Below are 55,875 nucleotides of genomic sequence, written 5' to 3'. Positions count from 1 at the left end.
TTGACGCAGTGATCACCGTGGTCGATAGCCCGGCCGTGGCCGCCGGCACCTTCGCCGCGTTCCCGGATCAAGTGGATGCCCAGCGCAAACTCGACCCGAACCTGGACCACGAATCGCCGCTGCACGAACTGTTCGCCGACCAACTGGCCAGCGCCGACCTGGTGATCCTCAACAAGGCCGACCTGATCAGCCCTGAAGACCTGGCACGCGTGCGCCTCGAAGTCGCCGAAGAACTGCCGCCTGCAGTGAAAGTCATCGAAGCCAGCAGTGGTCGCCTGCCACTGGACGTGTTGATCGGCCTCGGCGCGGGCTCCGAAGAGCACATCGACAGCCGTCACAGTCACCACGATCATCACCACGAAGGTGAAGATGATCACGACCACGACGCGTTCGACTCGATCTCCATTGAGCTGCCGCAAGCCGACGAAAGCCTGCTGATGGACGCCCTGACGCAACTGGTGGTCAAGCACGGCATCCTGCGTATCAAAGGTTTCGCGGCAATCCCGAACAAACCAATGCGCTTGCTGATTCAGGGCGTGGGCACACGTTTCGACAAGCACTTCGACCGCCAGTGGGGAGTCGAGGAAGGACGCACCACGCGCCTGGTGCTGATCGGCCAGGAATTGGACGCCGCCGAACTCGAAGCGCAATTGCGCGCTGCGCTCAGCGTTTAAGCCATGCACCTGCTCAGGACCCAGCCCGGCGGTTTTGTGTCGGATGACAACATCGCCGACCTCGGACAAACCCCCGCCGAGCTGGTGATCCTGTGCAGCGGCGATTCCAGCCTGGCGCTGCTGGCCGAAGCCGCGCAGCAACTGCCCGACGACTACCCGAGCGTACGTTTGGCCAACCCGATGCAGGTGCAGAATCACGCCTCGGTCGATTTGTATGTCGATGAAGTGCTGCGCCACGCCAAGGTGATCCTGATCTCGCTGCACGGCGGCATTGCCTACTGGCGTTATGGCGTCGAGCGGCTGGTGCAATTGTCCGAGCGAGGCGTGCAGCTGATTCTGGTGCCCGGCGATGATCGTCCGGACCCGGAACTGAGCGACCTCAGTACCGTCGAGGCCTGCGACCGTGATCGGCTCTGGCAGTTTTTGCGTCAGGGCGGCATGGGCAATGCCCTGGACTTTTTCCGCTGCCTCGCCACTCGCTGGCTGGACCGCGATTACGCGTGGGCCGAGCCGCAAGTCCTGCCGCGCACAGCGATTTACCACCCGCACAAAAGTCCGGCTGAACTGAAGGATTGGCAGGCCGACTGGCAAGCCGATCAACCGGTGGCGGCAGTGCTGTTTTACCGCTCGCATTTGCAAGCGGCCAATACCGCTTTCATCGATGTTTTCTGCCAGCGTTTGCAAGCGGCCGGGTTAAACCCTTTGCCGATGGCCGTGGCCAGTTTGAAAGAGCCCGGCTGCCTGACGGTGGTCGAGGATTGGCTGGATGAAGTCGAGGCGGGGGTGATTCTGAACACCACCGGTTTTGCCCAATCCAGCCCCGAAGCGCCGCATCTGCGACCGTTTCGCCGCAACATCCCGGTGATCCAGGCGATATGCGCCCAGGACAACGAACCCGGTTGGCGCGCCAGCGAGCAGGGCCTAGGCCCGCGCGACCTGGCGATGCACATCGCGCTGCCGGAACTGGACGGTCGGATCATCAGCCGCCCGATCAGCTTCAAGGACCTGGCGTGGCGCAGCGAGCGCAGTCAGTCGGACGTGGTGTGTTATCGACCGCAACCGGAACGCATGGATTTCGTCGCTGAACTGGCGCGGCGCTGGATCGATCTGGCGCGGGTGCCGAACCGCGAAAAACGCATCGCCCTGATTCTCGCCAACTACCCGACCCGCGATGGGCGAATCGGTAATGGTGTCGGCCTCGACACGCCAGCCGCCGCGTTGAACATCCTGCGTGCGCTGCATCAAGAAGGTTATCCGTTGCCGGCCGAATTACCGGACAGTGGCACCGCGTTGATCCAGCAATTGCTTGGCGGCGTCAGCAACGACCTTGACACGCTCGACCAGCGTCCGTGTCATCAAAGCCTCGCGCTGGACGAATACCAGCGGATGTTCGACGCCTTGCCCGAGGCCAATCGCCAGGCCGTGCTGGAGCGCTGGGGCACCCCCGAAAACGACCCGATGTACCGTGGCGAACGGATGATGATTGCCGGCCTGCGTTTTGGCCTGACCTTCGTCGGCATTCAACCGGCGCGCGGCTATCAGGTGGACCCGAGCGCGGTCTATCACGACCCGGACCTGGTGCCGCCCCACGGTTATCTGGCGTTCTACTTCTGGCTGCGCAACACCTATGGCGCCCACGGTGTGATCCACGTCGGCAAACACGGCAACCTCGAATGGTTGCCGGGCAAAGGCGTCGGGCTCTCGGAAAGCTGCTGGCCGGATGCGTTGCTCGGGCCGCTGCCGAACATCTACCCGTTTATCGTCAACGATCCGGGCGAGGGCGCGCAGGCCAAGCGCCGCACCCAAGCGGTGATCATCGACCACCTGATGCCGCCGCTGACGCGCGCTGAAACCTACGGCCCACTGCGCAACCTTGAGCTGCTGGCCGATGAGTATTACGAAGCGCAACTGCTCGATCCGCGCCGCGCCCGTGAATTGCAGCGCGACATCCTGCAACTGGTGCGCGACACGCACATTGATCGTGAGCTGCAACTGGACGAAAAACTCGACAGCGATGCCGACGCGGCGATCTGGTTGCCGCGACTGGACACGTATTTGTGCGATTTGAAGGAGTCGCAGATTCGCGATGGCTTGCACATCTTTGGTGAATCACCGACAGGGCGGTTGCGCATCGACACCTTGCTGGCTTTGCTGCGGATTCCGCGTGGCGATGGGCGTGGCGCGCAATCGAGTTTGCTGCGGGCATTGGCCAAGGCGTTCGAGTTGGGGTTCGATCCGCTGGATTGTGCGCTGGCCGAGCCTTGGAGCGGGCCGCGTCCCATTGAACTGCAAACCCTCACCGATGAAGCCTGGCGCACGGCGGGGGATACCCGTGAACGCCTGGAATTGTTCGCCGCTCAACTCATTACCCAAACGTTGTCGACCGAACCCGGACCTTGTAGGAGTGAGCCGGGTTGGGCGGAAGTGCACGCCATCCTCGACAACTTGTGCGAAGTCGTCGCCCCACGCCTTGACGCCTGCGGCCCAGCCGAAATGCGCGGTCTGCTCGACGCCTTGAACGGCCGCTTCGTCCCCGCCGGCCCGAGCGGCGCACCCAGTCGCGGTCGCCTGGACGTGCTGCCAACCGGGCGCAATTTCTATTCGGTGGACGTGCGCAACCTGCCCACCACCACTGCGTGGCGCATCGGTTTCCAGTCCGCCAACCTGATCCTCGAACGACACCTGCAAGACCATGGCGATCACCTGCGCCAGCTCGGCCTGTCAGTGTGGGGCACCGCGACCATGCGCACCGGCGGCGACGACATCGCCCAGGCCATGGCGCTGATGGGCGTGCGCCCGGTCTGGGCCACAGGCAGTCAGCGGGTCGACGATTTCGAAATCCTGCCGCTGAGCTTGCTCGACCGTCCGCGTGTGGACGTGACCCTGCGTGTTTCCGGGTTCTTTCGCGATGCGTTTGCCAACCTGATCCGTCTGTTCGATGCGGCGGTGCAAGCGGTCGCAGCGCTGGATGAACCCGACGACCTCAACCCCTTGGCCGCCAAAGTGCGTGCCGAGCGTGAAGCACTGATGCAATCGGGCCTGGATGAAGACGCCGCGAACCGTCAGGCCGGTTGGCGAATTTTTGGTGCCAAGCCCGGTGCCTACGGCGCCGGTGTGCAGGGCGCCATCGACGGGCGCCTGTGGCAAAGCCGTGAAGACCTGGCCGAGGTTTACCTGAATTGGGGCGGCTATGCTTATGGCGGTTCCGACGAAGGCACCGCCGCCCGCGAACAATTCGCCCAGCGCTTGAGTCAGGTGCAAGCGGTGCTGCAAAACCAGGACAACCGTGAGCACGACTTGCTCGATTCCAACGACTATTACCAGTTCCAGGGCGGCATGCTTGCTGCCGTGGAAAGCCTTAGCGGTGAAACAGCGGCCAGTTACCACGGCGATCACAGTCAGCCGGATCTGCCGAAGATCCGCACCTTGAAAGAAGAACTGAACCGGGTGATCCGCTCCCGGGCGGCCAATCCAAAGTGGATCGACGGGGTCAAGCGTCACGGCTACAAAGGCGCGTTTGAACTGGCGGCGACGGTCGATAACCTGTTTGCCTTCGACGCGACGACGCAGCTGATTGACGATCACCAGTACGCGTTGCTGGCTGATGCCTATTTGCTCGACTCGGCGACGCGCGAGTTTGTTCGCGAGCACAATCCGCATGCCTTGCGCGACATGACCGAACGGATGCTGGAAGCGCAGCAGCGGGGGATGTGGAAGGAGCCGGGCGAGTACCGCGAGGCCCTGGAAAACCTGCTGCTGGATATAGAAGAAGATTCATGAGGGCATGATCGTTCCCACGCAAAGCGTGGAAACGATCACATCACCGACCACACACGAGATTCGACATGACCGACACCCCGCATTTCCCCTTATCCGCCGTGGTCGGCGCCGACGACTTGAAGCTCGCCCTGTACCTGACCGCCATCGACCCGAAGATCGGCGGCGTGCTGATCGAAGGTCCGCGCGGCATGGCCAAATCCACCCTGGCCCGGGGCCTCGCGGACCTGCTGGCCAGCGGTCAGTTCGTCACCTTGCCGCTGGGCGCCACGGAAGAACGTCTGGTCGGCACCCTCGACCTCGATGCCGCGCTGAGCGACGGGCGTGCGCAATTCTCTCCCGGCGTACTGGCGAAGGCCGATGGTGGCGTGCTCTACGTCGACGAGGTCAACCTGCTGCCCGACCACCTCGTGGACCTGTTGCTCGACGTCGCCGCCAGCGGCACCAACCTGATCGAGCGTGATGGTATTTCCCATCGGCATTCGGCGAAGTTTGTGCTGATCGGCACCATGAACCCGGAAGAAGGCGAACTGCGTCCGCAATTGCTCGACCGCTTTGGCCTGAACGTCGCGCTCAGCGGCCACACCGCACCGATCGAGCGGGGGCAGATCATCCGTCGGCGCCTGGATTTCGACAGCGATCCGCAGCGCTTTTGCGCGCAGTGGGAACACCCGCAGCAATCGCTGCGCGAACGGTGCGAGAAGGCCCGTCGCCTCTTGCCGAGCATCCCGCTCGACGATCAAGCGTTGGCGCTGATCACTGAGCGCTGCTTTGCTGCCGGCGTCGATGGCTTGCGCGCTGACCTGGTGTGGCTGCGTGCGGCTCGCGCCCACGCTGCGTGGCGCGGAGCGAACGCGATCAGTGAGGACGATATCGACGCCGTCGCTGAATTCGCCTTGCGCCATCGCCGCCGCGAGCAATCACCGCCGGCCCCGCAGCACAGTCAGGCGCCATCCCCGCAACAGTCCGCCCCGAGCGAAGGCCAGGGGCAATGGGGTGAAATGCCCGCCCAGGCGCTGCCGGTTGGCGCCCGCCGTGAAGTGCCGAGCTGGCCAAAAAAGCCCTAGGCATTCGCCCTCGATCTGACGCGGGGGCGAATGCCAGACCCCGTACAGGACGGCTGGACAACGGCAAACAGGGCAAACGCCATGCTGCACGCAGCGGCTCGATCAACTGGCCCGGCACCTTGCTCAATGGTCGGCCTCGTCAGCGCAGCGACGTGTTGTTCCACCTTCGCACTCGAAGCGCCCATGAGCTGTGGCTGGTGATTGTCGACGCCTCCGCCTCGACTCGCCGACATCAGGCGTTGAGTGATGCGAAGGGGTTGCTGGCGCAGCTGTTTGACGATGCCTACCGTCAGCGTGCGCGCCTGGCGTTGTTGACGGCCAGCGGCAATGTGCCGAAATGGCAGGTGCAAGGCTTGAAAGCGTCCAGCGGATTGCGGACCTGGCTTGATGGGTTGGGCGCCAGCGGTGGCACGCCAGTGTTGGCGGCGCTGGGTGAGGCGGGGCGTTGGTTGGCGACGCGCAAAAAGCGCTTTCCGGCGGAACAGCAGCGTGTGTTGTTGCTGACCGATGGGCGATTGAAGGAGTGGTCATTGTTGCCAGCGCTGGAATGCCCCAGCTTGCTGATTGATATCGAGCGCGGGCCGATCCGGTTGGGCCGGGCGAAGCAGATGGCGGTAGAGCTGCAAGCGGATTATCAGCACATTGATGAGCTGATTCCTGGTTGAGTGATTGACTGGCTGTCCTGGCCCCATCGCGAGCAGGCAACTCGGTCTAAATCTATTTACCCATCGCCTGACGGTACTGCCGCGTACGCCGGCCTATGTACAGCCGGTCAAGAATCAACGCCCACACCGCCCAGACCTGAGGACGAGGCTTGCGCCCGCGGCTCAATCGATGCAGCTGAAACTTCACCACTGCCATGTTCGCCAGTGCGGCCAACGGTTTGCGCTTCCATAGAATCGGCGGCAATTGCGGATGGCTGTTGCGGCCTTCGCGCCAGTGTTTGACCAACTGCGGTTCAACCGCCAGTGCCGTGCCGATACCTGCCATGGCGATGCCGCTGTCGAGTACCTGCTGGACGATAGCCAGGCGCCGAATGCCGCCTGTCACCATCACCGGCATGTGCGCGACGCTGGCCAGTTCAGCGGCCATTTCCAGGAAGTAGGCTTCACGCGCCAACGTCCGGCCGTCGCGGGCTTCGCCTTGCATCGCCGGCGCTTCGTAGCTGCCGCCGGAAAGTTCGAGCAGATCGATGCATTGTTCGTTGAGCCACACAATCACTTGGCGGGCGTCGTCGGCGTCAAAGCCGCCCCTCTGGAAGTCCGCAGAGTTGAGTTTCACCGACACGCAAAACTGCGGTGAGACCGCGCGGCGAACGGCGCGGACCACGTCCAGCAACAAGCGCGCGCGGTTCTCCAGTGAGCCGCCCCAACGGTCGGTGCGGTGATTGGTCAACGGCGAGAGGAACTGGCTGATCAGGTAACCGTGAGCCGCATGAACCTGCACGCCCGTGAACCCGGCCTTTTCCGCGAGGGCCGCGCTGGTGGCGAAGCGTGCGATCACTTCGGCGATATCGTCTTCGGACATCGGTTTGGGCTCGGCGAACATCTTGGAAAACGCGCCCAGGTCCAGTGCGACGGCAGAGGGTGCCCAGGCTTGTTGACCGAGGTTGGCCATGGTTTGGCGACCGGGATGATTGAGCTGCATCCAGAACTGCGCGCCACCGGAACGCCCGATCGTCGCCCACTGACGAAAGCGCTGCAGATCGCGTTCATCTTCCAGCACCACGCCGCCGGGACCCGTCATGGCGCGGCGGTCGATCATCACATTGCCGGTCAGCAACAGGCCCGCTTCGCCCTCGGCCCAGGCCTGATACAGCTGAAACAATGCGCCTGACGGTGCTTGCCCGGTGTCGGCGAGATTTTCTTCCATGGCGGCTTTGGCAATACGATTGCCGACGGTCTGGCCGTTGGGCAGATTCAACGCTTGGAAGGGCGACATGCTTGACTCCTCATCAGTGAAGAGCAGAGGCTAAGCTTAAAGTTAACTTTAATGTCAAGCAGGCAAATGAGGCCGGGATGAAGATTGGTGAATTGGCGCAGTTGAGCGGATTGAATGCATCGCGCATTCGCTTTTACGAGTCTCAGGGATTGATTCGTCAGGTAGAGCGCTCGGCCAACGGCTACCGGCATTATCCCGCACAAGTCCTGCAAACGCTGATGATCATCCAGTGCGCGCAGCAGGCCGGGTTCAGCCTTGAAGAGCTGAAGCAATTGTTGCCGGATACGGTGACGGGCGAGTTCAAGCACGAAGAATTATTGGCGGGGCTGCTGCGCAAGGTCGAGCAGATCGAACAGATGCAACTTCACCTGGCACAGAGCAAGGCGAAGTTGCTGGGGGTGATTGAAGGCATCCAGGCGCGGCCTGAGGGGATAGCCTGTGAGGCGAATGCCGAGCGGGTGATGGCGTCGCTCAAACATCAGTTCTGATCGATACACGAATCACCGAACGCTTGATAGCGCAAGACGTGGGTAGCGCCCATCGTGTCGACGTAGGTCATCTCCCGTGGGCCAATGCCGCAATAGTCGCCGCGGGTGATGTTGACGACCTTGGCGATATTCAACGGTGTCGAATAGTTGTAGTCCTCGACATTCGAGGTGCTGGCGGTGGCGGCAGACGCAGCGGCGGCAGTGCCGCTGAGGGCAATCAGAAACAGCGCGGACAGGAGGCTTTTCATGGCGGGGCTCTCGTGGTGGCTACTGAACGATTTCAGTGGCAGTACGACGAGCCCGGTCAGGGTTTATTCCAGGCTGACTACAAATTTTGAAATGATTTTCGATTGTAGGAATTATCGGTTTCGCCTGTACGATCCAAGTCCTTTTGTCTTTCAGGACTTGCATGAACACCCTCTTGGAGCCTCCCGGTTATCCTTCCTCATCGCGCCATTGCGCGCTCTTGAAACACCCGGTCTTTCGACATTCAAAACACTTCGTCATTGCAATCCCACGGCCTCTGCGCCGCGCCTTGCCGTGCCTGGCATTCTGAATTCACTGAAGAGATCGAGACGTTTTTATGGAATGGTTAGCTGACCCCACCGCTTGGCTGGGCTTATTGACGTTGATTGTGCTGGAGCTGGTGCTCGGCATCGACAACCTGGTGTTTATCGCGATCCTTGCGGACAAATTGCCGCCCGAGCAGCGCGACCGTGCGCGAATCATTGGATTGTCGTTGGCGCTGATCATGCGCCTGGGCTTGCTGGCGAGTATCTCGTGGCTGGTCACCTTGACGCAGCCGCTGATCGAGGTGTTCGACAAGAGCTTCTCCGGTCGTGACCTGATCATGCTGTTCGGTGGAGTGTTCCTGCTGTTCAAGGCCACCATGGAATTGCACGAACGGCTCGAAGGCCATGTCGGCCAGCGCTCGGCCAACGCCGCATATGCGATGTTCTGGCCGATCGTGGCGCAGATTGTGGTGCTCGACGCGGTGTTCTCCCTCGACGCAGTGATTACCGCTGTGGGTATGGTCGATGAACTGGCGGTGATGATGATCGCGGTGATCATCTCCATCGGCCTGATGATCGTCGCCAGCAAGCCGTTGACCCGGTTCGTCAACGCGCACCCGACAGTGATCATGCTCTGTCTGGGCTTCTTGATGATGATCGGCTTCGCGTTGACGGCCGAAGGGTTGGGTTTCCACATTCCCAAAGGCTATCTGTATGCGGCCATCGGTTTCTCGATCCTGATCGAAGTGTTCAACCAGATCGCCCGCGCTCGCCGCAAGAAATCCCTCCAGGGGCTGCGGCCCATGCGCGAGCGAACGGCCCATGCGGTGTTGCGTTTGCTCGGCGGTCGCAGCATGGCGGTGGAGGAAGTCGGTGAGGAGGTTGCCGACCTGCTGGACAACGGCGACGCACCGGGCGAAGCACTGTTCGACCGCCGCGAGCGGGTGATGATCAGCGGCGTACTGCAACTGGCCGAACGGCCGATCCGAACGTTGATGACCGTGCGTGCCGACGTTGATTACATCGACCTGGCCGATGATGCGCCTACCATTCGTACGCGGCTGATGCATTCGTCCTATTCGCGCTTGCCGTTGATCCGTGACGGCGCGGTGGACGAGCCGCTGGGCTTCGTGCACAAGAAGGAGTTGCTCAAAGAATACCTGGCCGGCAACGAACCGGATCTGGAGCAGTTGGCGCGCAAGACCGTTAACTTGCTGGACAGCTACTCCATCCTCAATGCGCTGGAGCAGATGCGCCAGGCCTCGACGCATATTGCGTTCGTGGTCAATGAATTCGGTGACTTTGTGGGTGTGTTGACCATGACCGACATTCTGGAATCGATTGCCGGCGAACTGCCCGACGCCAGCGAAATCGAAGGCCCGGACGTGGTGGAAGAGCAAGGCGGTTTTTTGGTCAGCGGTGCGTTGAACCTGACACGGGTTCGACAGCAGACCGGATTCGTGGCTGAGCCTACTGAGGACTATCAGACCCTGGCCGGGTTGGTCGTGAGCTTGCTGGATCGATTGCCGGTGATCGGCGACAGCCTGGAGTGGCAGGGCTGGCGAATGAGAGTGGTGGCCGTTGAGGAGCGGCGGGTGACGCGGGTGCTGCTGGTGTGTATCGACCGCTAGTTTTTTCCGGGATTCAGGGCCTGTTCGCGAGCAGGCTCACGCCCACACGGGTCGTGTGAGCACTGGAGATCCAATGTGGGAGCGAGCTCGCTCGCGATAGCGTCCTGCCAAACGCCATCGCTCCCAAGCCCTAACACCCACTACGACCATTCAACCGCTCTAACGCCCGAGGCACCGTACACAACCCGCGCAACGTCTGGCGCAACCACGCCAGATCGTGACGCGTTTTATGCGGCTCGTATCGCGGCCTGAGCCTGCCAACATGGCTGGCGAAATCCTCCTCCAGCGTCTCTCGGGTGCCAATGCCCTTGAGCTTCTTCCGCAATCGCCCGTCCTTGAAGAACAACACCGTCGGTGTGCCGGTAACGTTCGGGTGCCGCGGTGATTCACGGGTGTTCAATACATATATGTTCGCGTGATGACGATAGCGTAGGGCGACTTCGCGAAAGACCGGTTCTGCCCATTCACAGGCCGGACAGTGTTCATCGCCGAAATACAGGATCACCGGGCGCCAGGTTTTCAGCGCCTTGCGGTAGACCGGGGCGAGCGATGCCAAGTGATGTGTCGAGCCCATTGAAAATCTCCTTTTCACAACGACCATCGAGGTTTGTCGACGTTAAAGGAGGGAGCGGGGGCGGGTCTACTGTCAGAAATTACAGGTGACACGCTGCGTCAATTTCGGTCATTCATCTCCAATTGTGGTGCAAGTACCCGCACGCTGTAGCCAACGGTAGCGCTTCCCCTCGCGTGCGTTTGGTAACAGATCCCTCAGTGTTTTTCCCATCCCGTTGATTCAAATCGATTTTCAATCTCCCCAACATTCTCTCCGCAACCTGTGGCACACTTTCTGCTGTCTATTCCGTTGTTACATACCAAAGTCCGGTATAGCGGAATAAACATCATCCTGGAGTGCTTGCCATGCATCGCCGACCTTCCTTGTTAAAAGCGTGTGTTTTTGTTCTCGCGGCTACCGCCGCTGCCATGGGCGTGGCCCAGGCGGCGGACAGTAAGCTCGATAGCGTGCTGGCCCGTGGAAAATTGATTGTGGGCACGGGCAGTACCAATGCGCCGTGGCACTTCCAGGGAGCGGATGGCAAGTTGCAGGGGTTCGATATCGATATCGGGCGGATGATTGCCAAGGGGTTGTTCAACGATCCGACCAAAGTCGAGTTTGTGGTGCAGTCGTCCGATGCGCGGATTCCCAACCTGCTGACCGACAAGGTCGACATCAGTTGCCAGTTCATCACCGTCACCGCCAGTCGTGCGCAGCAGGTGGCGTTCACCCTGCCGTACTACCGCGAAGGCGTCGGCCTGCTGCTGCCGGCGAACAGCAAGTACAAGGAAATCGAAGACCTCAAGGCTGCCAACGACAGCGTGACCGTGGCGGTCTTGCAGAACGTATACGCCGAAGAGCTGGTGCACCAGGCGTTGCCCAAGGCCAAGGTCGATCAATACGACAGCGTGGACCTGATGTACCAGGCCGTGAACTCGGGCCGTGCCGATGCCGCCGCCACCGATCAGTCGTCGGTGAAATACCTGATGGTGCAGAACCCTGGCCGCTACCGCAGCCCGACTTACGCCTGGAGCCCGCAAACCTACGCCTGTGCAGTTAAACGCGGTGATCAGGACTGGCTGAACTTCGTCAACACCACTCTGCATGAAGCCATGACCGGCGTTGAGTTCCCGACCTATGCGGCGTCCTTCAAACAATGGTTCGGTGTCGATCTGCCGACTCCAGCCATCGGTTTCCCTGTCGAATTCAAATGATCCCGTGAGAGCGGGGCGCTTGTAACGCGCCCCGTTCAAGGTACTGCTGACCATGAACTATCAGTTGAACTTTGCCGCCGTGTGGCGCGATTTCGACACCTTGCTGGCGGGGCTCGGTCTGGGTCTTGAGCTGGCGCTGGTGTCGATCGCCATCGGTTGCGTGATCGGCCTGATGATGGCGTTTGCTTTGCTCTCGAAGCACCGCGCATTGCGGGTGCTGGCGTCGGTGTATGTGACGGTGATCCGCAATACGCCGATTCTGGTGTTGATTCTGTTGATCTACTTTGCCTTGCCGAGCCTGGGCATTCGTCTGGACAAGATCCCGTCGTTCATCATCACTCTGTCGCTGTACGCCGGGGCGTATCTGACCGAAGTGTTCCGTGGCGGTTTGTTGAGCATTCCCAAGGGCCAGCGTGAAGCCGGGCTCGCCATCGGCCTCGGCGAGTGGCAGGTCAAGGCTTACGTCACCGTCCCGGTGATGCTGCGCAATGTGCTGCCGGCCTTGTCGAACAACTTTATTTCGCTGTTCAAGGACACTTCGCTGGCCGCTGCGATCGCGGTGCCGGAGCTGACCTATTACGCGCGCAAGATCAATGTCGAGAGCTACCGGGTGATTGAAACCTGGCTGGTGACCACGGCGCTCTATGTGGCGGCCTGTTACCTCATTGCCATGATGCTGCGTTACCTCGAACAGCGTCTGGCGATTCGCCGATAGGAGCCCCCCATGTACGAATCCCCTGGTTGGTTGCATGAGTTATGGGTTGCCCGCGAAGTGTTGTGGCAAGGCTTCCTGACCAGTGTGCAGGTGTCGGCGCTGGCCATTTTGCTGGGCACGATGGTCGGCATTGTCGCCGGTCTGGTGCTGACCTACGGCAAGTTCTGGATGCGTGCGCCGTTTCGCGTCTACGTCGACCTGATTCGCGGTACGCCGGTGTTTGTGTTGGTGCTGGCCTGCTTTTATATGGCGCCGGCACTGGGTTGGCAGATCAGCGCGTTTCAGGCCGGTGCGTTGGGGTTGACGCTGTTTTGCGGCTCCCACGTCGCCGAGATCGTGCGCGGCGCGTTGCAAGCACTGCCTAGCGGTCAGATGGAAGCGAGCAAGGCGATCGGCCTGACGTTTTTCCAATCCCTCGGTTACGTGCTGTTGCCTCAAGCGTTGCGGCAGATCCTGCCGACCTGGGTCAACTCCTCGACGGAAATCGTCAAGGCCTCGACGCTGTTGTCGGTGATCGGCGTGGCGGAGTTACTGCTCAGCACACAGCAAATCATCGCCCGGACCTTCATGACCCTGGAGTTTTACCTGTTCGCCGGATTTCTGTTTTTCGTCATCAACTACGCCATCGAATTACTCGGCCGGCACATTGAAAAGCGGGTGGCCTTGCCATGACTCAACTCTCCAACACGCAAAACGGTCAGGCCCTGCTGGACATACGCGGCCTGCACAAACAATACGGCAAGCTCGAAGTGCTCAAGGGCGTCGACCTGAGCATGCAGCGCGGCAACGTCGTCACACTGATCGGCTCCAGCGGTTCGGGCAAGACCACCTTGCTGCGCTGCGTAAACATGCTCGAAGAATTCCAGGGCGGGCAGATCATGCTCGACGGCGAGTCCATCGGCTATGACGAGGTCGACGGCAAACGCATCCGTCACCCGGAAAAAGTCATCGCCCGGCATCGTGCAATGACGGGCATGGCGTTCCAGCAATTCAACCTGTTCCCGCACCTCACCGCCTTGCAGAACGTCACCCTGGGTTTGCTCAAGGTGAAAAAACTGCACAAGGACGAGGCCGTTGCTCTGGCGGAAAAATGGCTGGAGCGCGTCGGCTTGCTGGAACGCCGTGATCACTATCCCGGTCAGTTGTCCGGCGGTCAGCAACAGCGCGTGGCGATTGCCCGGGCGATTGCGATGAACCCGAGCCTGATGCTGTTCGACGAAGTCACCTCGGCCCTCGACCCGGAACTGGTCGGCGAAGTGCTGAACGTGATCAAGGGCCTGGCCGACGAAGGCATGACCATGTTGCTGGTCACCCACGAAATGCGTTTTGCATTCGAAGTCTCGGACAAAATCGTTTTCATGAATCAGGGGCGCATCGAAGAGCAGGGGCCACCCAAGGAGCTGTTCGAGCGCCCTCAATCACCGCGTCTGGCTGAGTTTCTCAAAAACACGCGCTTTTAACTTTTCAGAATTCAATCAGGAGAAACACTCATGAGCATTACTCGTTACGGCACCGGCAGTAGCGCCGCTGGCGGTACGCCTCGTCCTTTCGCCCGCGCCGTTGAAGCCGATGGCTGGCTGCACGTTTCCGGGCAGGTGCCGGCGCTGGATGGCGAGATCATTACGGGTGGCATCGTCGAACAGACCCACCAGACCATGAAAAATCTGATTGCGATTCTGCAAGAGGCCGGTTATGGCCTGGAAGATGTGGTGCGTGCTGGCGTGTGGTTGGAGGATCCACGGGACTTCACGAGTTTCAACAAGGTCTTCTCCGAGTACTTCAAACCCGAACACGCTCCGGCCCGTGCCTGCGTGCAGGCGAACATGATGGTCGACTGCAAGGTCGAGATCGACTGCATCGCGTACAAGAAAAAGGCCTGAACCGAGTCGCGCCCATCGCGGGCAAGCCACGCTCCCCCAGGGGAATGCATTTCAAATGTGGGAGCGTGGCTTGCCCGCGATGGCGGCCTAACAATCGCCACCGCACTCTAGGTAAACTCCCGGCACTTTGTATGGGAACCAATGAAATGACCGAAGACACCATCAAGCGCCGGGCTCGCGGTCTGGACCGGGCGTTCGATATCCTCGACTTCCTCAAGGAAATCGGCAAACCCCTGCGCCCGAATGAAATTGCCAGCGGTATCGGCAGCCCGAAATCCACGGTCTACGAATTGGTGGCCTCCCTGCTGGAACGGCGCATTCTGGAAACCGTGGGCAAGGACGGTCATGTCTACCTGGGCCGTCAGTTGTACTTCCTCGGGCAGGCGCATTTGCGTCATTTCGACCTGACCCGCGAGGCCGATCTCGCCTTGCAGGAAATCGTCAGCCAGACCCACGAAACCGCCCAGATGTGCCTGCTCAATGGCCGCAAATACACCGTGGCGCTGATGAAGGAGGGCGAGCGGCATTTCCGCATTTCCTCGGACATCGGCGAGAACGCGCCGATTCCCTGGACCGCTTCCGGGCGCCTGCTGTTGGCGCATTTGAGTGACGAGGAAATTGTCGACCTGATCGACCATGACGACTTCATCCTGCCCAACGGCGAGCGCCTGCCGCTGGAACAGTTTCTGGCGGAAATCCGGCAGGCCGGCATCGATGGCTTTTTCTCCTTCGATAGCGTCGCCGACACCTTTACCCATTGCTTCGCCGCCCCGGTCAAAGACCCCAACGGCGTGGCCATTGCGACCCTGTGCATCGTGGCCCCACGGGCTGATGCCAAGACCCATTACAACGACTATCGCCGAGTGCTGATCGACAACGCCAACCACCTGGCCCGGCGTATCAACGAATAAATGCGGCTGCCTGCGGCCGCGAATGTGAGGAGTTCGACCATGTCTACTGCCAACAATACTGCCGCCGTGGAAAAGGGTTTTGCCCAGACCGGCGCCAACCTGGTCCGCGATGTCAGCCTGCCGGCGCTGGTGCTGCACCGCGAAGCGCTGGAACACAACATTCGCTGGATGCAGGACTTTGTCAGCAACAGTGGCGCCGAACTCGCGCCCCATGGCAAGACCAGCATGACCCCTGCCTTGTTTCGCCGCCAACTGGACGCCGGCGCCTGGGGCATCACCCTGGCCAGCGCCACGCAAACCCGCGCGGCCTATGCCCATGGCGTGCGTCGGGTGCTGATGGCCAACCAATTGGTCGGTACGCCGAACATGGCGTTGATCGCCGATCTGCTGGCGGACCCGACGTTCGATTTCCATTGCATGGTCGATCATCCGGACAACGTCGCGGACCTCGGTGCCTACTTTGCCTCGCGCGGCGTGCGCCTGAACGTGATGATCGAATACGGTGTGGTCGGCGGCCGTTGCGGTTGCCGCACTGAGGACGAAGTCATCGCGCTGGCCAAAGCCATCAACGCGCAACCGGCGCTGGCTCTGACCGGTATCGAAGGCTACGAAGGCGTGATCCATGGCGATCATGCGGTGACCGGTATCCGCGCATTCGCCCAGTCATTGGTGCGTTTGGCCGTGCAGTTGCAGGACAGCGGCGCGTTTGCGATCGCCAAGCCGATCATCACTGCGTCGGGTTCCGCCTGGTATGACTTGATTGCCGAGGAGTTCGAAGCACAGAACGCTGCCGGGCGTTTCCTCAGTGTGTTGCGTCCGGGCAGCTACGTGGCCCACGACCATGGCATCTACAAGGAAGCGCAATGCTGTGTGCTCGACCGTCGTAGTGACCTGAATGAAGGCCTGCGCCCGGCGCTGGAAGTCTGGGCACACGTGCAGTCGATGCCGGAACCGGGTTTTGCGGTGATTGCCCTGGGCAAGCGCGATGTAGCGTACGACGCCGGTCTGCCGGTGCCGTTGCTGCGTTACAAGGCCGGTGTGGTGCCGGCGAAGGGCGATGACGTCAGTGCCTGCAAGGTGACGGCAGTGATGGACCAGCACGCGTTCATGACCGTGGCGCCGGGGGTTGAGTTGCGGGTCGGCGACATTATTTCGTTCGGCACGTCGCACCCGTGCCTGACGTTCGACAAGTGGCGCACGGGGTGTCTGGTGGATGATCAGATGAATGTCATCGAAACCATGGAAACCTGTTTCTAAGGCTTGAGACCGAGGCGCTGCTATCGCGGGCAAGCCCGGCGCCTACATGGGTAACACGATCCCTGTGGGAGCCGGGCTAGTCCGCGATGAGGCCCGCCCAGACAACAAAGAAACACCAGAGACCCCACACCATGCACACCATCAACACCCTCGGCCCCAACATCCCGCGCATCGCCCTGATCGGCGAATGCATGATCGAGCTGCAACAACGCGCCGACGGCAGCCTGCAACAAAGCTTCGGCGGCGACACCCTGAACACCGCCGTCTACCTGTCCCGTGAACTGGGCGAGCGCGGCATCGTCGATTACGTCACCGCCCTGGGCGACGACAGCTTCAGCGACGCGATGTGCCAGAACTGGGCCAGCGAAAACATCGGCCTGGGCATGGTCCAGCGTTTACCCGGACGTTTGCCCGGCTTGTATTGCATCCAGACCGACGCCGCCGGCGAGCGTCGTTTTCTCTACTGGCGCAACGAAGCGGCCGTGCGCGATTGCTTCACCACGCCCGCCGCCGCGCCGATTCTGGCGGCGCTGCCGGATTACGACGTGTTGTACTTCAGCGGCATCACGCTGGCGGTGCTCGGTGTGCAAGGTCGGGCAAAATTGTTGGAAACCCTGATCGAAGCCCGTCAGCGAGATGCGCGCATCGTCTTCGACAACAACTATCGGCCGCGCTTGTGGGCGTCGGTTGAGGAAGCCCGCGCGGCGTATCGCAGTGTGTTGCCGTATGTGGACCTGGCGTTGCTGACGGTTGAGGACGAGCAGGCGCTGTTCCATTTCTCAAGTTGCCAGGCGGTGTTCGATGCTTACGAGCAGATCGGCACGCCGGAAGTGGTGCTCAAGCGCGGTTCAGACGCGTGCCTGATTCGCTGTGACGGTGAGTCGTTTGAAGTGCCGGCGCAGAAGGTCGACCGCGTCGTAGATACGACGGCGGCAGGGGATTCGTTCAGTGCGGCGTACCTGGCCAGTCGGCTCAAGGGCGCGAGCGCGGTGGAAGCGGCTGAGGCGGGGCATCGGTTGGCGAGTCGGGTGATTCAGGTGCCGGGGGCGCTGATCCCTAGATAAGGGATGAATGGCCGTCTGCTTCGCAGTCGGTTCGCGAGCAGGCTCGCTCCCACAGGGGAACGCATTCCAATGCAGGAGCCGAGCTTGCTCGCGATGAGGCCCTCAAGGCCACCCCTCAATCCCGGTAAAACACCTGCACCAGGTGATACCCGAACTTGCTCTTGATCGGTCCGTGCACCACCCGCAGCGGCTTCTTGAAAATCACCGCATCAATCACCCCGACCATCTGCCCCGGCCGCACTTCACCGAGGTCGCCGCCGCGCTTGCCGGACGGGCAAGTGGAGTACTTTTTGGCCAGCACGTCGAAGGCTTCGCCCTTGGCGATGCGTTGTTTGAGCTGCTCGGCTTCTTCCGAGGTTTTCACCAGAATATGGCGGGCTTGAGCTTTCATGGGGCGTACCTTGCAACGTGCTGACAGCGGGGCGGGCGATTATGCCTCAACTCACTCGGGTTGGCCGATCATCGTGCGAATCTTGTTGGCCAGCAAGTCGATGGAAAAGGGCTTGGCCACCATGTCCATACCTTCCTCCAGAAAGCCCTGACGTTCCGCGGCGGTTTCCGCGTAACCGGTCATGAACAGCACTTTGAGGTCCGGGCGATGCTGGCGGGCGATCTCCGCCAGTTGCCGACCGTTCATGCCCGGCAGTCCGACATCGGTCACCAGCAGATCAACACGCAAATCCGATTCCAGCAAGGGCAGGGCGGTCTTGGCGTCTTCGGCTTCGTGAGCGTGGTAACCCAGCTCATTGAGCAAGTCGAGCACCAGCATGCGCACCGCCGGGTCGTCTTCCACCAGCACCACGGTTTCACCGGCAATCGCCGCGGGCGCCTCGCCCGTGACCGGCACCAGCACGTTTTCCGGTTCCATGGCATGCAAGCGCGGCAGGTACAAGCGCACGCTGGTGCCCTTGCCGGGCAGGCTGAACAGGCTGACATGTCCGCCTGATTGCTGGGCGAAGCCGTAGATCATCGACAACCCCAGCCCTGTGCCCTGGCCGATGGGTTTGGTGGTGAAGAACGGGTCAAATGCCTTGGCCAGTACCGAGGGTGTCATGCCGGTGCCGTTGTCACTGACGGCGATCATCACGTAATCCCCGGCCTTGACCGGTTCCAGTGTGGTGATGTCAGTGCCGTCGAGGTAGACATTGCTCGTTTCGATCAGCAGTTGGCCGCCATCGGGCATCGCATCGCGGGCGTTGATCACCAGGTTGAGCAGGGCGTTTTCCAGTTGGCTGACGTCGGTGCTGATCGGCCAGACTTCATCGGCCAGTTTCAGATTGAGCTCGATGTGGTCGCCCGTGGTCCGGCTGAGCAAGTCTTCCAGCGAGCGCACCAATTCATTGGCATTCAGCGGTTTGCGATCCAGTGACTGGCGACGGGAAAACGCCAGCAGGCGATGGGTCAACGCGGCGGCGCGGTTGGCCGAGGACACCGCGGCTTCGGTAAAACGGCTGATCTCGTGAGTGCGCCCATCGGCGATGTAGCGCTGCATCAAGTCAAGACTGCCAATAATCCCGGTAAGCATGTTGTTGAAGTCATGGGCGATGCCGCCGGTGAGTTGGCCGACTGCTTCCATTTTTTGAGCATGGCGCAAGGCGTCCTCGGCACGCTCGCGCTCGACCATCTCGTTTTGCAGGCGCTGGTTGGCTTCGGCCAACTGTTGGGTGCGAGCGGCGACGCGCTCCTCCAGGGTTTCATTGAGATTGCGCAAGGCTTCTTCGGTCTGTTTGCGCTCGGTTTCGTCGATCACAAAAATGTAGAAGCCATTCACCGCGCCATCCGCGCCGTGGCGCGGCAGGTAGTTCATCAGCGCATGCCGCAGGCTGCCGTCGCGGTGTGGCGTGCTGATGCTGAAGCAGCAAGGTTTGCCCGTAAGTGCTTCAGCAATGTGTTCGGCACGTAAGGCATAGGCCTCGTCACCCAGTACTTCGCGAATGGTTTTGCCGTAGAGCTCTTGCGGCGTCAGGCCGTACCAGTCCAGGTACGCGGAATTGTTCAGGCGGAAACGCTCTTCGCTGTCGACGTAGCTGATCAGGATCGGCATCGCGTTGATGATCAATTGCAGCTCGGTCTGGCTCTGGCGCAGGGCCTGTTCGGTGCGTTTGCGCTCGGTCAGGTCCAGCGCGGCACCGAGAAAGCGCATCGGCCGGCCGTGATGATCCTTGTAGCAGCGCCCCCGGGCAAACACCCAGCTCAACTGCCCATCGGGTTGCAGCAGGCGATATTCCTCGGCGTACTCGGTGCCATGGGTGATGCAGTGCTTGATGCTGCGCGCAATCATCGCCCGGTCTTCCGGATGCACGCCCTGGAGGTACGCGCTGATCGGCAATTCCCCGGCCAGCGCCGGATCGATGCCGTGCAGTTGGGCAAAATGAGCGTCGGCGAGGAAACGGTCTTCGCCGATGTCCCAATCCCAGGTGCCCACCGAGTCGGTCGCGGCCAAGGCCAGTTGCAGGCGCTGCTCGGTTTCGCGCTGGGCCTTGAGGCTGGCGGCCGAGCGTTGTTCCAGTTCAAGGGCGATGCGGCGACGTTCGTTGGTTTCGATGGCGGTGACCAGAATGCCCGCCACCTCGGCGCTTTCATCGCGGATCGGGCTGTAGGTCAAATCCAGCCAGAAGTCGGAGTCGCCACCGTCACGTTGCAGGGTAAAGCGCTGTTCGCTGTAGGTGCGCACCTGGCCTTGTAGGACGGCGCTGTAAATCGGGTCGGTAAAGTCCTGAAGTTCTGGCCAGATCTGGTGCGTCGGCTGTCCGAAAGCGTGTGGATGTTTGCTGCCAGCGAGCAGGGCGAAGCCGTCGTTGTAGATCTGTGTCAGCTGCGGTCCCCATAGCAACAGCATCGGCATCGGTGAGTGAATCACGATGTCGACGGCGGTGCGCAGGCTCTGCGGCCAGGTGCCAGCAGGGCCCAAGGGGGTCTGTGTCCAGTCCAGTCGGGCAATCAAGGCCTGGGCATCGCTGCCGGTGGGTGATGCGTTCATCAAGTGGTCCTGCGCTTAAGTCGGTGTGGCGGCGTCTACTATCCTCGTAGGGCGGTAGAGGCTGGATGACCCATGTCGGGTCATTATTTTTTCATTGAATGCTTCGCGGGTGTTTTTTGCCATGGAAATCGATGCACTGTTGAAACTTCTGGCCAGCGGTAATGGCTCCGATCTTTATCTCTCCACGGCGGCACCGCCCAGCGCGCGGTTCGACGGCGTCCTTGAACCGTTGTGCGATCAGCCGTTCAAACCCGGTGAAGTCGCGGCAATGGCCGCGTCCATCATGGACGCCGAACAGCGTCTGGAGTTCGACCGTGAGCTGGAAATGAACCTGGCCATTTCGTTGTCGGGAATCGGGCGCTTTCGGGTCAATCTGTTCAAGCAACGCAACGACGTGTCCATTGTGATACGTAACATCAAACTCGACATCCCGCGCTTCGAAGATCTCAAATTACCCCCCGTGCTGCTGGACACCGTGATGCTCAAGCAAGGCCTGATACTGTTCGTCGGCGCCACAGACTCGGGCAAGTCGACATCGCTGGCGGCGCTGATCGACTACCGCAATCGCCACAGCAGCGGTCATATCGTCACCATTGAAGACCCGATCGAATATATCCATCGGCACAAGCAGTCGATCATCAATCAGCGCGAAGTGGGCGTCGATACCCGAAGTTTTCATGCGGCATTAAAAAACACCCTGCGCCAGGCACCGGACGTGGTGCTGATCGGCGAAATTCGTGACCGCGAAACCATGGAGCACGCGCTGGCGTTCGTCGACACCGGTCATCTGGTGATTTCCACGTTGCACGCACACAACGCCCATCAGGCGCTGGACCGCATCATTAATTTCTTTCCCGAAGAGCGGCGGACGCAGTTGCTGCATGACCTGGGCAACAATCTCAAGGCGTTTGTTTCACAACGACTGGTGCGTACCCGCGACGGTCAGCGCAGGGCGGCAGTGGAAGTGATGTTGGGTACACCGACGATTGCTGACTTGATTAGACGCAATGAACTCGATGAACTTAAAAACATTATGGACAAGTCTGCAGAGTTCGGTATGCAAACGTTCGATGGCGCACTGTATGCGCTGGTGGTGGAAGGCGCTATCAGCGAGGAAGAGGCGCTAAAACATGCGGACTCGCTTTGTAATCTTAAGTTGCGCCTTAAGCTTTATGGCGCAGGGGTTTCGAACGTTAATATGCGCAGTGATGGCTGGGGGTTGGTGGATTGATTAAATTGGTAAAGTGAGTGGTTGTGAAATATTGTCTTATGACTTTTTACTGTTTAGTTATTATTCGATGAGTCAGGATTAACCGTCGTTGAATGAATCAGTTAACTAATTTCATAAGGTTGTTATGTTTTATAAGTTTAAGTATAAAGACTATCCGTTGTCCGGGGCGGTTTCTGAAGTTCAACACCTTTGGTTAAAGGTCGATGCGGCTGAGCGACAGGTGGTCGTGCGCTTATTGCAAAGTGTCTTCGAGGATCAAGAGGACGACGGGCCCTACCATTGGCAAGGCTACGAGTTTGAGCTGGCGAAAGGCTCTTCGTTGTATGAAGTCCATATGCCGGGTCGAGTGGCATGGAATAACCTGGCCAACTACACGGTCGTGATGGATGAACTCCGTCGCCACGGCCCCGAGAACATGGCCGCAACCCGTATCAACGAAACCGGCGGGCTTGAGATTTTCAGAAAAGACCGGTTAGTGTGGGACGTCGTCGACGTGAATATCGTCCAGGAGTCCCACTATTATCAGAAGCTTCTGGTGATAGGTGATATTGCCAAACAAGCCGGTGGTTACATTTATAGCGAAGATTTCGTCGATGTGGACCAATGGCTGAAGTTTCATGGCCTGATGGTTCCAAGAAATGCCAGCGAAACAAAAAACCTGATCGCGCTTTTCGAGTTCGATCCTGAGGTTGATGAGCTGGGTAACTATTGGGGGCAGCTTGTTACGGATGATCCGTCGTTAGCCGTCTTGTCGGTTGAGCAGCGCGACGCCATTCGGCAGGTCACCCAGCGTGTCGCCAAAAACACCAAACTGCTGGATAAGTTGTTCCGCGAAACGGGGCGCGTCATTGCGACGCACGATAATGCCGCGCAACGGATCGGTCAGTTGATCAAGCATCCGGTGGCCCAAGCTTGTGCCAGGAAACTCCTGGAGGAGTCGGGCTGGTTCGGCGCGCAATCCGGGCAAGAGGTCTCTTCACAAGGTCTTGAGCAACTGCTGGTAACCAGCCTGTTGCTGGATCTTTATCCGTCTCTCGGTAGCACCCAAGACCGCAAGCGTATCGCCGGTTTCGCTTTATATGCGCCGAGCAACGTTGAGCGGTCGCCGGCCGTGGTGCGCGAGGAGCTGCAAGCCTTACTCTATACCAAAGGCTGGGTTGATCCTGCCGCGGCGCCGCTGGCGTGTCATCTGCTGCTGGCGGAGATGGCGCCGGAATTTCTGGTCACGGGCGTGCCAGCAGCGATGACGATGGGCTCGGTTGCCTGGGTCACCTTTTGCCATGGCGTTGCTCTGGCGGAAGCGGTGAGGAAGGGGGCGTCGCGTGTGCTGACGTATGCGCAGATCATGGCGTATGTCGAACTGGAACCTGTCAGCGAACCGCTGTCCCGACTGCGGGAATTGGCGATGATCGATCCGATCGTTGACTGGGCGCTATTGAATGGCGTTATCAGCGAAAGCGAGCTCACTCAAGCGGCAAAGGAAACCACCGAGCGGGCAATCACGGCGTTCCAGGAATTCGCGGAGAACTTCACCCATCTGGCCAGCGTCTATTCCATCCCAATGCCCAACCGCGAAACCATTGCGCGCGAAGCGTTGAAAGGAGCAGTGCCGGAGTGTGATTTCCTGGACGATAAAGTGCTTTATCAACACCCCGGCCTCTATGCATCCCCCAACCCCATGTCGATGGTCGGCTTGCACATGTCGGCGGACCTTGCGGGTGGCCAGTGGGATTTCCGCGCGGTCTTTCCCGACGATGTTTTTTCCAGAACCCCTGATTTGTTGGCCGGTGTGACCAATCAACAAAGACCAACTCACTACGACCCCTCCGTCACCAGCCTTTATAGCCGCTTTCCAAGGTTGCAGAACCTGCCGCCCAACAATGTCGAATACCATCGCCTGTTACGGAATTATCTCGGCGATCTGAATAAAGCGCTGGCGACCAATGTGAAGTTGGCCCTTTCACACATGCTTGCCCATGATCTGGAGATTTTTCTAAAAGGTAAGATCACCTTTTTTACCGTTCGTCTTCCAGCGACCAGCACTGAGTCTTACTTCTCGATATCGCCGGTGCCCGTTTCGACGACTTACGAAACACAGCAAAGTAACGATGCTGTGAAGGGACGTTTTGGCATTGTCATGTTCGCTGCCCACGGCAATGCGGTTGCCTGTTATGAGTTGTTTGCCTTGCGCGGTGAATTACGGAAAAACACCACGCTGGCGACGCTGATAACCTCAACGGGTAAATTGCGGACTGCCGCCCGAATGGATTTTAACGGGGAGCTGAATGCGCCCCTGCGACCTGCGACTCCCGAATTGTTGCCTCTCTCGGTTGTTGAATACACTGCCGGCGATTTTGCTGAGAATGGCGCCAGCAGCGCCATGGGGATTATTGAAAAACTGGGTGAGCTTCCCGCACCAGCGTCTGTGTCGGCGCGGCAGCAGAGTCACTACCGTAATTTCGGTAATCCGCAGCTACGGCGAATTGCCGAGTTCGTTGTGAACAATCATCCGTTGCGCACATTTGACGAAATCGAGTTAATGGCCACGGTACCGACAGCACTTGAAACAGAACGCAAAAATGGCGAAGAGACTGCAGATTACATCGTGAATTTGGTGGTTCCGTTCAAGAAGTGCATCGAGGATTTGTCTTCTGGAGAACACAATAAGGTCGTTGACGGGATCTACGGTTGCGTCATGGATGCTATGGCGTTGGGCAGTGCATTTGTGGGGGCGGGCGCCAAAGCGCTGGGCATTTCGTCGAAGGCGGTCTCCTTGTCGTCCAAAGGCGCCCGCCTGACCAAACTGGCGTTTGCGACGTCCGTTTCCCTCTTCAACCCCGTGGATGATGTGCCAACGGTGTTCTATGGTGCCGGGAAACTCATCCACAAAGGCGCGTTACGGTTCAGCAAGCAGGCTGAAGAGCTTCTCGGACTGGCAAAGTCCCAGTTGGGCAGACTCCATGGCAGCCACAATTCCTATGACTTGGTCCGCGCAGCCAGCAACGTCAACACCGGACAGGGTACCTGGCGACCCCGTGGTGCCATCGGTGAGGAGCTCACGGTGGTGGCGACCCGCAATAATTTTCAATGGTATGCCCTCGACCGTCTGGGCAAAGCCTGGGGGCCAAAACTCGACAACTTTGCCTATGTGGCCCCTGTCCGTTTGCCGCGATCTACCAAGACATTGCCTGTCAGTTATACCCGACAGTTCATCGAACAAAGTCTGCCGCGGGCCCGGACGAAAATCGAAAACGCGATCAACGCCTTGACCCATCGTGACTTTGTGTCGCAGCGCAACCTGGTTGCCAGACTGCTGATGGGAAGCGACTCGAACGATGCAATCAATCAGTTATTGAACTATTTGAGAGCGGTCAGGGCCGACTTTGGGGGCGTTTCCATCAGTAACTTCATCCTTGATCCACTCAAGGACACCCACCACATTGCCGCTTTCGACACGAGCGCTTACCAACAGTGGAAAGGTGCAGCCGGGCAATCCGACGCGAAGTTCATTGAAATCTATACGCCCAATCTTAACCGGCACTTCATTGGCCTGGGATTCAATCATGACGTCGTCGCAGACGACTTGATCCATGAGCTGTTTCACGGGCCTGCGCAGATCGGTGATGTCGCCTATGCCCGCGACGCTGGCAGCGTCGGCGGTGGACAGTCGCTGGACGTGGCGTCGCTGCTGAACCTGGCTTCCGGCCGGCTTGCGGTGACAGATGAAGGCAGTGCTCGTCACGCCAGTTCCAAAGCCTTTGAAAACGCCGACTCACTGGCGGTGGTCACTTCGCTGCTGAGCCAGTTGCACACCGACGAAGCCGGGTTTGACCGCAACATGTCCCTCCTGCGGAACACACTTGAAGCACATCCCGATAGCGCGATCGTCGATCCGGTGCGGATCACGTTGAACCATTCCGTGACTGCGCAGCGGCTTGGCTCTGGCTCTGGCAGGCCTGGCACGAGCGTCCAATAGAACCGTTTAAAAAGCGAGTTCCGGCCGATCCCGAAATTGCTCCAGCGCCTCGGGATTGGCCAGCGCATCGGTGTTCTTTACCTTCTGCCCATGCACCACGTTCCTCACCGCCAGCTCAACGACCTTGCCGCTGATGGTCCGTGGAATATCGGTCACCGCGACAATCTTCGCTGGCACATGTCGCGGCGTGGTGTTAGCGCGAATCACTTGGCGGATCTGTTGCTGCAAGGCTTCATCCAGTTCGACACCGTCGCGCAATCGCACAAACAACACGACCCGCACGTCATCCTGCCATTGCTGACCAATGGCCACGCTGTCCAGCACTTGCGGGATTTTCTCTACCTGGCGGTAGATCTCCGCCGTGCCGATGCGCACGCCGCCGGGGTTGAGTACCGCATCCGAGCGGCCATGGATCATCATCGCGCCGTGGGGCTGTTGCTCGGCGTAATCGCCCTGGGACCAGACACCGGGGAACTGGCTGAAATACGAAGCGTGCAGCTTTTCCTGTTGCGGATCATTCCAGAAACCGATGGGCATGGCCGGGAAATGCCGGGTACACACCAGTTCACCCTTCTCTCCGATCACCGGTTGGCCGTCGTCATTCCAGACTTCAACCGCCATGCCCAGGCTCTTGCCCTGTATTTCGCCACGGCGCACCGGTTGAAACGGGTTGCCGTTCACAAAACACGAAACGACGTCCGTACCACCGGACATCGACGCCAGGCATACGTCGGGCTTGAAGTCGCGGTAAACATAGTCGTAACTCTGGGGCGACAGTGCGGAGCCGGTGCAGAGCAGGGTTTTCAGACTGCTCAAGTCATGGCTTTCGCGCGGCTTCACGCCATTGCTTTCCAGGGTCGCCAGGTACTTGGGGCTGGTGCCGAAGACGCTGATCTGTTCATCGTCTATCAGGTCGATCAACCGTTCGGGGCCGGGATAAAAGGGCGAACCGTCGTACAGCACCACGGCGCTGCCGACGGCGAGGGCCGAGACCAGCCAGTTCCACATCATCCAGCCGCAGGTGGTGTAGTAGAACAAACGGTCGCCAGCGCCGAGATCGCAATGCAGCCCATGTTCTTTGACGTGCTGCAGCAACACACCGCCGGTGCTGTGGATGATGCATTTCGGCACGCCGGTGGTGCCGCTGGAGTAGAGGATGTACAACGGATGCGCGAAAGGCACGGGGACAAAATCCGGCTCGCCGCCCACGTCGTAGAAATCCTCCCACAACGTCACATTGGCATGGGTGTGGAAATCGACGATGTGCGCCTGTGGCCGTGCATACGGCACCACGATCAACTGCTGCAAGGACGGCAGGCGCGAGAGGATTTCGTTGATTTTGCCGGTCTGGTCGATGTCCTTGCCGGCATAGCGGTAACCGGCGCAGGTGATCAGTACCTTTGGTTCGATTTGGCCGAAACGGTCGATCACCCCTTGGGTGCCGAAGTCCGGCGAGGAGCAGGACCAGATCGCCCCCAGGCTGGTGGTGCCGAGCATGGCCACCAGGGTTTGCCAGGTGTTGGGCATGCACGCGGCGACGCGGTCGCCGAGGCCAACGCCGGCAGCGATCAGACTGTGCTGGAACCCGGCCACATGCTCGGCCAGTTCCGCCCAGGTCAGGTGTTCGCGCTGGCCGTTCTCGCCAATGGCAATCACCGCAATGGCATCGTCGCGACGGCGCAGCAGGTGTTCGGCAAAGTTCAGGGTGGCGCCGGGAAACCACTGGGCGCTGGGCATTTGCGCGCCTTCGACCAGCACTGCGTCGGGTTGGTCGTGGAAGCGGATGTCGAAGAAGTCGACGATGGCCTGCCAGAAGTCTTCGCGCTGATCGATGGACCATTGGTGCAGGGCCGGGTAGTCATCAATGTGGACGTGGTGGCGCTGGCTGATGGAACGCCGAAAGGCCTCCATGCGCGTCTTGGCGATGCGCTCGGCACTGGGTTGCCAGAGAATGTCGGACATGGTTTGCCTCTTGTTCTATCTGGAGATCCAATCGCGGGCAAGCCACGCTCCCACCGGTAAACGCGATCTAATGTGGGAGCGTGGCTTGGCCGCGATGAACGATAACGCGGTTTGAGGGGGTTACTGCGCCAACCACCCACCATCAATATTCCACGCCGCGCCACGCACCTGACTGCCGGCCTCGCTGCACAAAAACAGCACCAGTTCACCCAATTGCGGCGGGGTGACGAACTCCAGTGACGGCTGTTTCTCGGCCAGCAAATCATGCTGCGCCTGCTGCGGATCGATCCCGGTCGCGGCACGGTCATCAATCTGCTTCTGCACCAGCGGCGTCAAGACCCAGCCCGGGCAAATCGCATTGCACGTCACGTGCGTCGTCGCGGTTTCCAGGCCCACCACTTTGGTCAAGCCGATCACCCCATGTTTGGCGGCGACGTACGCGGCTTTACCCACCGAACCCACCTGACCATGCACCGAGGCAATGTTAATGATCCGCCCCCAATTCTTCGCACGCATGCGCGGCAGGCACAGGCGGGTGCTGTGAAACACCGAGGACAGGTTGATCGCGATAATCGAGTCCCAACGCTCCACCGGAAACTCTTCTACCGACGCCACGTGCTGGATGCCGGCATTGTTGACCAGAATATCGATGCCACCGAATTCGCGCTCGGCATAGGCAACCATCTCGGCGATCTGCGCCGGGTCGCTGACGTCGGCGGGGTGATGACCGACCTTGCCACCGAACTGCTGGACCTCGGCAATCACCTTGGAAGCATCGCCGAAACCATTGAGCACCACGTTGGCGCCGGCCTTGGCCAGGCTGAGTGCAATGCCCAGGCCGATGCCGCTGGTGGAACCGGTGACCAGTGCGGTCTTGCCTGTAAGAGTCGTCATGAATACCTCACACAATGCCAGTGGCGTAGAAAGTGCCGATGACCACGAAGACCGCCAGGGTCTTGATCAGCGTAATACAGAAAATGTCTTTATAGGCTTCGCGGTGCGTCAGCCCGGTGACCGCCAGCAAGGTAATCACCGCGCCGTTGTGCGGCAGGGTGTCCATGCCACCGCTCGCCATCGCAGCCACGCGGTGCAGCACTTCCAGTGGAATGTTGGCCGCGTGGGCCGCCGCGATGAAGTCATTGGCCATGGCCGCCAGCGCGATGCTCATGCCGCCCGAGGCAGAACCGGTGATGCCCGCGAGCAAGGTCACGGTAATGGCTTCGTTGACCAGCGGGTTGGGAATGCTCTTGAGCCAGTCAGCCAGCACGAGGAAGCCTGGCAGCGAAGCAATCACCGCACCGAAGCCGTATTCCGAGGCGGTGTTCATTGCCGCGAGCAACGCGCCACTGACCGCACTTTTGCTGCCTTCAGCGAGTTTGCTGCGAATCGCCTGGAAGCCAAACACCAGCACCATGATGATGCCCACCAGCAGTGCCGCCTGAACGGCCCAGATGGCCGTCAGTTTGGCGATTTCGGTGGTCACCGGCGCGGCCATGCCTGGCAGCGCGAGGCTGTGGGTCTTGCCGTACCACTGCGGGATCCATTGGGTGAACAGCAGGTTCATAATGCCCACGGCCAGCAGCGGCGACAGGGCGATCCACGGGTTAGGCAGCTTGATATCGGCCGAGGTTTCCGGCTCGTTGCGCAACTCGGTGCCATAGCCTTCGCCGGCCCGTTGGGCCTTGTTGCGCTGACGCTGGAGAAACAGCATGCCGGCGCAGAACACGAAAATCGTGCCGATCAAGCCCAGCCACGGCGCCGCCCAGGCGGTGGTGTTGAAGAAAGTGCTGGGGATGATGTTTTGGATCTGCGGGGTGCCGGGCAGGGCGTCCATGGTGAACGAGAACGCGCCCAAGGCGATGGTCGCCGGGATCAAACGCTTGGGGATGTCGCTCTGGCGGAACATTTCAGCGGCAAACGGATAGACCGCGAACACCACCACAAACAATGACACGCCGCCGTAAGTGAGCAGGGCGCAGACCAGCACGATCACCAGCATCGCCTGGCGTGTGCCGAGCAGGCGAATGGCGGCGGCGACGATGGAGCGCGAAAAGCCGGACAACTCAATCAGCTTGCCGAACACCGCACCGAGCAGGAACACCGGGAAATACAGTTTGATGAAGCCGACCATTTTTTCCATGAACACCCCGGTGAAGGCGGGCGCGACGGCGGAAGGGTCGGTGAGCAGGACGGCGCCGAGGGCGGCAATCGGGGCGAAAAGGATAACGCTGTAGCCACGGTAAGCAGCGAGCATCAACAGCGCGAGGGCTGCCAAGGCAATGATCACACTCATGGTGTGTCTCCTGGATTGTTATTTTTGTAGGGTAGGTCTTTTGTTGGAGAGGGCTTTAGCGAGATTCGTGCCAGAGAGTTAAGCGATTGAAATATAAAGATATTTATTAGTATTCGAGGCGATGGTTAATTATTTGTCTCTTTTTTGAGATGTTTTTAAGGGTGACGGGGCCTCATCGCGAGCAAGTTCTCTCCCACAGGTTGAGTGAGTTGGCCCTGAGAACTCGGTCCCCTGCGGGAGCGAGCTTGCTCGTGATGGTCTGTCTAATAATGGAGATGTATGTCTCTTTATTGAGACTCTGCAATCCCCAACGCCACCATCTTCTTGTACAGCGTCGACCGCCCCAACCCCAGCCGCGCCGCTGCTTCAATCACCTTACCCCCGCATTGCACAAGGGCGGACTCAATCAACTGCCGGTCAAACCGCTCTCGAGCCTGGCTAAACGTCTCATGCTCAGCTGCCTCAATCATCTGCGGTGTCGAGCGCTCGACTGGCGTGAAGGTGCCAATCGCTGCACGAATCTCTGCGGCATCCAGCAGCAGGTCATCACTGAGTAACGCCGCCCGCTCCAGGACGTTACGCAGTTCACGAATATTCCCCGGCCACGCGTGCTGCCCCAGCAACTCCAGCGCCTCGCGGTTCAGTTCATGCTGACTGCGCAACTCCTCAAGAATCGCTTCGCTGAGTGCCGGCAGGTCGTCGAGGCGATCCCGCAGTGGTGGCACGTGGATGGGCAGCACGTTCAGGCGGTAATACAAATCCGCCCGAAACTCGCCACGTTTGATGGCGGCTTCGAGATCGGTCGAAGTGGCTGCGATCACCCGCACATCGCTGTGGATCACTTCATTGGAGCCGACCGGCTCGAATTCCTTCTCCTGCAAAACCCGCAGCAGTTTGCTTTGCAGTGGCAGCGGCATGTCGCCGATTTCATCCAGGAACAAGGTGCCGCCCTGGGCGATCTGCAACTTGCCGGCGCGGCCCTTGCGGTCGGCGCCGGTAAACGCGCCTGGGGCGGTGCCGAAGAATTCCGCTTCCAGCAACGATTCGGGAATTGCCGCGCTGTTGATGCTGACAAACGCTTTGTGCGCGCGCGGTGAGGCGCTGTGGATCGCCTGGGCCAGCAGCTCCTTGCCGGTGCCGGTTTCACCGAGCAACAACACGGGTGACTCGGCGCTGGCACTGCGTCGGGCGCGACGTTTGACTTCCAGGCTGGCCGCACTGGTGCCGATGAAATGGGCGAAGTTGTACTTGGTCTGCCGCGCCCGCAGTAGCGAGCGGGTCGACGCCAGTTCTTCCTGCATGCTCATGTAGCGCTTGAGCATGGGCGACAGGCTGCGCAATTCGTCGAACAGCGCAAAACCAATCGCGCCGATCACCACGCCCGCATCGTCATGAATGGGCAGGCGCATCACTACCAGCGGTTCTTTGGGGGTGTCTTGCATGTCGAGCAAAATCGGGCGTCCGGTGCGCACCACTTCGCGCAGCAGACTGCCGGGGATCACGCTTTCGCAGGCCTTGCCGATTGCCACTTCCGCCGACTCCAGGCCGAAACGCCGGGCATAGCGCTCGTTCATCCAGACGATGTTGGCATCGCGGTCGACAATCACCGTGCCTTCGCTGGACTGCTCGATGATCTCGAACAGCGAGCGGATCGCCAGCAGGCGCACACGCTGGTAGTCCTTGAGGCTTTCGGTGGTGTTCATGGGCTCTTATCCAAAATGTTTAGTGCCAGTGCGGGCCTGCTCGCGATGGCCGCGACTCGGTCTTGCGACTACCGCGGATGCGCCGCCGCCAACAGCTCTTTGGTGTACGGATGCTGCGGTGATTCAAATACCTCATGGCTGGCACCGCTTTCCACCACCTTGCCGTCCTTGATCACGATCATGTCGTGGGCCAGGGCGCGCACCACCGCCAGGTCATGGCTGATAAACAAATACGTCAGACCGTGTTTTTCCTGGAGCTGGCGGAGCAGGGCGACCACTTGCTTTTGTACGGTACGGTCCAGTGCCGAGGTCGGCTCGTCCAGCAGAATCAGTGCCGGTTTCAGCACCAGCGCCCGGGCAATGGCGATACGTTGACGTTGGCCGCCGGAAAATTCGTGCGGGTAGCGATGACGGCTTTGCGGGTCGAGGCCGACTTCCTCCAGCGCCCGAATCACTTCGGCCTTGCACTGTTCATCGGTCAACTGGCTGTGTACCTCAAGGCCCTCGCTGATGATCTGTGCCACCGACATGCGCGGGCTGAGGCTGCCATAAGGGTCCTGGAACACCACCTGCATTTTCTTGCGCCACGGCCGCAACTGCTTTTGCGTCAGGCCATCCAGCGCAGCGCCCTGAAAACGAATGCTGCCTTGGGAGTCGAGCAAGCGCAGGATCGCCTGGCCGAGCGTTGACTTGCCCGAGCCGGATTCGCCGACGATGCCCAGTGTCTTGCCGCGCTGAATGTTGAGGCTGATGCCGTCCACCGCATTGAGGTAGGTCTTGCGCTGAAACAACCCGCCACTGAGGGCGAACTGCACGCGCAGATTGTCCACTTCCAGCACGTTCTCGCGCTCGTCGCGGGGCAGGGCTTCGCCCTCCGGCTCGGCGTTCAACAGCAAGCGACTATAAGGGTGCTTCGGTTCGGTAAAGATCGTTTCACAAGTGGCCTGCTCGACGATTTCCCCGGCCTTCATCACGCACACGCGCTGGGCAATGCTGCGCACCAGGTTGAGGTCATGGCTGATCAGCAGCAGCGACATGCCGAGTCGTTGTTGCAGGGATTTGAGCAGGATCAGAATCTTGCGCTGCACCGTGACGTCCAGCGCTGTGGTCGGTTCATCAGCGATCAGCAACTCAGGCTCGCAGGCCAGGGCCATTGCGATCATCACCCGCTGACGCTGTCCGCCCGAGAGTTGATGGGGATAAGCCTTGAGCCGTTCCTTGGGCTTCTGAATGCCGACCAGGTGTAACAACTCAAGAATTCGCGCTTGCGCCGATTTGCCGGTCAGGCCTTTATGCAGCAGCAGGGTTTCGCCGATCTGCTTTTCGATGCTGTGCAGCGGATTGAGCGAGGTCATCGGCTCCTGAAAAATCATCGCGATCCGGTTGCCGCGCAATTCACGCAACACATTGGCCGGGGCGCCGAGCAGTTGCTTGCCTCGATAACGGATGCTGCCAGTGGATTCGGTGCCGGTTTCGGGCAGCAACTGCAGGATCGAATGCGCCGTCACCGATTTGCCGGAGCCCGACTCGCCGACCAGCGCCAGGCATTCGCCGGGGCGGATGTCCAGGCACAGGTTGCGTACCACGGTTTCGCCGCTGAAGGCGACGCTGAGGTCACGGATTTCGATCAGGGGGGTACTCATATCAACCGTCCGTGTCAGGATCTCGGATCGAAAGCATCACGTAATGCCTCGCCGATAAACACCAGTAAAGAAAGGATCAGCGCCAGGGTGAAAAATGCCGTCAGCCCGAGCCATGGCGCTTGCAGGTTCTGCTTGCCCTGACCGATCAGTTCGCCGAGCGATGCGCTGCCGGCCGGCATGCCGAAACCCAGGAAGTCGAGTGCCGTCAGGGTGGTAATCGCCCCGGTCAGAATGAACGGCAGGTAACTCAGGGTCGCGTTCATCGCGTTGGGCAGGATGTGCCGCACGATCACTTTGCGATCCGACAGGCCCAGCGCCCGGGCTGCTTTGACGTATTCCAGGTTGCGCCCGCGCAGGAACTCGGCGCGCACCACGTCGACCAGCGCCAGCCAGGTAAACAGCGCCATCATCCCCAGCAACCACCAGAAATTCGGTTCGACGAACCCGGATAGAATGATCAGCAGGTACAGCACCGGCAGCCCGGACCAGACCTCCAGCAAGCGCTGGCCGATCAGGTCGACCCAGCCGCCGTAATAGCCTTGAAGAGCGCCGGCGGCAATGCCGATCAGGGCGCTGACAAAAGTCAGCATCAACGCAAACAGGATCGATACCCGCGCACCAAATATCACTCGGGCTAATACATCCCGAGACTGATCGTCGGTGCCCAGCCAGTTCACACTGGAGGGCGGGCTGGGTGCAGGTTTGTTGAGGTCATAGTTGGGCGTGTCGTCACTGAACGGGATGGGCGGGAACAGCATCCAGCCGCCGTCCTTTTTGATCAGCTTCTGTACATAGTCGCTGCGGTAATCCGCCTGGAACGGCAGTTGCCCGCCGAACGCCTGCTCGGTGTGACGCTTGAACACCGGGAAATACCATTGGCCCTGATAGCTGACCACCAGCGGTTTGTCGTTGGCGATCAACTCGCCACCCAGGGTCAGCGCAAACAGGCCGATGAACAACCACAGCGACCACCAGCCCCGGCGATTTTTCTTGAAACGTTCAAAGCGGCGGCGGCCCAACGGCGAGAGCTTGAACATCAGGCATTCCTCGCGGCGAAGTCGATGCGCGGGTCGACCAGGGTGTAGCAGAGGTCGCCGACGAGTTTTATCAGCAGGCCGAACAGCGTGAAGATAAACAGCGAACCGAACACCACCGGATAGTCGCGCGAGACGGCGGCTTCATAGCTCATGCGGCCGAGGCCATCGAGGGAGAAAATCACTTCGATCAGCAAGGAGCCGGCGAAAAATACGCTGATGAACGCCTGCGGAATCCCCGATACCACCAACAGCATCGCATTGCGGAACACGTGCCCATACAGCACCCGGCGTTCGCTCATGCCTTTGGCACGGGCGGTGATCACGTATTGGCGGGTGATTTCATTGAGGAACGAGTTTTTGGTGAGGATGGTCAGGGTGGCGAAACCGCCAATCACCAGCGACGTTACCGGGAGCACCAGGTGCCAGAAGTAGTCAGCGATTTTGCCCACGGTGGACAGCGAATCAAAGTTGTCCGAGACCAGCCCGCGCACCGGGAACCAGTTCAACGAGGTGCCGCCCGCAAAGACCACGATCAGGAACATCGCGAACAGGAACGCCGGCATGGCGTAGCCGATGATGATCGCAGTGCTGCTCCAGATATCGAAATGGCTGCCGTGGTGCACGGCTTTGCGGATACCCAGGGGGATCGACACCAGGTAGGTGATCAACGTCGCCCACAGCCCGAGGGAAATGGTCACCGGCATTTTTTCGAGGATCAGGTCGGTGACCGTGGCGCCACGGAAGAAGCTCTTGCCGAAGTCGAGCCGGGCGTAACTGGTGAGCATCAGCCACAGGCGTTCATGGGCGGGTTTGTCGAAGCCGTATTGTTTTTCGATGTCCTTGATCAGTTGCGGGTCCAGGCCTCGGCTGGCGCGCGAGGTGCCGTGCATGGTTTCGCCGGAACCGCCACCGACCGTCGCACCGCCGATGCCTTGCAGGTGCGCAATCGCCTGTTCCACCGGACCGCCGGGTGCCGCCTGAACGATGACGAAGTTGACCAACAGAATGATCACCAGCGTCGGGATAATCAGCAGCAAGCGCCGCAGTATGTAAGCCCACATCAGTGTGGTCCTCCGGGTCTGCCACGGCTGATTTGCTCGGCGGTCATTTGCTGGTTGGTCAGCGGGGTGGTGCTTATTTCCCACCAACTCTCAATGGCTTCGTCATTGCTGGCCTGCTCGTTGGGCCGACCGAAGCGGTTCCACCAGACCGTCGAGGTGCCCGGTGGGTAATAGTTGGGAATCCAGTAGTAGTTCCATTGCAGCACCCGGTCGAGCGCGTGGGCGTAGCGCAGCATCTCGGGCTGCGTGGTGGCGCGGACCACACCGGTGATCAGGGTGTCGACCGCCGGATTCTTCAGCACCATGTAGTTATTGGCGCCGGGGTCGTTGGCCGAGATCGAGCCGAAGTAATTGAACAGCTCGCCACCGGGGGAGGTGGTGACCGGGTAGCCGGTCACGATCATGTCGTAGTCGCGGCTCATCAGGCGATTCACATACTGGGACGAATCGATGCGGCGGATGTTCAGGTCGATGCCGATCTGTTTCAGGGTGCGCTTATAAGGCAGCAGCAGTCGGTCCATGCCGTTCTGGCTGACCAGGAAAGTAAAGCTCAGCGGCTCGCCCTCGGCGTTGACCAGTTGATCGCCATCGGGTTTCCAGCCGGCCTGTTCGAGCAGGTCCAGTGCTTGCAACTGCTTGTCGCGGATCACACCGCTACCATCGGTTTTCGGTGCTTCAAAGACCTGGGTGAACACCTCGTCGGGGATCTGTCCGCGCAACGGTTCAAGAATGGCTAGTTCCGCCGCATCGGGCAGGTGCCGCGCCGCCAGGTCGGTATTGGAAAAGTAGCTTTGCTGGCGGATGTACATGTCACGCATCATCTGCCGGTTGCTCCATTCGAAATCCCAGAGCATGGCCAGGGCCTGGCGCACCCGGCGATCCTGGAACATCGGGTTCTGTAAGTTGAAGACAAATCCTTGGGCCGGTTGCGGTGCGTCTTGGGCCAAATGCGCCTTTTGCAGGCGGCCGTCGCTCAGGGCCGGGCTCTCGTAACCGATGGAATAGCCGGTGGCTGAGAATTCGCGGTTGTAGTCATAAGCGCCACCACGTAGCACCTGGCGGGCAACGTCGGTGTCGCCGAAGTACTCGATGCTGAAATGATCGAAGTTGTAGAGGCCGCGGCTGACCGGCAGATCCTTGCCCCACCAGTTGGCGTCGCGCTCGAAGGTGATGCTGCGACCGGAGTCGACTTTGCCCACCTTGTAAGGACCGCTGCCTAAAGGCGCCTCGTACCCGCCGCCGTTGGCGAAGTCGCGGGTCTTCCACCAATGCTCGGGAAATACCGGCAGCGTTGCGATGTCGAGGGGCAGGGTGCGGTTTTCATTGCTCTTGAAGTCGAACCGAACGGTCAGAGGTGATTCAACTTCCACGCCTTTGACGTCCGCGAACTGGGTGCGATAGCGCAGGCTGCCCTGAGTCATTAGCAGGTTGTATGAGTAGCGCACGTCTTCGGCCGTGATTGGCGTGCCGTCGGCAAAGCGTGCCTTGGGGTTGAGGTAGAACCTCAGGAACAGACCGTCGTCCGGGCGCTCCATTTTTTGTGCGACGAGGCCGTACACGGTGTAGGGCTCATCCAGCGAACGCTGGGCCAGCGGCGAGTAAAGCAATCCGTCGATTTGCGTGACGCCAATGCCCTTGTCGATGTACGGCAGGATATGGTCGAAGTGGCCAATTTCAATCGCCGAGCGACGCATCGTGCCACCCTTGGGGGCCTGCGGGTTGGTGTAGGCAAAGTGACTGAAGCCGGCGGGATATTTCGCGGGTTCGCCGTACACGGTCAACGCATGTTGCGGTGCGGCATTCACACCGGCGGCGCCCAATAGCAGCGCCACGGCAGTGAACAACAAAGTGGGGAAAGCCAGTCGCATTGTCAGCCTTAGAGCCGGAGGATCGAAAAGCACAATTTGTACGCTAGCGGCGCGTCCCTCGCCAGTCTAAAAACGTATCCGAAACACAACGGCCCACCAAAAGGCGGGCCGTTATGGGTAAAGCCTGGCGGATCGATCAGTCCTGACGACTGGTCACTTCCAGCAAGTGATAACCGAACTGGGTTTTCACTGGGCCTTGTACAACGTTGATTGGAGCGCTGAACACCACGGTGTCGAATTCCTTGACCATCTGGCCAGGACCGAACGAACCCAGGTCGCCGCCTTGACGGCTGGACGGGCAGGTGGAGTTGGCTTTGGCGATTTCGGCGAAATCAGCGCCGCCTTCGATCTGGGCCTTGAGTTCGTTGCACTTGGCTTCCGAGGCAACCAGGATGTGACGGGCAGTGGCTTTAGCCATGGGAAATTCTCCTTTCAATATTCAGTAAAGTGCGGAGCCTACCGGATTCAGTGGCCTATTTCTCGTCAAAGTTGCGGACAGATTATAGGCCCGCGTTTCTCAGGCGCTCGGCATGCTGGACATACAACGCCACGGGATCGATGGCTTTGCGATGCAAGCCGCCGGTATGACCGAGGCTGCTCAGGTGATCCAGCGGATAGTCGGAGCGGATGACTTTTCCCAGGTGGGAGCTGTAGCGGCCGACCAAACCGTCATTCTGCTCCGCTTCCGTGGTGAAGTAGTGGGAGAAGGCACGGAGGAAACCGTGCAGTGGATCGAGCGCTTTCAAGCCCTCGTCGAGAAGGGTTCCCTGTAACGTGCCGCTCCAGGAGTAATAACGCACGCCGTTCACCACATCTCGGCCCTTGCCGCCCCAGGTCTTCGGTAACCCTTGGGGGTATTTGTCGTTGAAAGCCCCTACGCCTTCGGTGGTCAGCGCATTGAGAGCCGCGACTGCGTTTTGTGGCAAGTGCAGGTTGCCGCTGAGTAACGACACAAAATCAGCGAACAGCGTCGCCACCGTCGCCGCGACATGTTCTGGAAGACGGCCGGGCGTCAGCGCCTTGCGCAAGAAGTCGGCCAGTTCCGAGCCGTGGTTCGGGCCACTGACTGATGTCACCGACGCCACCGCATGGGGTGCTATCGCCGCCGCATAGCGTGCCGCCAATGCTCCTTGGCTATGACCGATCAGGTTGACCTTGCTGGCGCCGGTTCCTTCCAGCACCCGTTCGATCTGTGCCAATAGCTGGTCGCCACGTACCTCGTTGCTGTGGGTAGCCGACAGGTGTGGGATGAACACCCTGGCCCCCGCACTTCGCAAGGACTGCTTGACGTCCTGGAAGAATTCGGTCGTGCCGATCCGGTCGAAGCCGAAGAGCCCGTGGATCAGCAGGATAGGGTACTGGGTGGTTGCGTTCCGTAGCATGTTGATTCCTTTTTCGCGATCGTTCAGAGGAGTGCAGATGGGCTCACTCTAAAGCACCCCAGCGCTTGGGCGGTGTATGAGGAATCCGCTGTAAGCTGATGAAAAAGGTATAGAAAGTGTAGGAAAGTTCGAAAGTGGTTGAGGTCTTGTTCCGATTGTTTCGACATCTTTTGATCTGTAACAGCGCGTTTGCCTGCGATGGCCTACTCAGGAAACGGCTTTACCTGTCAGTGATGTCGTGTTTCAACCACAACGCAACCTGTAGCAGCAGGCTGCGCCAACTGCTACAGAAATTGCGTTAGCCGTTTATTGATGCCCGCGCTGCGCTCGAAGCCGGTCAGCAGCGTTGCGCAACAATTCCTCCGTCCCGTTCCAGCCAAGACAGCCATCGGTCACCGAGACGCCGTAGCGCAACGTTGGACTCAAGGGCTGGCAACCTTCGAACAGATGGCTCTCGATCATCATGCCGATCAGCGAACGGTCACCTTGCAGGCGCTGTTCCAGTACGTCATTGAACACCGCTGGCTGCCGCGCCGGGTCTTTGCCGCTGTTGGCGTGGCTGCAGTCGACCATGATCCGCGCAGGGATCTTCAGTCGGGTCAAATCGCGGTTCACCTGGCCGACGCTGTCGCGGTCGTAGTTCGGCCCCTGATGCCCGCCGCGCAACACCAGGTGCGTGTCGGGATTGCCAGGTGTCTGGATGATTGCCGGATGCCCCTGGCTGTCGACGCCGAAATGTCGATGCGGATGAGCGGCCGAGCGCATGGCGTCGCTGGCCACGGTCACGCCGCCATCGGTGCCGTTCTTGAACCCGACCGGCATGCTCAGGCCGCTGGCCATTTCCCGGTGGATCTGTGATTCGGTGGTTCGGGCACCAATCGCCACCCAGCTCAGCAGGTCCTCAAAGTAGCCGGCGGCCATGGGTTGCAGCAGTTCGGTGGCAATCGGCAAGCCGAGGCGGAGCATTTCGCGCATCAGCTCGCGCGACAACGTCAAGCCGCCAGCCATGTCATCACTGCCGTCCAGGTGCGGATCGTAGGCCAGGCCTTTCCAGCCGACCGTGGTGCGCGGTTTTTCGACGTAGGCGCGCATGACCAGCAGCATTTCATCGCTGACGTCGGTGGCCAGTCGGGCAAGGTTGGCGGCGTATTCGAGGGCGGATTGCGGGTCGTGAATCGAGCAAGGTCCGACGATCACCAGCAAACGGGCGTCTTCACCGTTGAGGATTGCACGGACCGCGTCGCGGTGAGCGGCGACTTGACGGGTCAGGGCGTTGCTGAGGGGCAGTTGCTGCTTGAGTTGCAATGAGCTGGGCAGACGCAGGGTCAGCGCTTCATTGGCAGGATTCAACGTGGACAGCGGCAAAGCAGAGACGGACGAGTTCATGGCATGGCTTCCTGGGCTGGCGGCGGGTTCGTTCCCGCGCGCTCGGCCCTACTGGGGTGTTCGACAATTGGCCGGATTGGCTGCGTGTGTGTGCTTGCCACCTGTGGGTGACCGATCGGAGGCGGCAGGCTGTCCCGAGCGGAGGCTGGTAAATCGCCAGGCGGTAAAACTGTCGTAACGGTAATAAGTGGCGTAGTTCATGTCGTGAATCCTCAAAGTGTCTGGTGTGTCGCAAAAGTGTTCGGGGCTGAAAAAACAAAACCCCCGGTCGGGAGGCCGACCGGGGGTTTGGAAAACTCTGGCGGCGACCCGTTTAAAGTGGGCGCCGTGTGGGTATCAGGCGCGCCAGTGGCTAAACCAATACCCAAAATAAAAGCTGACCGAAGCACAGACGTCATTCACACGCGCAGCCGCCACCGAACGCTGAGCGTTGGCAGTTGGAAGCTGTGAGAGGGCGTTGAACATGGTCTGTCTCCGATGGATGCGCCGAGCTTACTAGAGGCCGGTGCGCGGTTTCAATCAGAAAATGCTATCAATCGCCGACGGCATTTTCTATCGCTTGAGTGCGCGCTGCTTTATGACACACTTTGTGTTTTGCTCATCCACCAACGTCACAAGGACGAAACATGACGCCATTGACTATTGCCGCGGCTCAATCGATCTCGGTCGCTGGTGATCTTGCCGCCAACATTGCCCGGCATCAGCGTTTCATGCAGGTTGCTGCGGAGCAGGGCGTTCAGTTGCTGGTCTTTCCTGAATTGTCGTTGACCGGCTATGAGCGAGGCTTGGCAGCTGAATTGGCCATCGCACCGGATGCCGAGGTGTTGCGTCCGTTGCGGGATTTCGCCCGGGAAGTCGGCGTCACCAGTGTGGTCGGCATGCCGATTCGGCTGTCGGACGATTCGCCGGTATTGATTGGTGCGCTGGTGTTGGGTGCCGATGGTTCACTCGGGGTCTACAGCAAACAGCATCTGCACCCCGGCGAGGAAGTGGCGTTTGCGCCGGGCACAGGTGGCTCGATGTTGACCATCGGTGGCGATACCGTCGCGCTGGCGGTGTGCGCTGATTTTTCTCACGCCAGTCATGCTGCCGCGGCCGCGGAGCAGGGCGCCGACCTCTATGCCGCCGGTGTGCTGATCACGGAAAACGGCTATGCCCTGGACACGGCGCTCCTGCAAGGGTACGCCGGCACACATTCAATGACGGTGCTGATGGCCAACCACGGCGGTGCGACCGGAGGCTGGGAGTCTGCAGGACGCAGTGCCCTCTGGGCGTCGGACGGTTCGCTGATTGCTGCGGCACCGGGTACGGGGAATCTAATGGTGGTGGCGCGCCGCGAGGCGGGTGGCTGGAACGGCACTGTTATTGACGTTACCGAGGCTTGAATGGGTTTCGAATGGCGTCTGGCGTCACCCGCCGACCTCGACTTCGCCCGGAAACTGACCTGCGACAACATGCTGCGCTATTACATCCAGCACGATCTGCTTTGGCTGGATGAGGCGTTTGATGTCGCCTGGGTGGGGCGCGAGAACCGCATGTTTGTGCGCGATGAGTCAGTGCTGGGTTTTGTCAGCCTGAGTCGCGATGCAAACGCCTTGTACATTCGCGAACTGCACGTGCTCGAAGCGTTTCAGGGGCAGGGCGCGGGTGGTTGGGTGATCGACGAGGTCTTCGCGCTCGCGTGCAAGGAACGACGTCCGGCATTGCGCCTGACCGTTTTTGAAAATAATCCGGCAAAAAAACTTTACGAACGAAAAGGGCTGAAGGTGGTCGGTCAGGACGAGTGTTTCCTGAGAATGCAGCGTGATATCGACAGGCTTCATCGCTGAAACGCGCTGGCGACAAGCCTTTCAAGATGTATTGATACTTTTTATATGATGCTTGCTGCTAGGTCTGCCAGTTGCTTTTTGCTAAGGTGTCCGGCAACCCAATAAGACCAATTCGCGAGGTGTCTGCTTGATTAGGGTGCTAGTAGTCGATGACCATGATCTCGTTCGTACAGGCATTACACGAATGCTGGCTGACATCGATGGCCTGCAAGTAGTCGGCCAGGCTGAATCAGGGGAAGAATCCCTGCTCAAAGCGCGTGAGTTGAAACCCGATGTGGTGTTGATGGACGTCAAGATGCCGGGTATCGGCGGTCTTGAAGCCACGCGCAAACTGTTGCGCAGTCACCCGGATATCAAAGTCGTCGCGGTCACTGTCTGTGAGGAAGATCCGTTTCCGACGCGGTTGCTGCAGGCGGGTGCCGCCGGATACCTGACCAAGGGCGCAGGGCTGCCGGAAATGGTCCAGGCGATTCGCCTGGTATTTGCCGGTCAACGCTACATCAGCCCGCAGATTGCCCAGCAACTGGCGATCAAATCCTTTCAGCCCACCAACGACTCGCCCTTCGATGCCTTGTCCGAGCGCGAGATCCAGATCGCGTTGATGATTGTCGGTTGCCAGAAGGTCCAGATCATTTCCGACAAGCTTTGCCTGTCACCCAAAACGGTCAACACTTACCGTTACCGCATTTTCGAGAAGCTTTCGATCAGCAGTGATGTCGAGCTGACGCTGTTGGCGGTTCGTCACGGCATGGTCGATGCCAGCCTCTGACAATGACTGACACCTTCGATCCAAGCGCTTTTCTGTCGACGGTCAGTGGGCGCCCCGGTGTGTACCGCATGTTCGACAGCGATGCGCGCCTGTTGTATGTCGGCAAAGCCAAGAACCTGAAGAATCGCCTGTCGAGTTACTTCCGCAAATCCGGTCTGGCACCCAAGACCGCCGCGCTGGTGGCGCGTATCGCTCAGGTCGAGACCACCATCACCGCCAACGAAACCGAAGCCCTGTTGCTTGAGCAGACGCTGATCAAGGAATGGCGCCCGCCGTACAACATCCTGCTGCGCGACGACAAATCCTACCCTTACGTCTTTCTCTCGGATGGCCAGTTCCCGCGCTTGAGCATTCATCGCGGTGCGAAGAAGGCCAAGGGCAAGTATTTTGGTCCGTACCCGAGCGCCGGAGCGATTCGTGAAAGCCTGAGCCTTTTGCAAAAGACCTTTTTTGTTCGCCAGTGCGAAGACAGCTATTACAAGAACCGCACGCGCCCATGCCTGCAATACCAGATCAAACGTTGCAAGGCACCTTGCGTGGGCTTGGTCGAGCCTGAGGTTTATGCCGAAGACGTTCGTCACTCGGTAATGTTCCTTGAGGGGCGCAGCAATGCGCTGACGGACGAGTTGTCAGCAGGCATGGAAGAGGCGGCGATCAACCTCGAGTTTGAGCGTGCCGCCGAGTTGCGTGACCAGATTTCCTTGCTGCGTCGGGTCCAGGACCAGCAAAGCATGGAAGGCGGCACCGGCGATATCGATGTGATCGCCGCCTTCGTCAATCCAGGCGGTGCTTGCGTTCACTTGATCAGCGTGCGTGGCGGACGGGTGCTGGGCAGCAAGAACTTTTTCCCGCAAACCGGTATCGACGAAGACGTTTCCAAAGTCATGGCCGCGTTTCTCGGCCAATACTTCATCACCAGCCCCGAGCGCGACTTGCCGAGTGAGCTGATCGTCAACGTGGTGCATGAAGACTTCCCGACGCTGATCGAGGCCATCGATGCCCTGCGTGGGCGTGAGCTGACCATCAGTCATCGGGTGCGCGGCACGCGAGCGCGCTGGCAGCAACTGGCGGTCACCAACGCCGAGCAGGCCTTGAGCGCGCGTCTGGCGAACCGTCAGCACGTCGCCGCACGTTTCGACGCGCTGGCGGAAGTCTTGAACCTGGACGAGCCACCGCAGCGCCTGGAGTGCTACGACATCAGCCATTCCAGCGGCGAAGCCACCGTGGCGTCCTGCGTGGTGTTTGGCCCGGAAGGCCCGATCAAATCCGATTATCGCCGTTACAACATCGAAGGCGTGACGGCGGGAGATGACTACGCCGCGATGCATCAGGCCTTGACCCGCCGCTTCAGCAAGCTGAAGGAAGGTGAGGGCAAGCTGCCGGATATTCTGTTGGTGGACGGCGGCAAAGGTCAGTTGTCCATGGCCCGCGATGTGCTCAATGAACTGGCGGTGCCGGACCTGATCCTGTTGGGCGTGGCCAAAGGGGCAACGCGCAAGGCCGGTTTCGAAACCTTGTACCTCAACGACGCGGCCCATGAATTCACCTTGCGCGGCGATTCCCCCGCGCTGCATTTGATTCAGCAAATACGCGACGAAGCCCACCGTTTTGCCATTACCGGTCACCGCGCTCGCCGTGGCAAAACCCGCCGCACGTCCACGCTTGAGGGCGTCGCTGGCGTCGGGCCGACACGTCGTCGCGATTTATTGAAACATTTTGGTGGATTGCAGGAGCTGTCTCGTGCCAGCATCGAAGAGATCGCCAAAGCACCCGGGATCAGTAAAAAGCTCGCAGAGTTGATTTATGCAAATCTGCACAGCGAGTAGAATGCCAACTCACCTCGTAGCCAGTTGTGCCGATGAATATCCCTAATCTGATTACCGTTCTACGCGTCCTGCTCATCCCGATCTTCATTTTGTTGTTCTACCTGCCTTACCAATGGAGCTACGTGGCCTCCGCCTCGGTCTTCGCCTTTGCTGCCGCCACAGACTGGCTGGATGGTTATCTCGCCCGACGCCTGGAGCAAAGCACTCCGTTCGGGGCGTTCCTCGATCCCGTGGCTGACAAGCTGATGGTCGCCGTCGCACTGGTCTTGCTGGTGCAAGAACACGGCAACCTGTGGCTCACGCTGCCGGCCGCCGTCATCATCGGTCGCGAAATTGTCGTCTCGGCATTACGCGAGTGGATGGCCGAACTCGGCGCCCGTGCTCACGTCGCCGTATCGAACCTGGGCAAATGGAAAACCGCCGCGCAAATGCTCGCGCTGGTGATCCTGCTGGCCAATCCGTCAGACTTTAGCTTCTGGGTCTTGATCGGTTATGCCTTGTTGCTGGTATCGGCGGGCCTGACATTGTGGTCCATGGTCCAGTACTTGCGGGCTGCCTGGCCACATCTGAAGACCGACGTTGAAAAGAAATAAAACTTTTTTGAATCAAGGGGTTGACGGGGCTTCTGGATTCTATAGAATGCGCCACACCAAGACGCGGGAATAGCTCAGTTGGTAGAGCACGACCTTGCCAAGGTCGGGGTCGCGAGTTCGAGTCTCGTTTCCCGCTCCAAGTTTGAACACATTTGTTGTTGTGCTACTGACAGCAAATGTTTGAGGCCGAGTAGCAAAATGGTTATGCAGTGGATTGCAAATCCACCTACGCCGGTTCGATTCCGACCTCGGCCTCCACTATAAACAAGCTCCGTAGATCTATGATTTACGGAGCTTTTTTATTTCCGCAGCCCTGCAAGATTTTGTCTTGAAAAGGTCAACTGCGAACTTGCTTCACCGGGGCGGGGTGTATATATTTCCCCCTCTGTTGCACAAGCGTCAGAACTGCCAGGTCGTCATTTGTCAGCCTTCAGACTGCTTCACCGCGCTACCGCCCGAATGGCGAAACTGGTAGACGCATGGGACTTAAAATCCCCCGCTCGTAAGGGCGTGCCGGTTCGATTCCGGCTTCGGGCACCATTTAAAATCAAGGGTTTGCGGGCGAAAGCTTATGCAAACCCTTGTTTGTTTCTGGTCCGCAATTTTGGATCTGGTCCGCAATTCACTTAGTCGGCGAAACTTTTTTGCCTTTACGATTGCGGATGTACTGCTCCGTCATAACAACGGTGGTATGCCCAAGTTGATCCTTGGCCTGCATGATATCGCCACTGGATTCTGCCTTGTCCGTACCGGCCTTTGCACGCAAATCGCGCATTTGAAACTCCGGTTTGGAAACTCCAGCGGCCTCCCTGGCCATGTCAAACCTCCTGCGCAACATCGCCACCGTCATCGGTGCGCCATCCTCTGACACGATCAGCCGCGTTGAACGGACCTTATGTCCTGACTTTCGGGACATGATTCGATCAATCAACACCTTCAGCTCACCGGTTACTTCTATTCGCCGCTTTGCCTTTGTTTTTCCCTGAAGCACCCAAATTTGTCCGTCGCGGACATCCCGTTCGTCCATCAGTCGCGTGTCGGTCACTCGTTGTCCGGTCAGATAAGCCAGGTCCATGGCATCTTGTAGGCCAACTTCGGCCTTATCGTGCACACGCTTGAAGAGCTCATCCTCGACGTATGTATCCCGCCCCGTCTCTTTATTGCCCTTGATGCCCGCGCAGGGGTTGGCTAGAGACGTATAGCCCTTTTCCCTGGCATAGTTCCAGATTGCACTGAGCAGAGCTTTTTCTCGATTTGCCCGGACGGGCGCTGTCTTCCGCCATGTGAGGTATTGTCGGACATGTAGCGGCTCGATCGTTTCCAGTGGCGCTGGCGGATCATCGAAGAACGCAATCAGGTTCTTCATTTCCCGTTTGTTATCGAACTGGGTCGCTTTTCCTTTGGAAGGAACGATGTCGACCATGTACTTTTCGGCGACGTAGCGGAAGGTGATCACCTTGGCGGCCAGGTCGGTGGCGGTTCGATCACGCTCAAATTTTGCGTATTCCATGATCGCCAGGCCATAGTCGCTGCCCAGTGGGATCTCTTTGCGGTCCTTTCCGCCGGTGTCGTAGTAGTAGAAAACCCGGCCGCTGGCTTTCTTGCGCTCTCGCAGCCGGGCTATAGAACCGGGTTTACTTGGTCGTCTTCCCATTTCAGCTTGCCTTGCGTGATTTCCATGCGGGTTTTTCTGGCTCGAACATGCCGACGGCGGTTACGGCCATCACAGTCACGCTTGGCCAACCATTCATCTTGATGGTGTGCCTGACACCGTTTTTTTTGAGGTTCAGGATTTGTCCTGCCTTGGTCCGCGCGCCGGTCAGCTCGCAAACCTCGTTGTGCGATAAAAATTGAATGCTCATGAGCTAATCACCAGCTTCGTGACTGTCGAGCGCTCAACCTTCAGCGGCACGGCCGGTTTGTTTTCTGTGGGCATGGGAATACCTCGCGGCTATAGTTCTGCCATCAAAATGATGTGCGTAGGGAGTAGAGGATGTTTAACGTGATGGGGGAGGCTGAAACTACCCAGCGCTATAGATCGACAACTTGGGTGTGCTACGCGCTGGTTCTGCTTTTGATAGCTGCTGCGATTGCCGCACCTCTTTATGCGGGGTTGGGTCATTGGACGCCAGCTGGTGAAAGTCGACCGATCTGGATTCAGCGAAGTGGAGCTGTAACCACGCTGTTTTCATTCATAGCGGGTGCCATGGTTGTGTTCACCAGTGGACGGTTGTACACCCCGGGGTTCTTTGGGGATGCCGTCAGAATTCCGATCCTGATGGAGTTTCAAACCCGGTTCAGAATTGCAGAGTCATTGATTTTTGCCTTGAGTGTCATCGGCACAGCCATATGGGGATATGGTGACCTTTTATATAGCTGGTGGATCACAGGCTAAACACCACGGAAACAAACAACGGTCTGGTCGTGGTCGGCAAACATGTCGAATTGGGTGTCGGAGTTACTCATCGAATGCCTCAACACGATGCCTAGGTAAGCTTGGCTTATGTGAGTTAAATCACCCCCCCCTCGCGTCCCACTGGCGCGCCACATGTTGTGGAATACCCTGGCGGTGGGAGGGGGAGGATCGGCTACAGTTGAGCGATCAACCAATGGAGATGGGATATGGAGTGTTTTATTTGCGCAACTGACTCGAGCGAGGTGCCGTCGTCTGGAGACTACAAGCAGCTCGCCTGCCCCGACTGTGGTGAGTACAGGATCTCGGGGACGGCGATTGCACTTTTCAAAGAGCACAATTGGAGGTTTGACGTTGATCTGACCAGGCGCTGGCTCACATCTCAGTTAGGTACTGGCAAACTCCCACTGATCGATTCAGATCGCGCGGCTTCTCTCATCTGATCTAGGCGGCAGCCTTCAGTGCCTCAATGATTCGTTGTCCGGCCAGTGGCGGTACCGCGTTGCCAGTCATGTGCATAGCCAGTCGGTGATTGTCAGGTCTCAAGGTGTCGGCGGGGAATGACTGAGCGGCCATTGCCTCGTTGGCGGTGATCATGCGCATCCTGTCGCCGTCGACCACTGCCCAGCGGTCCAGAGTGGTGATAGTGCCGATTGGGCGGTCCAGGCTGCGGCCGGTGAGCCCTGAGCCTGATCCGTAATACGGCATCACGAACCGTTCGCCAAAGCGCTCACGTCCATTCTTCACCCTGATTAGAGTCGATGCTGCGCGGCCCGCCTTGACAATTGGCGACCACTTGCCCGCGTCGAAGTCGATTATCTGGTTCGCGGGAACGTGTCGGTATCTCGGCAACTGCAAGTGAAGCGGAGCCTTGCTACGAGAGCAGACCATGAACAGGCGCACTCGATGTTGCGGCACGCCCAAGTCGGCACAATCCACAATGTGTGGCGCCAGCATGTATCCCAGACGTTGCATTGCATCCGCCCATGCAGGGTACAAAATCCAGTCCATGAACTCCGGTACGTTTTCGATCACCGCGAAGTCGGGCCGATTCACCTCAGCATTCGCCACCGGCGCCCAGGCTGTCGATCGCGAGTTGTCGTGCTGTGGATTTCCCGATGCCTTTCCGCGGGCCCTGGCATGTCCTTGGCAGCATGGTGAGGCCAGCATGACGTCATGCTTGGGCACCTTCGACCAGTCTGCTTGGTGCAAGTCTTGGCAGACATGCTGCGTATTGGGGTTGTTCTTTGTGTGCCACTCAACAGCGGCTGGCCAGTGGTTTGCGGCCCAGAGCACTTTCAGTCCGGCATCAACACCACCGCGGGTCCATCCGCCAAAACCTGAGAACAAATCGATTGCTGTGAACATAGAAGATCCTCGCCTGCTGGCGTGATTCGTTGAAGTGGGGTATTTGTTCTTGGCCCGGCATGGCGCCGAAGGAGTCGAGCTTATGGATGCAGCATTGTGGGCAAACGTAATAGCAGGGGTCGCATTTGCGGTTTCTATTGTTTCCGCGATTTTGGCGTGGAGGTCAGCTCGCGAGGCGCGACTGGCGAATAGAATAAGTATTCACGAGTACCAGCGAAAACTGTATGAAGCTTTCGCCGATGCGTTTCATCTTATCCAGCGAGAAGGTCAGCACGCGGACCTAAACGAATTTGCCAGGCTTACTGTGCACATCAAAACTGCGCAGCTTTACGTAGATGAGTCCATCTCAAATGAGCTTCAAAAATTCTACGATGCTTACATCGTTGTTTATGATGCAACCTGCAAGGTAAAGCATGCTTACGCTGAAAGCGCAGAAGCCTCAAAACGCCACTTAGTAGGAGGGAATATGAGCCCGCTTGCCAAATCTCTATCAGACCGTGCAGACATTTTTGCAGAGCAGTGCCAGCTAGAAGCCGACTATGCAGTCGATAATGTTTTGAAAATTGGCGCTGATTTAGATAAGCATTTTATTGAAAAAATTAAGCTGACTTGAGAGTCGGATTAGCCGCCCTCTGTGACTGGATTTGGCATGGTAGGTTTCGGTCAGGTACCTAACAACCAATGCAGACTAGCTAAGTCGCTACTCAATAATTGAGGGCAAATCCATGCAAGCTGAATCAGGTCAAGAAATAGAGCAGTCCATCTGGGGCGATTACTTGATAGAGGTCCACATCGATGGGCCTCACGACAAAATAGTCGGTGAAGACTTCACCGTTACGATAAGGATTTCTAAGGGTGATGAAGTGCTTCGGAACTGATAGAAAGATTCCGACTTCACCCATAAGACCTACGCAGCAGCATTGAGCTTTGGGATAATGATCGCTAGGCAAGAGCTCGGGACGAAGAGCTAAACCTCGATGCCAGTCGTGGCAAACTGTTCTAGCTGTCGCGACCACTTTTCCGTAACGACAATTTCAGGTCGCGACATGCTGGCAAAACGGGCAGTACTTTCGGGGGGCGCAGCGGCCAGGTTGATCAGGAGCGTCGACATCGTCTCCTGCCACTCCTCGAAGTCGTGGCGCTCGCCTAGTACCTGAAGTGCATCAGCCAGCGCCTTCGACACAATCAAAGTCCGCTTCTCGGCGCCGATCCGATCCAACAGGGCTTTTGCTTTGGCGCGCTTGCCCCTCTGCAACTCCGCATTGCTCTTGGCCATGGCCTGCCTCTTCAATTCCGTGGGCCGGTAGATCCAGCCAAGTCTGCTGCCGGTGCTGATGCACCAGCTTTTTTATCGGTCTCAATTTCCTGCGCCGAAATAGGCGAACAAGAGCAGCAGGAGCGCCGAACCGGTGGTCCAGCGCAGAAGCGAGCGAGCGAATGCTTTCGCTGGCTTGTGGCTGGCAGCGAACTGGCAGTCATTGTAATGACTAAACGGTTCACCCTTTACTGAACCAGAGGAGCGCTCAACAACTTCAACGGTGATGCCGCCGTGTGGCACAACTGTATAGTTCAGTATGCGAATGGGCTCATCACGACCTATGCGTTGGTACATTTCGTTGGTGGCCTGGGACGTCTGGAGACGCAACCCCTGGAGGATTGCTTGGCTCTGTCTGATCGTTTGGTTCATGGCGATTCCTCGGTGTGCGTTGCGTGTATTCGTCAGCACTCGGGTCGTCTGCTGCTTGCCGTTGGGCGCAGGGGAGAGTGCTGACGGATAAAGGCGTTAAAAAGAAAGGCCCGTTGGACGTTCGGGCCTTTCGCAGATGCAGTGATCTTTAGGCTATGGTCTATTTCATGATGGTTATCCTTGAATGCGCGCCCTGGGTAATCTTGGCGGGCGCTCGCCGTACTCTGATTCATTGCATGCAGGTGGCCGGTATAAGCCGGGATTTCGTCCGCATTGGTGAACTCTGAAGCGATGGCACAGAGACCATCCAACAATCGTTGTGCTTCAGAACTCACCGATGCGGCCTGGTGCTGGGGAGTACCAAGTGCTCGGGCAGTTATCGTCAGGCTGACGTGCAATGATGCAGTTCGTCCTATTGCCGCCGGAGGGGCGGGGCACATTGCTTGCCGGGTCATTCACACGGTTCTGGTGTTCCACCATCGATCAGCCGTCCAGGTTGTTCCTGTCGTTGGCAGGCCTTCGGGCCTGTCTGCTCGCCGGTCGCCGGTAGAGGCAATGCGATTTGCTGTTTGTTGCGCTGATTGTTAAAGAGCGGCGGTAGATTCCGCATTGCCGCGTTGCTTCGTGGCGACGACTTAAATATCTCCCCAGGAGTTAATGAAGTCAACTCCCTAGGAGATAAATATTCCGATAGACATAAAAAAACCCGCATTGCGCGAGTTTTTTTGGCGATCAGATATTGGCCGGGAGGCTCCAGGAGACGCGGGCGGCGCCGTCTTCTTCTCGACTCACTATTACGTGCTCGGTATCGGCTATGTCGTCAAGAAGCCGTTTCCAATCCTCCTGGCACTCATCCGCGCCTCTTCGAATGACTGCCATCTTTCGTTTTTGGGCAGCGGGGGAGCTGATGATTTTTTGGATGCGGAGTCCGAGAAGGTCAAACGAGTTTGGCGGTGTTGGTTTGTTTTTCGGTGTTGCCATCGCACTGCTCCTTTTGCGTATGGATATACAGTGAATGGCTTGATGCGTAAGCGCTAAAGATTAACGATTAAAAACAATTATTTAGCAGAGAAAAGCCCGCAATTAGCGGGCTTCAGGAGGGAGGTGCTTAGGGATTTTATGACAAGTCGAAGGGCTCAAATTTAGATTCTACCCAGCACCTTGCTAGGGGCAAGGATTGCGCCTACGTAATGGATTTTATCGATATCAATCCGAGCTACTGTCAGCCTCTCACCGTAAGCCGAGTTGATCGACATGAGGCTGACGTCTTCTTCATTTTCGAAGAGCAGTTCTTTAACCATGCTCTGCCCATCAGTGGTGGTGACCATCACATACTCACCTGGCACTAGGCGGTGATTGGGCTCGCAGACGGCGATCCAACCACTACGAATTGCCGGAGCCATTGAGTCACCTTTGAGTCGGAGTGCATAGGCGTCTTCATCCCTAGAGTAGGTCTCAACCCAGCCAGCAGCCTGGTCAAGACTAGTCCAATAGCCTTCGTGACCGAGTTGTGCCGTCCCGACAACATCGATTCGACGAGGAGCGCTGGTAATTGGCGGGCCAGGCTCGACGTTTGACTGCAATGATTCGACTTGTGGCGCAGCATTGGCGGCAATCGCCAATTCGGAGATTTCTTTCGCGATCCGTGGGCTGAATCTCTCTACGGGTATGCCGAGCATTTTAGCTATCTCAGCTGCCATTTCCTTGTTGAGCGCACGGCTACCGTTCAAGTGACTGCTTAGCGTGCCTTGGCTCATGCCTACGGAAAGTGCGATCTCTTCTTGAGTCAGCCTCTCGCCTTTTGGGGCACGCGCATTGTAGGCAGCCAGCTCCGCTTTTAATGCGGCGCACTCCGTCTTTTCCCACTCAAGTAATGGTCGTCTGTCGTTTTTCATTTCCGAAGAGTATTCCCGGTGGAGATACTTATCCATCTCCATTGGAGTTGATTAAAAAAGCTCCATGGGAGATATTGTCAGTTCAGATACACCACCGGAGACCGGACAGTGCGTCAACTCACCCTCAGCCAATTTGCTACCGAGAAGGGGCAGACCAAGGCCGGAAATTTGTTAGGCATGACCCAAAGTTCAATAAATAAAGCTCTGCAGGCAGGGCGTGAGGTTTTTGTTATGGAGCACGCAGATGGCTCTTACACAGCGGAAGAGCTTAGACCGTTCCCGGTTCAAAGCGCGAAAAGGACGCGTCGCCGGATGCTGCCCATCTAATGAGCCAACTTTGAGCGCAATGGCGCCGAGAGAAAACTAGACAATGAAATCGCCAGTACTAGAAACCCGTCGCGCAGTGGTGATCGAGGTCGCGAAGAAATACCCAGGCGGCCAGGTATGCGCTTCAGCTCGCCTCAGTCTCGAACTGAAGCGTTTTAAGAATCAGGTTTATGAGAGTGGCGGTGTTGTTCCTCTTAGCGATGAGGAGGTTTACGTCCTCGAAAGCGAGCAGGGCACCACGCGCTTACCGGACTACATCTGCGCGATGTACGGCGGTGTATTTGTCCGCCTGCCTGAAGTCGGCGATCTCGACAACGTAGACATGCACCAGCGCTCTTTGCGTACTTCTGTGAAGCGCGGCCGGGTTGACCAGTTTCTTGCCCTCGCGCTGGAGGACGGCGAAATCACTGCCGTGGAAGCATCGGAGATTTTGGCCTTGCATGCCAAGCACCTGGCTGCGAGGCACGAGGAGGTGACCGCACTGATCGAGTTGCACAAGTCGAAGCGTCCAGCCCGACCGCTAGGCGGAAAGGATTGATATGCAGTTCACGATCACGATCAACCAGGTCAAAGCGCTGGAGTGGGGGTTGAACTCGCAGCAGGCGTTGTTGTTTTCGTTTGTCTACGAGTGCCCTAGCTGGGCAAGGCCAATCAAGACCGATCACGGGATTTTCTTTGCCTTGAGCAAGGCAAAGATCGTGGAAGAATTGCCCTTGCTCACCGACAAACCAGACACCGCGTACCGACTTCTCAAAGGGCTCGAGACCGCAGGGTTGATCGAGCTATCCCACACTTCAAACATCAGTTTGTTTCGTTTGACCGAGAAGGCCAAAGAGTGGAATCGCAAGCTGGACGGGTCGGAAAAATATCCGACCTCTGATGTGAGCCAAGGTCGGAAAAAAATCCGATCTACCTCGGAAAAATCTCCGAGCAAGGTCGGAAAAATTTCCGAACAGTGTCGGAAAAAAATCCGAGAAGGGTCGGAAAAATCTCCGACAAATCAGGGTACCAGTAATCAGGGTACCAATCAGGTAACCAGTAATCAGGAGAAGCAGGGCGCTGACGCGCCAAGCAAATCGCCAAAGTTTGATCCGCTGATGGTCAAACCGGAAAACGTCAGCGTCGAGGTGTGGGCCGACTGGTGCCAGCACCGCAAGGAAATCCACAAACCCCTTACCGCCAAAAGCTGCGAACAACAAGCCAAGGCCTTGGCGGCACACCCAGCCCCCGATTCCGTGCTGGTCCTTTCGATCAGCAACGGATGGACAGGGATCTTCCCTGACAAGCCGGTCGGCCTCGCACATTCACTTCCAGTCAGTCGCCACTCCGGCTTCGACACTCGCGATTACAAGGCTGGCACCAAGGAGAACGCCAATGGCACCTTCCGTCTCTAATCTCAGTGCTCACATAGACCGCAAATTCCGCGTCATCGGCCGTAAACCAGCGAGCTGCTTCGATCATGGCGATTACTCGGCGGTCATCCTCAAGGGCGGCAGCCTGTCAGGCTGTCCGATCTGCGCGAGTAACCAACGCGATATGCAAGAGCTTGAGCGCAAGCGCTCCCAATTTCGGATTGTTCAACAGTCGAGCGCCCGGATTCCAAAACGTTTCGCGGAAAAGACGTTTGCCGATTTCGTCGTATCGCACCGTGCCCAGCAGATTGCCCTGGATGCATGCACCGATTATGTCGAGAACTTTTCGAAACATCGCCGAGAAGGTCGCTGCATGTTGCTGCTGGGGAAGGTTGGCACCGGCAAGACGCACCTAGCTATTGCCTCGGCCAATCACCTGATCAACGAATGCATGGTAAAGGCGATCTACCGCACGGTGGGCTCACTCATCGGCGATATCCGGGCGACGTTCAATGATCGCTCGGGCGAGTCCGAGGCGCACATCCTGCGTGAGGTGATTGGCGCGGACCTGCTGGTGCTCGATGAAGTCGGCGCCACCAAGCAGAGCGAGTTCGAGCTGGCCACGCTGTTCAGCATCATCAATGGTCGTTACGAGCAATGCCGCCCGACGATCATCGTCAGCAACCTTTCTCCTGCCGAACTGAACGACGCCATTGGCGCGCGCTGTGTCGACCGCATCCGCGAAAACGGGTGCATTGGCGTGGCATTCGAGTGGGAATCTCAACGCGGTAAGGAGGGCTTCTGATGGGGATCAGCTTGGAAACACCCGATCGCCGCTTGGCTATTCCGGATCCGGCAAACTATCGGTATGCCGTGTTCTGCTGCTCTTTCAAGTTGGACCTGAGTGATACACCGGACCACGCGCTGGCACTGTTCGCGAATCAGGCTATGGCCGAGCGCTACGGCGTCTGGATGTGGCCCACCACCTTCCAGGTCGTTGACCTCGACGATACCCCCGGTGCACGAACATGAACGCTCTGGTGAAAACCCTGACAGTCAAACTGTCAGATGCCGAAATCGAACGCAATGCGAAGAAGCTGCATGTACGCGACTTGCGCGATGCCAGTCACCCCGCGTTGCACTTTCGCTTTGCGAAGAATCGCGCGTGTGGCTCTTGGTACCTGCTGAACAAACGCCAGTGGCACCGCATCGGCGCCTTTCCCGACCTGTCCACCAAGCAGGTAGTTGCGGCGTTACCAGCGGTGCGCTTGCGCGTGGCTGCCGATGGCGTGGCGAGCGTTTCGGGTTGGGTCACCGTCGGCGAGTTGTTGGACTGGTTTGCCGATCGAATGGCTCGCTCCCGCGCACTCTCGGTCAAGCGTCGTGCGGCCGGCAAGTCGGCCATTAGTTGCCAGCTCAAGCCGCGCCTGGATGATCTGCTGATTCGCGACGTTAGTGCCCAGACCCTCGACAAGCTGTTGATGTGGCCAGCTCAGGAAGAATTATCGCTGTCCTACGTGCAGCAGTTGTACCGCCTGCTCGCGGTGGCTTTTCGCCAAGCCCGTAAGCTGGACCTGATCCCGGTCAACCCGATGGCTGAGCTCAAGTTC

General features: G+C 58.8%; 53 protein-coding genes and 3 tRNA genes (2 of these 56 cut by a window edge). 32 read left to right on the top strand and 24 right to left on the bottom strand.

Annotated features, from left to right (window positions below):
• From cobW to H8F22_RS11490, 4 genes are all read left to right on the top strand, one after another.
• Positions 1 to 674: the 3' portion of a cobalamin biosynthesis protein CobW gene (gene cobW, locus H8F22_RS11505; RefSeq protein WP_194940173.1), read on the top strand. It extends 388 nt beyond the left edge of the window; the window shows 674 of its 1,062 coding nt (coding positions 389–1,062); its start codon lies beyond the left edge, outside the window; the stop codon is at positions 672 to 674.
• 3 nt (positions 675 to 677) lie between these two features.
• Positions 678 to 4,454: a cobaltochelatase subunit CobN gene (gene cobN, locus H8F22_RS11500; protein WP_194940172.1), complete on the top strand. Its 3,777-nt coding sequence runs from the start codon at positions 678 to 680 to the stop codon at positions 4,452 to 4,454.
• A 65-nt stretch (positions 4,455 to 4,519) separates the two neighbouring features.
• Positions 4,520 to 5,518, top strand: coding sequence for an ATP-binding protein (locus H8F22_RS11495; protein ID WP_194940171.1), 999 nt, complete (start codon positions 4,520 to 4,522; stop codon positions 5,516 to 5,518).
• A 53-nt stretch (positions 5,519 to 5,571) separates the two neighbouring features.
• The gene (locus H8F22_RS11490) at positions 5,572 to 6,183 is read left to right on the top strand and encodes a vWA domain-containing protein (protein WP_194940388.1); all 612 of its coding nucleotides are present in this window, start codon (positions 5,572 to 5,574) and stop codon (positions 6,181 to 6,183) included.
• Between the two features lie 52 nt (positions 6,184 to 6,235).
• Here the strand turns inward: H8F22_RS11490 and H8F22_RS11485 are convergent, their stop codons facing one another.
• Positions 6,236 to 7,459, bottom strand: a complete 1,224-nt coding sequence (locus tag H8F22_RS11485; RefSeq protein ID WP_194940170.1) for an NADH:flavin oxidoreductase/NADH oxidase family protein — start codon at positions 7,457 to 7,459, stop codon at positions 6,236 to 6,238.
• Between the two features lie 77 nt (positions 7,460 to 7,536).
• On the opposite strand from H8F22_RS11485, the gene H8F22_RS11480 reads away from it, so the two are divergent.
• Positions 7,537 to 7,947, top strand: coding sequence for a MerR family transcriptional regulator (locus tag H8F22_RS11480; RefSeq protein ID WP_059182852.1), 411 nt, complete (start codon positions 7,537 to 7,539; stop codon positions 7,945 to 7,947).
• Here the strand turns inward: H8F22_RS11480 and H8F22_RS11475 are convergent.
• Positions 7,938 to 8,195, bottom strand: a complete 258-nt coding sequence (locus H8F22_RS11475; RefSeq protein WP_027923777.1) for a DUF2790 domain-containing protein — start codon at positions 8,193 to 8,195, stop codon at positions 7,938 to 7,940. The genes H8F22_RS11480 and H8F22_RS11475 overlap by 10 nt on opposite strands.
• 335 nt (positions 8,196 to 8,530) lie before the next feature.
• Between H8F22_RS11475 and H8F22_RS11470 the strand changes: the two genes are divergently transcribed.
• Positions 8,531 to 10,090, top strand: coding sequence for a TerC family protein (locus H8F22_RS11470; protein WP_194940169.1), 1,560 nt, complete (start codon positions 8,531 to 8,533; stop codon positions 10,088 to 10,090).
• A gap of 130 nt (positions 10,091 to 10,220) precedes the next feature.
• Here the strand turns inward: H8F22_RS11470 and H8F22_RS11465 are convergent, their stop codons facing one another.
• Entirely contained in the window at positions 10,221 to 10,664 is a 444-nt protein-coding gene (locus tag H8F22_RS11465) for a thioredoxin family protein (RefSeq protein WP_194940168.1), read from the bottom strand.
• A gap of 344 nt (positions 10,665 to 11,008) precedes the next feature.
• Between H8F22_RS11465 and H8F22_RS11460 the strand changes: the two genes are divergently transcribed.
• From H8F22_RS11460 to H8F22_RS11425, 8 genes are all read left to right on the top strand, one after another.
• Positions 11,009 to 11,857 (top strand): transporter substrate-binding domain-containing protein, encoded by an 849-nt coding sequence (locus tag H8F22_RS11460; RefSeq protein WP_027923780.1) that lies wholly within the window; start codon positions 11,009 to 11,011, stop codon positions 11,855 to 11,857.
• A gap of 52 nt (positions 11,858 to 11,909) precedes the next feature.
• Positions 11,910 to 12,572: an amino acid ABC transporter permease gene (locus tag H8F22_RS11455; RefSeq protein ID WP_008015908.1), complete on the top strand. Its 663-nt coding sequence runs from the start codon at positions 11,910 to 11,912 to the stop codon at positions 12,570 to 12,572.
• Between the two features lie 9 nt (positions 12,573 to 12,581).
• Entirely contained in the window at positions 12,582 to 13,244 is a 663-nt protein-coding gene (locus tag H8F22_RS11450) for an amino acid ABC transporter permease (RefSeq protein WP_027923781.1), read from the top strand.
• The gene (locus tag H8F22_RS11445) at positions 13,241 to 14,032 is read left to right on the top strand and encodes an amino acid ABC transporter ATP-binding protein (RefSeq protein ID WP_027923782.1); all 792 of its coding nucleotides are present in this window, start codon (positions 13,241 to 13,243) and stop codon (positions 14,030 to 14,032) included. The genes H8F22_RS11450 and H8F22_RS11445 overlap by 4 nt, the downstream gene beginning before the upstream one ends.
• 30 nt (positions 14,033 to 14,062) lie before the next feature.
• On the top strand, positions 14,063 to 14,452 hold the full coding sequence (locus H8F22_RS11440; protein WP_027923783.1) for a RidA family protein: 390 nt from the start codon (positions 14,063 to 14,065) through the stop codon (positions 14,450 to 14,452).
• Between the two features lie 146 nt (positions 14,453 to 14,598).
• Positions 14,599 to 15,363, top strand: a complete 765-nt coding sequence (locus H8F22_RS11435) for an IclR family transcriptional regulator (protein WP_027923784.1) — start codon at positions 14,599 to 14,601, stop codon at positions 15,361 to 15,363.
• A 39-nt stretch (positions 15,364 to 15,402) separates the two neighbouring features.
• Complete coding sequence (locus tag H8F22_RS11430; RefSeq protein ID WP_027923785.1) at positions 15,403 to 16,620, top strand: amino acid deaminase; 1,218 nt, start codon at positions 15,403 to 15,405, stop codon at positions 16,618 to 16,620.
• A gap of 131 nt (positions 16,621 to 16,751) precedes the next feature.
• Complete coding sequence (locus H8F22_RS11425; protein WP_027923786.1) at positions 16,752 to 17,684, top strand: sugar kinase; 933 nt, start codon at positions 16,752 to 16,754, stop codon at positions 17,682 to 17,684.
• A 115-nt stretch (positions 17,685 to 17,799) separates the two neighbouring features.
• Here the strand turns inward: H8F22_RS11425 and H8F22_RS11420 are convergent, their stop codons facing one another.
• Positions 17,800 to 18,075, bottom strand: a complete 276-nt coding sequence (locus tag H8F22_RS11420; protein WP_007898282.1) for a peptidylprolyl isomerase — start codon at positions 18,073 to 18,075, stop codon at positions 17,800 to 17,802.
• A gap of 51 nt (positions 18,076 to 18,126) precedes the next feature.
• Positions 18,127 to 20,664, bottom strand: coding sequence for a PAS domain-containing hybrid sensor histidine kinase/response regulator (locus H8F22_RS11415; RefSeq protein ID WP_194940167.1), 2,538 nt, complete (start codon positions 20,662 to 20,664; stop codon positions 18,127 to 18,129).
• 121 nt (positions 20,665 to 20,785) lie between these two features.
• Here H8F22_RS11415 and H8F22_RS11410 point away from each other — a divergent pair, with 121 nt between their 5' ends.
• Together H8F22_RS11410 and H8F22_RS11405 are read left to right on the top strand one after the other, a co-directional pair.
• The gene (locus H8F22_RS11410; RefSeq protein WP_194940166.1) at positions 20,786 to 21,895 is read left to right on the top strand and encodes a PilT/PilU family type 4a pilus ATPase; all 1,110 of its coding nucleotides are present in this window, start codon (positions 20,786 to 20,788) and stop codon (positions 21,893 to 21,895) included.
• Positions 21,896 to 22,019: 124 nt separating this feature from the next.
• Positions 22,020 to 25,871 carry a hypothetical protein gene (locus H8F22_RS11405; protein WP_194940165.1) on the top strand — a complete coding sequence of 1,284 codons (3,852 nt, stop codon included), beginning with the start codon at positions 22,020 to 22,022 and terminating at the stop codon, positions 25,869 to 25,871.
• Between the two features lie 6 nt (positions 25,872 to 25,877).
• Here H8F22_RS11405 and H8F22_RS11400 read toward each other — a convergent pair whose 3' ends face one another.
• The 12 genes from H8F22_RS11400 to H8F22_RS32885 form a co-directional block, all read right to left on the bottom strand.
• Positions 25,878 to 27,833 (bottom strand): acetoacetate--CoA ligase, encoded by a 1,956-nt coding sequence (locus H8F22_RS11400; RefSeq protein ID WP_194940164.1) that lies wholly within the window; start codon positions 27,831 to 27,833, stop codon positions 25,878 to 25,880.
• 120 nt (positions 27,834 to 27,953) lie between these two features.
• Complete coding sequence (gene hbdH, locus H8F22_RS11395; RefSeq protein ID WP_027923789.1) at positions 27,954 to 28,727, bottom strand: 3-hydroxybutyrate dehydrogenase; 774 nt, start codon at positions 28,725 to 28,727, stop codon at positions 27,954 to 27,956.
• 7 nt (positions 28,728 to 28,734) lie between these two features.
• Positions 28,735 to 30,126 carry a GntP family permease gene (locus tag H8F22_RS11390; protein WP_194940163.1) on the bottom strand — a complete coding sequence of 464 codons (1,392 nt, stop codon included), beginning with the start codon at positions 30,124 to 30,126 and terminating at the stop codon, positions 28,735 to 28,737.
• Positions 30,127 to 30,413: 287 nt separating this feature from the next.
• On the bottom strand, positions 30,414 to 31,829 hold the full coding sequence (locus H8F22_RS11385) for a sigma-54 interaction domain-containing protein (RefSeq protein ID WP_059182859.1): 1,416 nt from the start codon (positions 31,827 to 31,829) through the stop codon (positions 30,414 to 30,416).
• Between the two features lie 68 nt (positions 31,830 to 31,897).
• Complete coding sequence (locus tag H8F22_RS11380) at positions 31,898 to 33,472, bottom strand: ABC transporter ATP-binding protein (RefSeq protein ID WP_027923792.1); 1,575 nt, start codon at positions 33,470 to 33,472, stop codon at positions 31,898 to 31,900.
• Positions 33,473 to 33,486: 14 nt separating this feature from the next.
• Positions 33,487 to 34,509 (bottom strand): ABC transporter permease, encoded by a 1,023-nt coding sequence (locus H8F22_RS11375; protein ID WP_027923793.1) that lies wholly within the window; start codon positions 34,507 to 34,509, stop codon positions 33,487 to 33,489.
• Positions 34,509 to 35,570, bottom strand: coding sequence for a microcin C ABC transporter permease YejB (locus tag H8F22_RS11370; protein ID WP_059182860.1), 1,062 nt, complete (start codon positions 35,568 to 35,570; stop codon positions 34,509 to 34,511). The genes H8F22_RS11375 and H8F22_RS11370 overlap by 1 nt, the downstream gene beginning before the upstream one ends.
• Positions 35,570 to 37,438, bottom strand: coding sequence for an extracellular solute-binding protein (locus H8F22_RS11365; protein ID WP_194940162.1), 1,869 nt, complete (start codon positions 37,436 to 37,438; stop codon positions 35,570 to 35,572). Before H8F22_RS11365 ends, H8F22_RS11370 begins: the two co-directional genes overlap by 1 nt.
• Before the next feature lie 136 nt (positions 37,439 to 37,574).
• Positions 37,575 to 37,856, bottom strand: coding sequence for a peptidylprolyl isomerase (locus tag H8F22_RS11360; protein ID WP_027923796.1), 282 nt, complete (start codon positions 37,854 to 37,856; stop codon positions 37,575 to 37,577).
• An 82-nt stretch (positions 37,857 to 37,938) separates the two neighbouring features.
• The gene (locus tag H8F22_RS11355; RefSeq protein WP_027923797.1) at positions 37,939 to 38,820 is read right to left on the bottom strand and encodes a lipase family alpha/beta hydrolase; all 882 of its coding nucleotides are present in this window, start codon (positions 38,818 to 38,820) and stop codon (positions 37,939 to 37,941) included.
• A 306-nt stretch (positions 38,821 to 39,126) separates the two neighbouring features.
• Positions 39,127 to 40,206 (bottom strand): 3-deoxy-7-phosphoheptulonate synthase, encoded by a 1,080-nt coding sequence (locus tag H8F22_RS11350; RefSeq protein ID WP_194940161.1) that lies wholly within the window; start codon positions 40,204 to 40,206, stop codon positions 39,127 to 39,129.
• A gap of 336 nt (positions 40,207 to 40,542) precedes the next feature.
• Positions 40,543 to 40,671 (bottom strand): hypothetical protein, encoded by a 129-nt coding sequence (locus H8F22_RS32885; RefSeq protein ID WP_267463975.1) that lies wholly within the window; start codon positions 40,669 to 40,671, stop codon positions 40,543 to 40,545.
• A gap of 161 nt (positions 40,672 to 40,832) precedes the next feature.
• Here H8F22_RS32885 and H8F22_RS11345 point away from each other — a divergent pair, with 161 nt between their 5' ends.
• The 8 genes from H8F22_RS11345 to H8F22_RS11310 all read left to right on the top strand — a co-directional run bounded on the left by H8F22_RS11345 (position 40,833) and on the right by H8F22_RS11310 (position 45,763).
• On the top strand, positions 40,833 to 41,591 hold the full coding sequence (locus tag H8F22_RS11345; protein ID WP_194940160.1) for a carbon-nitrogen hydrolase family protein: 759 nt from the start codon (positions 40,833 to 40,835) through the stop codon (positions 41,589 to 41,591).
• Complete coding sequence (locus tag H8F22_RS11340; protein WP_194940159.1) at positions 41,592 to 42,035, top strand: GNAT family N-acetyltransferase; 444 nt, start codon at positions 41,592 to 41,594, stop codon at positions 42,033 to 42,035. It abuts the gene before it with no gap.
• A gap of 127 nt (positions 42,036 to 42,162) precedes the next feature.
• The gene (gacA, locus tag H8F22_RS11335) at positions 42,163 to 42,804 is read left to right on the top strand and encodes a response regulator transcription factor GacA (protein ID WP_008015884.1); all 642 of its coding nucleotides are present in this window, start codon (positions 42,163 to 42,165) and stop codon (positions 42,802 to 42,804) included.
• A 2-nt stretch (positions 42,805 to 42,806) separates the two neighbouring features.
• Positions 42,807 to 44,630 carry an excinuclease ABC subunit UvrC gene (uvrC, locus tag H8F22_RS11330; protein ID WP_059182865.1) on the top strand — a complete coding sequence of 608 codons (1,824 nt, stop codon included), beginning with the start codon at positions 42,807 to 42,809 and terminating at the stop codon, positions 44,628 to 44,630.
• Between the two features lie 32 nt (positions 44,631 to 44,662).
• Complete coding sequence (gene pgsA / locus H8F22_RS11325; RefSeq protein ID WP_027923802.1) at positions 44,663 to 45,223, top strand: CDP-diacylglycerol--glycerol-3-phosphate 3-phosphatidyltransferase; 561 nt, start codon at positions 44,663 to 44,665, stop codon at positions 45,221 to 45,223.
• Positions 45,224 to 45,286: 63 nt separating this feature from the next.
• Positions 45,287 to 45,362 (top strand) — tRNA-Gly (locus H8F22_RS11320).
• 45 nt (positions 45,363 to 45,407) lie between these two features.
• A tRNA-Cys gene (locus H8F22_RS11315) sits at positions 45,408 to 45,481 on the top strand.
• Positions 45,482 to 45,676: 195 nt separating this feature from the next.
• A tRNA-Leu gene (locus tag H8F22_RS11310) sits at positions 45,677 to 45,763 on the top strand.
• 82 nt (positions 45,764 to 45,845) lie between these two features.
• Here H8F22_RS11310 and H8F22_RS11305 read toward each other — a convergent pair.
• Both H8F22_RS11305 and H8F22_RS11300 read right to left on the bottom strand, forming a co-directional pair.
• Complete coding sequence (locus H8F22_RS11305; RefSeq protein WP_194940158.1) at positions 45,846 to 46,877, bottom strand: tyrosine-type recombinase/integrase; 1,032 nt, start codon at positions 46,875 to 46,877, stop codon at positions 45,846 to 45,848.
• Position 46,878: 1 nt separating this feature from the next.
• Positions 46,879 to 47,085 carry a DUF4224 domain-containing protein gene (locus tag H8F22_RS11300; RefSeq protein WP_194940157.1) on the bottom strand — a complete coding sequence of 69 codons (207 nt, stop codon included), beginning with the start codon at positions 47,083 to 47,085 and terminating at the stop codon, positions 46,879 to 46,881.
• Positions 47,086 to 47,216: 131 nt separating this feature from the next.
• On the opposite strand from H8F22_RS11300, the gene H8F22_RS11295 reads away from it, so the two are divergent.
• Complete coding sequence (locus H8F22_RS11295; protein ID WP_194940156.1) at positions 47,217 to 47,618, top strand: hypothetical protein; 402 nt, start codon at positions 47,217 to 47,219, stop codon at positions 47,616 to 47,618.
• Between the two features lie 462 nt (positions 47,619 to 48,080).
• Here the strand turns inward: H8F22_RS11295 and H8F22_RS11290 are convergent, their stop codons facing one another.
• Positions 48,081 to 49,004 carry a DNA cytosine methyltransferase gene (locus H8F22_RS11290; protein ID WP_194940155.1) on the bottom strand — a complete coding sequence of 308 codons (924 nt, stop codon included), beginning with the start codon at positions 49,002 to 49,004 and terminating at the stop codon, positions 48,081 to 48,083.
• Positions 49,005 to 49,086: 82 nt separating this feature from the next.
• Between H8F22_RS11290 and H8F22_RS11285 the strand changes: the two genes are divergently transcribed.
• Positions 49,087 to 49,617: a hypothetical protein gene (locus H8F22_RS11285; protein ID WP_194940154.1), complete on the top strand. Its 531-nt coding sequence runs from the start codon at positions 49,087 to 49,089 to the stop codon at positions 49,615 to 49,617.
• 354 nt (positions 49,618 to 49,971) lie between these two features.
• Here the strand turns inward: H8F22_RS11285 and H8F22_RS11280 are convergent, their stop codons facing one another.
• From H8F22_RS11280 to H8F22_RS11265, 4 genes are all read right to left on the bottom strand, one after another.
• The gene (locus H8F22_RS11280; RefSeq protein ID WP_194940153.1) at positions 49,972 to 50,280 is read right to left on the bottom strand and encodes a hypothetical protein; all 309 of its coding nucleotides are present in this window, start codon (positions 50,278 to 50,280) and stop codon (positions 49,972 to 49,974) included.
• A gap of 81 nt (positions 50,281 to 50,361) precedes the next feature.
• Positions 50,362 to 50,691, bottom strand: a complete 330-nt coding sequence (locus H8F22_RS11275; protein WP_194940152.1) for a hypothetical protein — start codon at positions 50,689 to 50,691, stop codon at positions 50,362 to 50,364.
• Between the two features lie 732 nt (positions 50,692 to 51,423).
• Positions 51,424 to 51,672, bottom strand: coding sequence for a DUF1654 domain-containing protein (locus H8F22_RS11270; RefSeq protein WP_194940151.1), 249 nt, complete (start codon positions 51,670 to 51,672; stop codon positions 51,424 to 51,426).
• A gap of 161 nt (positions 51,673 to 51,833) precedes the next feature.
• Positions 51,834 to 52,622 (bottom strand): LexA family transcriptional regulator, encoded by a 789-nt coding sequence (locus H8F22_RS11265; protein ID WP_194940150.1) that lies wholly within the window; start codon positions 52,620 to 52,622, stop codon positions 51,834 to 51,836.
• A 72-nt stretch (positions 52,623 to 52,694) separates the two neighbouring features.
• Here H8F22_RS11265 and H8F22_RS11260 point away from each other — a divergent pair, with 72 nt between their 5' ends.
• The 6 genes in view from H8F22_RS11260 to H8F22_RS11235 are tightly spaced (at most 43 nt apart) and all read left to right on the top strand, a layout consistent with a single transcriptional unit that may run on beyond the window.
• A complete protein-coding gene (locus tag H8F22_RS11260; protein WP_194940149.1) occupies positions 52,695 to 52,913 on the top strand; it encodes a Cro/CI family transcriptional regulator in 219 nt (72 codons plus the stop codon).
• Positions 52,914 to 52,956: 43 nt separating this feature from the next.
• Positions 52,957 to 53,451, top strand: a complete 495-nt coding sequence (locus tag H8F22_RS11255) for a YmfL family putative regulatory protein (RefSeq protein WP_027923809.1) — start codon at positions 52,957 to 52,959, stop codon at positions 53,449 to 53,451.
• A 1-nt stretch (position 53,452) separates the two neighbouring features.
• Complete coding sequence (locus tag H8F22_RS32590) at positions 53,453 to 54,307, top strand: hypothetical protein (RefSeq protein ID WP_228758755.1); 855 nt, start codon at positions 53,453 to 53,455, stop codon at positions 54,305 to 54,307.
• The gene (locus tag H8F22_RS11245; RefSeq protein WP_194940148.1) at positions 54,288 to 55,070 is read left to right on the top strand and encodes an ATP-binding protein; all 783 of its coding nucleotides are present in this window, start codon (positions 54,288 to 54,290) and stop codon (positions 55,068 to 55,070) included. The genes H8F22_RS32590 and H8F22_RS11245 overlap by 20 nt, the downstream gene beginning before the upstream one ends.
• Complete coding sequence (locus H8F22_RS11240; RefSeq protein WP_194940147.1) at positions 55,070 to 55,297, top strand: hypothetical protein; 228 nt, start codon at positions 55,070 to 55,072, stop codon at positions 55,295 to 55,297. Before H8F22_RS11245 ends, H8F22_RS11240 begins: the two co-directional genes overlap by 1 nt.
• Positions 55,294 to 55,875 carry the 5' portion of a tyrosine-type recombinase/integrase gene (locus H8F22_RS11235; protein ID WP_194940146.1) on the top strand. 714 nt of this gene lie beyond the right edge of the window, so only the first 582 of its 1,296 coding nucleotides appear in the window; its start codon is at positions 55,294 to 55,296; its stop codon lies beyond the right edge, outside the window. The genes H8F22_RS11240 and H8F22_RS11235 overlap by 4 nt, the downstream gene beginning before the upstream one ends.

The sequence above is a fragment of the Pseudomonas mucoides genome (genome assembly GCF_015461845.1).
GTDB lineage: Bacteria > Pseudomonadota > Gammaproteobacteria > Pseudomonadales > Pseudomonadaceae > Aquipseudomonas > Aquipseudomonas mucoides.
The sequence above is the reverse complement of the archived record's forward strand: the minus strand, read 5'-3'. Positions and strand labels throughout refer to the sequence as shown.

What these genes read in the sequence shown, in the direction of transcription:
- cobN (WP_194940172.1), top strand. Translation starts at nt 678, where the DNA reads ATGCACCTGCTCAGGACCCAGCCCGGCGGTTTTGTGTCGGATGACAAC.
- H8F22_RS11495 (WP_194940171.1), top strand. Translation starts at nt 4,520, where the DNA reads ATGACCGACACCCCGCATTTCCCCTTATCCGCCGTGGTCGGCGCCGAC.
- H8F22_RS11485 (WP_194940170.1), bottom strand. Translation starts at nt 7,459, where the DNA reads ATGTCGCCCTTCCAAGCGTTGAATCTGCCCAACGGCCAGACCGTCGGC.
- H8F22_RS11480 (WP_059182852.1), top strand. Translation starts at nt 7,537, where the DNA reads ATGAAGATTGGTGAATTGGCGCAGTTGAGCGGATTGAATGCATCGCGC.
- H8F22_RS11475 (WP_027923777.1), bottom strand. Translation starts at nt 8,195, where the DNA reads ATGAAAAGCCTCCTGTCCGCGCTGTTTCTGATTGCCCTCAGCGGCACT.
- H8F22_RS11470 (WP_194940169.1), top strand. Translation starts at nt 8,531, where the DNA reads ATGGAATGGTTAGCTGACCCCACCGCTTGGCTGGGCTTATTGACGTTG.
- H8F22_RS11465 (WP_194940168.1), bottom strand. Translation starts at nt 10,664, where the DNA reads ATGGGCTCGACACATCACTTGGCATCGCTCGCCCCGGTCTACCGCAAG.
- H8F22_RS11460 (WP_027923780.1), top strand. Translation starts at nt 11,009, where the DNA reads ATGCATCGCCGACCTTCCTTGTTAAAAGCGTGTGTTTTTGTTCTCGCG.
- H8F22_RS11455 (WP_008015908.1), top strand. Translation starts at nt 11,910, where the DNA reads ATGAACTATCAGTTGAACTTTGCCGCCGTGTGGCGCGATTTCGACACC.
- H8F22_RS11450 (WP_027923781.1), top strand. Translation starts at nt 12,582, where the DNA reads ATGTACGAATCCCCTGGTTGGTTGCATGAGTTATGGGTTGCCCGCGAA.
- H8F22_RS11445 (WP_027923782.1), top strand. Translation starts at nt 13,241, where the DNA reads ATGACTCAACTCTCCAACACGCAAAACGGTCAGGCCCTGCTGGACATA.
- H8F22_RS11440 (WP_027923783.1), top strand. Translation starts at nt 14,063, where the DNA reads ATGAGCATTACTCGTTACGGCACCGGCAGTAGCGCCGCTGGCGGTACG.
- H8F22_RS11435 (WP_027923784.1), top strand. Translation starts at nt 14,599, where the DNA reads ATGACCGAAGACACCATCAAGCGCCGGGCTCGCGGTCTGGACCGGGCG.
- H8F22_RS11430 (WP_027923785.1), top strand. Translation starts at nt 15,403, where the DNA reads ATGTCTACTGCCAACAATACTGCCGCCGTGGAAAAGGGTTTTGCCCAG.
- H8F22_RS11425 (WP_027923786.1), top strand. Translation starts at nt 16,752, where the DNA reads ATGCACACCATCAACACCCTCGGCCCCAACATCCCGCGCATCGCCCTG.
- H8F22_RS11420 (WP_007898282.1), bottom strand. Translation starts at nt 18,075, where the DNA reads ATGAAAGCTCAAGCCCGCCATATTCTGGTGAAAACCTCGGAAGAAGCC.
- H8F22_RS11415 (WP_194940167.1), bottom strand. Translation starts at nt 20,664, where the DNA reads ATGAACGCATCACCCACCGGCAGCGATGCCCAGGCCTTGATTGCCCGA.
- H8F22_RS11410 (WP_194940166.1), top strand. Translation starts at nt 20,786, where the DNA reads ATGGAAATCGATGCACTGTTGAAACTTCTGGCCAGCGGTAATGGCTCC.
- H8F22_RS11405 (WP_194940165.1), top strand. Translation starts at nt 22,020, where the DNA reads ATGTTTTATAAGTTTAAGTATAAAGACTATCCGTTGTCCGGGGCGGTT.
- H8F22_RS11400 (WP_194940164.1), bottom strand. Translation starts at nt 27,833, where the DNA reads ATGTCCGACATTCTCTGGCAACCCAGTGCCGAGCGCATCGCCAAGACG.
- hbdH (WP_027923789.1), bottom strand. Translation starts at nt 28,727, where the DNA reads ATGACGACTCTTACAGGCAAGACCGCACTGGTCACCGGTTCCACCAGC.
- H8F22_RS11390 (WP_194940163.1), bottom strand. Translation starts at nt 30,126, where the DNA reads ATGAGTGTGATCATTGCCTTGGCAGCCCTCGCGCTGTTGATGCTCGCT.
- H8F22_RS11385 (WP_059182859.1), bottom strand. Translation starts at nt 31,829, where the DNA reads ATGAACACCACCGAAAGCCTCAAGGACTACCAGCGTGTGCGCCTGCTG.
- H8F22_RS11380 (WP_027923792.1), bottom strand. Translation starts at nt 33,472, where the DNA reads ATGAGTACCCCCCTGATCGAAATCCGTGACCTCAGCGTCGCCTTCAGC.
- H8F22_RS11375 (WP_027923793.1), bottom strand. Translation starts at nt 34,509, where the DNA reads ATGTTCAAGCTCTCGCCGTTGGGCCGCCGCCGCTTTGAACGTTTCAAG.
- H8F22_RS11370 (WP_059182860.1), bottom strand. Translation starts at nt 35,570, where the DNA reads ATGTGGGCTTACATACTGCGGCGCTTGCTGCTGATTATCCCGACGCTG.
- H8F22_RS11365 (WP_194940162.1), bottom strand. Translation starts at nt 37,438, where the DNA reads ATGCGACTGGCTTTCCCCACTTTGTTGTTCACTGCCGTGGCGCTGCTA.
- H8F22_RS11360 (WP_027923796.1), bottom strand. Translation starts at nt 37,856, where the DNA reads ATGGCTAAAGCCACTGCCCGTCACATCCTGGTTGCCTCGGAAGCCAAG.
- H8F22_RS11355 (WP_027923797.1), bottom strand. Translation starts at nt 38,820, where the DNA reads ATGCTACGGAACGCAACCACCCAGTACCCTATCCTGCTGATCCACGGG.
- H8F22_RS11350 (WP_194940161.1), bottom strand. Translation starts at nt 40,206, where the DNA reads ATGAACTCGTCCGTCTCTGCTTTGCCGCTGTCCACGTTGAATCCTGCC.
- H8F22_RS32885 (WP_267463975.1), bottom strand. Translation starts at nt 40,671, where the DNA reads ATGTTCAACGCCCTCTCACAGCTTCCAACTGCCAACGCTCAGCGTTCG.
- H8F22_RS11345 (WP_194940160.1), top strand. Translation starts at nt 40,833, where the DNA reads ATGACGCCATTGACTATTGCCGCGGCTCAATCGATCTCGGTCGCTGGT.
- H8F22_RS11340 (WP_194940159.1), top strand. Translation starts at nt 41,592, where the DNA reads ATGGGTTTCGAATGGCGTCTGGCGTCACCCGCCGACCTCGACTTCGCC.
- uvrC (WP_059182865.1), top strand. Translation starts at nt 42,807, where the DNA reads ATGACTGACACCTTCGATCCAAGCGCTTTTCTGTCGACGGTCAGTGGG.
- pgsA (WP_027923802.1), top strand. Translation starts at nt 44,663, where the DNA reads ATGAATATCCCTAATCTGATTACCGTTCTACGCGTCCTGCTCATCCCG.
- H8F22_RS11305 (WP_194940158.1), bottom strand. Translation starts at nt 46,877, where the DNA reads ATGGGAAGACGACCAAGTAAACCCGGTTCTATAGCCCGGCTGCGAGAG.
- H8F22_RS11300 (WP_194940157.1), bottom strand. Translation starts at nt 47,085, where the DNA reads ATGAGCATTCAATTTTTATCGCACAACGAGGTTTGCGAGCTGACCGGC.
- H8F22_RS11295 (WP_194940156.1), top strand. Translation starts at nt 47,217, where the DNA reads ATGTTTAACGTGATGGGGGAGGCTGAAACTACCCAGCGCTATAGATCG.
- H8F22_RS11290 (WP_194940155.1), bottom strand. Translation starts at nt 49,004, where the DNA reads ATGTTCACAGCAATCGATTTGTTCTCAGGTTTTGGCGGATGGACCCGC.
- H8F22_RS11285 (WP_194940154.1), top strand. Translation starts at nt 49,087, where the DNA reads ATGGATGCAGCATTGTGGGCAAACGTAATAGCAGGGGTCGCATTTGCG.
- H8F22_RS11280 (WP_194940153.1), bottom strand. Translation starts at nt 50,280, where the DNA reads ATGGCCAAGAGCAATGCGGAGTTGCAGAGGGGCAAGCGCGCCAAAGCA.
- H8F22_RS11275 (WP_194940152.1), bottom strand. Translation starts at nt 50,691, where the DNA reads ATGAACCAAACGATCAGACAGAGCCAAGCAATCCTCCAGGGGTTGCGT.
- H8F22_RS11270 (WP_194940151.1), bottom strand. Translation starts at nt 51,672, where the DNA reads ATGGCAACACCGAAAAACAAACCAACACCGCCAAACTCGTTTGACCTT.
- H8F22_RS11265 (WP_194940150.1), bottom strand. Translation starts at nt 52,622, where the DNA reads ATGGATAAGTATCTCCACCGGGAATACTCTTCGGAAATGAAAAACGAC.
- H8F22_RS11255 (WP_027923809.1), top strand. Translation starts at nt 52,957, where the DNA reads ATGAAATCGCCAGTACTAGAAACCCGTCGCGCAGTGGTGATCGAGGTC.
- H8F22_RS32590 (WP_228758755.1), top strand. Translation starts at nt 53,453, where the DNA reads ATGCAGTTCACGATCACGATCAACCAGGTCAAAGCGCTGGAGTGGGGG.
- H8F22_RS11245 (WP_194940148.1), top strand. Translation starts at nt 54,288, where the DNA reads ATGGCACCTTCCGTCTCTAATCTCAGTGCTCACATAGACCGCAAATTC.
- H8F22_RS11240 (WP_194940147.1), top strand. Translation starts at nt 55,070, where the DNA reads ATGGGGATCAGCTTGGAAACACCCGATCGCCGCTTGGCTATTCCGGAT.